The sequence below is a fragment of the Mycolicibacterium flavescens genome (assembly GCF_001722335.1).
Taxonomy (GTDB): domain Bacteria; phylum Actinomycetota; class Actinomycetes; order Mycobacteriales; family Mycobacteriaceae; genus Mycobacterium; species Mycobacterium flavescens.
In genome coordinates, this window is record NZ_MIHA01000030.1 from 1 (window position 1) to 52,912 (window position 52,912).

At 67.4% G+C, this 52,912-nt stretch carries 57 protein-coding genes, 1 tRNA gene and 2 pseudogenes; 19 read left to right on the forward strand and 41 right to left on the reverse strand.

Features of this window, described 5'->3' with window-relative positions; translation table 11 throughout:
* The first annotated feature begins 162 nt into the window (after nt 1-162).
* Nucleotides 163-1,239: an ATP-dependent DNA ligase gene (locus BHQ18_RS26500; RefSeq protein ID WP_069416641.1), complete on the forward strand. Its 1,077-nt coding sequence runs from the start codon at nt 163-165 to the stop codon at nt 1,237-1,239.
* Nucleotides 1,240-1,315: 76 nt separating this feature from the next.
* A complete protein-coding gene (locus BHQ18_RS26505; RefSeq protein WP_069416642.1) occupies nt 1,316-1,741 on the forward strand; it encodes a hypothetical protein in 426 nt (141 codons plus the stop codon).
* A 2-nt stretch (nt 1,742-1,743) separates the two neighbouring features.
* On the opposite strand, the gene BHQ18_RS26510 is transcribed toward BHQ18_RS26505, so the two are convergent.
* Genes BHQ18_RS26510 through BHQ18_RS26520 form a run of 3 tightly spaced genes read right to left on the reverse strand, consistent with a single transcriptional unit; the run spans nt 1,744 to nt 4,675 of the window.
* Nucleotides 1,744-2,244, reverse strand: a complete 501-nt coding sequence (locus BHQ18_RS26510) for a DUF3830 family protein (protein ID WP_069416643.1) — start codon at nt 2,242-2,244, stop codon at nt 1,744-1,746.
* Nucleotides 2,241-3,644, reverse strand: coding sequence for an amidase (locus tag BHQ18_RS26515; protein ID WP_069416644.1), 1,404 nt, complete (start codon nt 3,642-3,644; stop codon nt 2,241-2,243). Before BHQ18_RS26515 ends, BHQ18_RS26510 begins: the two co-directional genes overlap by 4 nt.
* Nucleotides 3,641-4,675, reverse strand: coding sequence for a D-2-hydroxyacid dehydrogenase (locus tag BHQ18_RS26520; protein WP_069416645.1), 1,035 nt, complete (start codon nt 4,673-4,675; stop codon nt 3,641-3,643). The genes BHQ18_RS26515 and BHQ18_RS26520 overlap by 4 nt, the downstream gene beginning before the upstream one ends.
* A 77-nt stretch (nt 4,676-4,752) precedes the next feature.
* On the opposite strand from BHQ18_RS26520, the gene BHQ18_RS26525 reads away from it, so the two are divergent.
* From BHQ18_RS26525 to BHQ18_RS26535, 3 genes are read left to right on the forward strand one after another with little or no spacing between them, the layout of a single operon-like run.
* Nucleotides 4,753-5,490, forward strand: coding sequence for a maleate cis-trans isomerase family protein (locus tag BHQ18_RS26525; protein ID WP_205866197.1), 738 nt, complete (start codon nt 4,753-4,755; stop codon nt 5,488-5,490).
* A gap of 43 nt (nt 5,491-5,533) precedes the next feature.
* Nucleotides 5,534-6,253 carry a maleate cis-trans isomerase family protein gene (locus tag BHQ18_RS26530; RefSeq protein WP_205866198.1) on the forward strand — a complete coding sequence of 240 codons (720 nt, stop codon included), beginning with the start codon at nt 5,534-5,536 and terminating at the stop codon, nt 6,251-6,253.
* Nucleotides 6,250-6,909, forward strand: coding sequence for a GntR family transcriptional regulator (locus BHQ18_RS26535; RefSeq protein ID WP_069416646.1), 660 nt, complete (start codon nt 6,250-6,252; stop codon nt 6,907-6,909). Before BHQ18_RS26530 ends, BHQ18_RS26535 begins: the two co-directional genes overlap by 4 nt.
* 3 nt (nt 6,910-6,912) lie before the next feature.
* Here BHQ18_RS26535 and BHQ18_RS26540 read toward each other — a convergent pair whose 3' ends face one another.
* Nucleotides 6,913-8,367: an NAD-dependent succinate-semialdehyde dehydrogenase gene (locus tag BHQ18_RS26540; protein ID WP_069416647.1), complete on the reverse strand. Its 1,455-nt coding sequence runs from the start codon at nt 8,365-8,367 to the stop codon at nt 6,913-6,915.
* Between the two features lie 57 nt (nt 8,368-8,424).
* Here BHQ18_RS26540 and BHQ18_RS26545 point away from each other — a divergent pair, with 57 nt between their 5' ends.
* Complete coding sequence (locus tag BHQ18_RS26545) at nt 8,425-9,687, forward strand: aspartate aminotransferase family protein (protein ID WP_069416648.1); 1,263 nt, start codon at nt 8,425-8,427, stop codon at nt 9,685-9,687.
* A 1-nt stretch (nt 9,688) separates the two neighbouring features.
* Here BHQ18_RS26545 and BHQ18_RS26550 read toward each other — a convergent pair whose 3' ends face one another.
* Nucleotides 9,689-11,077, reverse strand: a complete 1,389-nt coding sequence (locus BHQ18_RS26550; protein ID WP_069416649.1) for an MFS transporter — start codon at nt 11,075-11,077, stop codon at nt 9,689-9,691.
* 182 nt (nt 11,078-11,259) lie between these two features.
* Here BHQ18_RS26550 and gluQRS point away from each other — a divergent pair, with 182 nt between their 5' ends.
* Genes gluQRS through BHQ18_RS26565 form a run of 3 tightly spaced genes read left to right on the forward strand, consistent with a single transcriptional unit; the run spans nt 11,260 to nt 14,387 of the window.
* Nucleotides 11,260-12,132: a tRNA glutamyl-Q(34) synthetase GluQRS gene (gene gluQRS, locus BHQ18_RS26555; RefSeq protein ID WP_069416684.1), complete on the forward strand. Its 873-nt coding sequence runs from the start codon at nt 11,260-11,262 to the stop codon at nt 12,130-12,132.
* Nucleotides 12,133-12,177: 45 nt separating this feature from the next.
* Nucleotides 12,178-13,635, forward strand: coding sequence for an ABC transporter permease subunit (locus tag BHQ18_RS29335; RefSeq protein WP_109789423.1), 1,458 nt, complete (start codon nt 12,178-12,180; stop codon nt 13,633-13,635).
* Nucleotides 13,632-14,387: an amino acid ABC transporter ATP-binding protein gene (locus BHQ18_RS26565; protein WP_069416650.1), complete on the forward strand. Its 756-nt coding sequence runs from the start codon at nt 13,632-13,634 to the stop codon at nt 14,385-14,387. The genes BHQ18_RS29335 and BHQ18_RS26565 overlap by 4 nt, the downstream gene beginning before the upstream one ends.
* Here the strand turns inward: BHQ18_RS26565 and BHQ18_RS26570 are convergent.
* The 4 genes from BHQ18_RS26570 to tgt form a co-directional block, all read right to left on the reverse strand.
* Nucleotides 14,374-15,660 (reverse strand): acetyl-CoA hydrolase/transferase family protein, encoded by a 1,287-nt coding sequence (locus BHQ18_RS26570; protein WP_069416651.1) that lies wholly within the window; start codon nt 15,658-15,660, stop codon nt 14,374-14,376. The two genes, BHQ18_RS26565 and BHQ18_RS26570, sit on opposite strands and share 14 nt — an antisense overlap.
* Before the next feature lie 78 nt (nt 15,661-15,738).
* Nucleotides 15,739-16,950: a saccharopine dehydrogenase family protein gene (locus BHQ18_RS26575; RefSeq protein ID WP_069416652.1), complete on the reverse strand. Its 1,212-nt coding sequence runs from the start codon at nt 16,948-16,950 to the stop codon at nt 15,739-15,741.
* A 73-nt stretch (nt 16,951-17,023) separates the two neighbouring features.
* Nucleotides 17,024-18,253 (reverse strand): cytochrome P450, encoded by a 1,230-nt coding sequence (locus BHQ18_RS26580; protein WP_069416653.1) that lies wholly within the window; start codon nt 18,251-18,253, stop codon nt 17,024-17,026.
* Between the two features lie 4 nt (nt 18,254-18,257).
* Nucleotides 18,258-19,472 carry a tRNA guanosine(34) transglycosylase Tgt gene (gene tgt / locus BHQ18_RS26585; protein WP_069416654.1) on the reverse strand — a complete coding sequence of 405 codons (1,215 nt, stop codon included), beginning with the start codon at nt 19,470-19,472 and terminating at the stop codon, nt 18,258-18,260.
* Between the two features lie 17 nt (nt 19,473-19,489).
* On the opposite strand from tgt, the gene BHQ18_RS26590 reads away from it, so the two are divergent.
* Entirely contained in the window at nt 19,490-19,942 is a 453-nt protein-coding gene (locus BHQ18_RS26590; RefSeq protein ID WP_069416655.1) for a lipoprotein LpqH, read from the forward strand.
* A 99-nt stretch (nt 19,943-20,041) separates the two neighbouring features.
* Nucleotides 20,042-20,503 carry a lipoprotein LpqH gene (locus tag BHQ18_RS26595; RefSeq protein WP_069416656.1) on the forward strand — a complete coding sequence of 154 codons (462 nt, stop codon included), beginning with the start codon at nt 20,042-20,044 and terminating at the stop codon, nt 20,501-20,503.
* Between the two features lie 58 nt (nt 20,504-20,561).
* Here the strand turns inward: BHQ18_RS26595 and BHQ18_RS26600 are convergent, their stop codons facing one another.
* Complete coding sequence (locus tag BHQ18_RS26600; RefSeq protein WP_069416657.1) at nt 20,562-20,900, reverse strand: DUF732 domain-containing protein; 339 nt, start codon at nt 20,898-20,900, stop codon at nt 20,562-20,564.
* A 54-nt stretch (nt 20,901-20,954) separates the two neighbouring features.
* Here BHQ18_RS26600 and BHQ18_RS26605 point away from each other — a divergent pair, with 54 nt between their 5' ends.
* Together BHQ18_RS26605 and BHQ18_RS26610 are read left to right on the forward strand one after the other, a co-directional pair.
* Nucleotides 20,955-21,326 (forward strand): hypothetical protein, encoded by a 372-nt coding sequence (locus tag BHQ18_RS26605; protein ID WP_069416658.1) that lies wholly within the window; start codon nt 20,955-20,957, stop codon nt 21,324-21,326.
* A gap of 73 nt (nt 21,327-21,399) precedes the next feature.
* Entirely contained in the window at nt 21,400-21,882 is a 483-nt protein-coding gene (locus tag BHQ18_RS26610; RefSeq protein WP_109789425.1) for an ATP-binding protein, read from the forward strand.
* On the opposite strand, the gene BHQ18_RS26615 is transcribed toward BHQ18_RS26610, so the two are convergent.
* The 6 genes from BHQ18_RS26615 to BHQ18_RS26640 all read right to left on the reverse strand — a co-directional run bounded on the left by BHQ18_RS26615 (nt 21,855) and on the right by BHQ18_RS26640 (nt 26,380).
* Nucleotides 21,855-22,295 carry a response regulator gene (locus BHQ18_RS26615; RefSeq protein WP_069416659.1) on the reverse strand — a complete coding sequence of 147 codons (441 nt, stop codon included), beginning with the start codon at nt 22,293-22,295 and terminating at the stop codon, nt 21,855-21,857. The two genes, BHQ18_RS26610 and BHQ18_RS26615, sit on opposite strands and share 28 nt — an antisense overlap.
* On the reverse strand, nt 22,292-23,878 hold the full coding sequence (locus BHQ18_RS26620; protein ID WP_069416660.1) for a sensor histidine kinase: 1,587 nt from the start codon (nt 23,876-23,878) through the stop codon (nt 22,292-22,294). The genes BHQ18_RS26615 and BHQ18_RS26620 overlap by 4 nt, the downstream gene beginning before the upstream one ends.
* Nucleotides 23,875-25,086 (reverse strand): PP2C family protein-serine/threonine phosphatase, encoded by a 1,212-nt coding sequence (locus BHQ18_RS26625; RefSeq protein ID WP_084294409.1) that lies wholly within the window; start codon nt 25,084-25,086, stop codon nt 23,875-23,877. Before BHQ18_RS26625 ends, BHQ18_RS26620 begins: the two co-directional genes overlap by 4 nt.
* A 185-nt stretch (nt 25,087-25,271) precedes the next feature.
* Nucleotides 25,272-25,362: transfer RNA gene (locus BHQ18_RS26630), tRNA-Ser, on the reverse strand.
* Nucleotides 25,363-25,390: 28 nt separating this feature from the next.
* On the reverse strand, nt 25,391-25,846 hold the full coding sequence (locus BHQ18_RS26635) for a nucleoside deaminase (protein WP_069416661.1): 456 nt from the start codon (nt 25,844-25,846) through the stop codon (nt 25,391-25,393).
* Between the two features lie 12 nt (nt 25,847-25,858).
* The gene (locus tag BHQ18_RS26640) at nt 25,859-26,380 is read right to left on the reverse strand and encodes a tRNA adenosine deaminase-associated protein (RefSeq protein ID WP_069416662.1); all 522 of its coding nucleotides are present in this window, start codon (nt 26,378-26,380) and stop codon (nt 25,859-25,861) included.
* Between the two features lie 78 nt (nt 26,381-26,458).
* On the opposite strand from BHQ18_RS26640, the gene BHQ18_RS26645 reads away from it, so the two are divergent.
* Nucleotides 26,459-27,436: a prephenate dehydrogenase gene (locus BHQ18_RS26645; RefSeq protein WP_069416663.1), complete on the forward strand. Its 978-nt coding sequence runs from the start codon at nt 26,459-26,461 to the stop codon at nt 27,434-27,436.
* On the opposite strand, the gene BHQ18_RS26650 is transcribed toward BHQ18_RS26645, so the two are convergent.
* From BHQ18_RS26650 to BHQ18_RS26670, 5 genes are all read right to left on the reverse strand, one after another.
* The gene (locus BHQ18_RS26650; RefSeq protein ID WP_069416664.1) at nt 27,399-27,989 is read right to left on the reverse strand and encodes a putative glycolipid-binding domain-containing protein; all 591 of its coding nucleotides are present in this window, start codon (nt 27,987-27,989) and stop codon (nt 27,399-27,401) included. The genes BHQ18_RS26645 and BHQ18_RS26650 overlap by 38 nt on opposite strands.
* 65 nt (nt 27,990-28,054) lie before the next feature.
* Nucleotides 28,055-28,816, reverse strand: coding sequence for an ABC transporter permease (locus BHQ18_RS26655; RefSeq protein WP_069416688.1), 762 nt, complete (start codon nt 28,814-28,816; stop codon nt 28,055-28,057).
* Between the two features lie 5 nt (nt 28,817-28,821).
* A complete protein-coding gene (locus tag BHQ18_RS26660) occupies nt 28,822-29,490 on the reverse strand; it encodes an ABC transporter permease (RefSeq protein WP_069416665.1) in 669 nt (222 codons plus the stop codon).
* A 3-nt stretch (nt 29,491-29,493) separates the two neighbouring features.
* Nucleotides 29,494-30,600, reverse strand: a complete 1,107-nt coding sequence (locus tag BHQ18_RS26665; RefSeq protein WP_069416666.1) for an ABC transporter ATP-binding protein — start codon at nt 30,598-30,600, stop codon at nt 29,494-29,496.
* Nucleotides 30,597-31,565, reverse strand: coding sequence for an ABC transporter substrate-binding protein (locus tag BHQ18_RS26670; RefSeq protein ID WP_069416667.1), 969 nt, complete (start codon nt 31,563-31,565; stop codon nt 30,597-30,599). The genes BHQ18_RS26665 and BHQ18_RS26670 overlap by 4 nt, the downstream gene beginning before the upstream one ends.
* A gap of 114 nt (nt 31,566-31,679) precedes the next feature.
* On the opposite strand from BHQ18_RS26670, the gene BHQ18_RS26675 reads away from it, so the two are divergent.
* Nucleotides 31,680-32,069, forward strand: coding sequence for a LapA family protein (locus tag BHQ18_RS26675; RefSeq protein WP_069416668.1), 390 nt, complete (start codon nt 31,680-31,682; stop codon nt 32,067-32,069).
* Here the strand turns inward: BHQ18_RS26675 and BHQ18_RS26680 are convergent.
* Both BHQ18_RS26680 and BHQ18_RS26685 read right to left on the reverse strand, forming a co-directional pair.
* On the reverse strand, nt 32,066-33,091 hold the full coding sequence (locus BHQ18_RS26680) for a phosphotransferase family protein (protein WP_069416669.1): 1,026 nt from the start codon (nt 33,089-33,091) through the stop codon (nt 32,066-32,068). The genes BHQ18_RS26675 and BHQ18_RS26680 overlap by 4 nt on opposite strands.
* 9 nt (nt 33,092-33,100) lie before the next feature.
* Nucleotides 33,101-33,703: a histidine phosphatase family protein gene (locus BHQ18_RS26685; protein ID WP_069416670.1), complete on the reverse strand. Its 603-nt coding sequence runs from the start codon at nt 33,701-33,703 to the stop codon at nt 33,101-33,103.
* 18 nt (nt 33,704-33,721) lie between these two features.
* Here BHQ18_RS26685 and BHQ18_RS26690 point away from each other — a divergent pair, with 18 nt between their 5' ends.
* On the forward strand, nt 33,722-34,486 hold the full coding sequence (locus BHQ18_RS26690; protein ID WP_069416671.1) for an SDR family NAD(P)-dependent oxidoreductase: 765 nt from the start codon (nt 33,722-33,724) through the stop codon (nt 34,484-34,486).
* A gap of 90 nt (nt 34,487-34,576) precedes the next feature.
* Here BHQ18_RS26690 and BHQ18_RS26695 read toward each other — a convergent pair whose 3' ends face one another.
* From BHQ18_RS26695 to pcaH, 12 genes and pseudogenes are all read right to left on the reverse strand, one after another.
* On the reverse strand, nt 34,577-36,454 hold the full coding sequence (locus BHQ18_RS26695; RefSeq protein ID WP_069416672.1) for an alkyl/aryl-sulfatase: 1,878 nt from the start codon (nt 36,452-36,454) through the stop codon (nt 34,577-34,579).
* Nucleotides 36,455-36,515: 61 nt separating this feature from the next.
* Nucleotides 36,516-37,628, reverse strand: a complete 1,113-nt coding sequence (locus BHQ18_RS26700; RefSeq protein ID WP_084294411.1) for a DJ-1/PfpI family protein — start codon at nt 37,626-37,628, stop codon at nt 36,516-36,518.
* Between the two features lie 55 nt (nt 37,629-37,683).
* Nucleotides 37,684-37,890 (reverse strand): annotated as a pseudogene (locus BHQ18_RS29340) (imine reductase family protein); the annotation flags it as partial.
* A 78-nt stretch (nt 37,891-37,968) separates the two neighbouring features.
* A complete protein-coding gene (locus BHQ18_RS26705; RefSeq protein ID WP_069416674.1) occupies nt 37,969-38,325 on the reverse strand; it encodes a DUF732 domain-containing protein in 357 nt (118 codons plus the stop codon).
* 11 nt (nt 38,326-38,336) lie between these two features.
* Nucleotides 38,337-38,825 (reverse strand): cupin domain-containing protein, encoded by a 489-nt coding sequence (locus BHQ18_RS26710; protein WP_069416675.1) that lies wholly within the window; start codon nt 38,823-38,825, stop codon nt 38,337-38,339.
* 115 nt (nt 38,826-38,940) lie between these two features.
* The gene (locus BHQ18_RS29345; protein ID WP_234794330.1) at nt 38,941-39,384 is read right to left on the reverse strand and encodes an aldehyde dehydrogenase family protein; all 444 of its coding nucleotides are present in this window, start codon (nt 39,382-39,384) and stop codon (nt 38,941-38,943) included.
* A gap of 64 nt (nt 39,385-39,448) precedes the next feature.
* On the reverse strand, nt 39,449-40,171 hold the full coding sequence (locus BHQ18_RS26715) for a 3-oxoacid CoA-transferase subunit B (RefSeq protein ID WP_011559105.1): 723 nt from the start codon (nt 40,169-40,171) through the stop codon (nt 39,449-39,451).
* A complete protein-coding gene (locus BHQ18_RS26720) occupies nt 40,168-40,866 on the reverse strand; it encodes a 3-oxoacid CoA-transferase subunit A (protein ID WP_011559104.1) in 699 nt (232 codons plus the stop codon). The genes BHQ18_RS26715 and BHQ18_RS26720 overlap by 4 nt, the downstream gene beginning before the upstream one ends.
* Nucleotides 40,863-42,044: a bifunctional 3-oxoadipate enol-lactonase/4-carboxymuconolactone decarboxylase PcaDC gene (gene pcaDC, locus BHQ18_RS26725; RefSeq protein WP_013470389.1), complete on the reverse strand. Its 1,182-nt coding sequence runs from the start codon at nt 42,042-42,044 to the stop codon at nt 40,863-40,865. Before pcaDC ends, BHQ18_RS26720 begins: the two co-directional genes overlap by 4 nt.
* Nucleotides 42,041-43,246: a lyase family protein gene (locus BHQ18_RS26730; protein WP_069416676.1), complete on the reverse strand. Its 1,206-nt coding sequence runs from the start codon at nt 43,244-43,246 to the stop codon at nt 42,041-42,043. Before BHQ18_RS26730 ends, pcaDC begins: the two co-directional genes overlap by 4 nt.
* Entirely contained in the window at nt 43,243-43,812 is a 570-nt protein-coding gene (gene pcaG, locus BHQ18_RS26735; protein WP_011559101.1) for a protocatechuate 3,4-dioxygenase subunit alpha, read from the reverse strand. Before pcaG ends, BHQ18_RS26730 begins: the two co-directional genes overlap by 4 nt.
* Complete coding sequence (gene pcaH / locus BHQ18_RS26740) at nt 43,812-44,609, reverse strand: protocatechuate 3,4-dioxygenase subunit beta (protein WP_011855201.1); 798 nt, start codon at nt 44,607-44,609, stop codon at nt 43,812-43,814. Before pcaH ends, pcaG begins: the two co-directional genes overlap by 1 nt.
* A 72-nt stretch (nt 44,610-44,681) precedes the next feature.
* Between pcaH and BHQ18_RS26745 the strand changes: the two genes are divergently transcribed.
* The 3 genes from BHQ18_RS26745 (at nt 44,682) to BHQ18_RS26755 (ending at nt 47,687) form a co-directional block, all read left to right on the forward strand.
* Nucleotides 44,682-45,431, forward strand: coding sequence for an IclR family transcriptional regulator (locus BHQ18_RS26745; protein ID WP_069416677.1), 750 nt, complete (start codon nt 44,682-44,684; stop codon nt 45,429-45,431).
* Between the two features lie 274 nt (nt 45,432-45,705).
* The gene (locus BHQ18_RS26750; protein WP_069416678.1) at nt 45,706-46,683 is read left to right on the forward strand and encodes a dihydrodipicolinate synthase family protein; all 978 of its coding nucleotides are present in this window, start codon (nt 45,706-45,708) and stop codon (nt 46,681-46,683) included.
* A complete protein-coding gene (locus BHQ18_RS26755; RefSeq protein WP_011891529.1) occupies nt 46,683-47,687 on the forward strand; it encodes a ketopantoate reductase family protein in 1,005 nt (334 codons plus the stop codon). Before BHQ18_RS26750 ends, BHQ18_RS26755 begins: the two co-directional genes overlap by 1 nt.
* A 25-nt stretch (nt 47,688-47,712) precedes the next feature.
* Here the strand turns inward: BHQ18_RS26755 and BHQ18_RS26760 are convergent, their stop codons facing one another.
* The 6 genes and pseudogenes from BHQ18_RS26760 to BHQ18_RS30870 form a co-directional block, all read right to left on the reverse strand.
* On the reverse strand, nt 47,713-48,822 hold the full coding sequence (locus tag BHQ18_RS26760) for an AraC family transcriptional regulator (protein ID WP_069416679.1): 1,110 nt from the start codon (nt 48,820-48,822) through the stop codon (nt 47,713-47,715).
* Nucleotides 48,823-50,091: 1,269 nt separating this feature from the next.
* Nucleotides 50,092-50,391 carry a ferredoxin gene (locus BHQ18_RS29350; RefSeq protein WP_225933553.1) on the reverse strand — a complete coding sequence of 100 codons (300 nt, stop codon included), beginning with the start codon at nt 50,389-50,391 and terminating at the stop codon, nt 50,092-50,094.
* A gap of 74 nt (nt 50,392-50,465) precedes the next feature.
* A complete protein-coding gene (locus BHQ18_RS26765; RefSeq protein WP_011559095.1) occupies nt 50,466-50,684 on the reverse strand; it encodes a hypothetical protein in 219 nt (72 codons plus the stop codon).
* Between the two features lie 48 nt (nt 50,685-50,732).
* On the reverse strand, nt 50,733-51,251 hold the full coding sequence (locus tag BHQ18_RS26770) for an aromatic-ring-hydroxylating dioxygenase subunit beta (RefSeq protein ID WP_069416680.1): 519 nt from the start codon (nt 51,249-51,251) through the stop codon (nt 50,733-50,735).
* 64 nt (nt 51,252-51,315) lie between these two features.
* A complete protein-coding gene (locus tag BHQ18_RS26775; RefSeq protein WP_069416681.1) occupies nt 51,316-52,716 on the reverse strand; it encodes a Rieske 2Fe-2S domain-containing protein in 1,401 nt (466 codons plus the stop codon).
* A gap of 72 nt (nt 52,717-52,788) precedes the next feature.
* Nucleotides 52,789-52,912: pseudogene (locus BHQ18_RS30870) on the reverse strand (VOC family protein); the annotation flags it as partial.

The window sequence follows — 52,912 nt, forward strand, 5'->3', positions numbered from 1 at the left end:
CGTCGAGCTCGCGGCGAACCACCGCAAGCGCTTCGTACATACGTTCGATACCCACAACCCGACACTAACCACCCCCACCGACACCACACCCCCAAATGTGGCCCCAGAAACCAAAGTGACAGAAGTTTTTTCGCGGCGCCCGCGAGCTGCGACAATGGCCGCATGCGCCTGCCCGTGACGCCGCCGGTATCGCCGATGCTGGCCAAAGCGGTGACCGCGGTGCCCGGTGACCCGACCGGCTACTCCTACGAACCCAAATGGGACGGCTTCCGCTCGATCCTGTTCCGTGACGGCGACGACGTCATCCTCGGCAGCCGCAACGAACGCCCGCTGACCCGCTACTTTCCCGAACTCGTCGACGCGGCGAAAGCCGAACTCCCCGACCGCTGCGTCATCGACGGTGAGATCGTCATCGCGACGGAACAAGGTCTCGATTTCGATGCGCTGCAGCTGCGCCTGCACCCGGCAGCCTCGCGGGTGCAGATGCTCGCCGAGAAGACACCCGCGTCATTCATCGCGTTCGACATCCTCGCACTCGACGAAACCGACTACCGGCAAACACTATTCACCGAACGACGCCATGCCCTCACCGCCGCGCTGACCGGTGACGGCCCCAGTTTCTTCGTCACCCCTGCCACCACCGACCCCGAGACCGCCGCGCGCTGGTTCGACGAGTTCGAGGGCGCCGGCCTCGACGGCGTCATCGCCAATCCGCTCGACCTGACCTACCAACCGGACAAGCGCGTGATGTTCAAGCTCAAACACCAGCGCACCGCGGACTGCGTGGTCGCCGGATACCGGCTGCACAAGTCCGGCGCCGACGCCGTCGGGTCGCTGCTGCTGGGTCTCTACAAGGACGACGGCACCCTCGCGTCCGTCGGCGTCATCGGCGCCTTCCCGATGGCCAAGCGCCGCGAACTCTTCATCGAATTACAGCCGCTGGTAACGACATTCGATAACCATCCGTGGAACTGGGCGGCCGACGTCGACCCCGAGGTGGTGCGTCGCTACGGAGGCGGATCCCGCTGGAACGCCGGCAAGGACCTGTCCTTCGTGCCGCTGCGGCCCGAACGCGTCGTCGAGGTCCGTTACGACCACATGGAAGGCGAGCGGTTCCGCCACACCGCGCAGTTCAACCGGTGGCGTCCCGACCGTGACCCGCGTTCGTGCACCTTCGACCAACTCGAACGGCCCGTCGCGTTCAAACTCGGCGACATCGTCAAAGGCCTGGGCGGCTAGCTGCTCACATGGTGGGACGGGCAGGAATTTCGTCAGACCGATGACCCGGCCCGCACCGACGTGTGATGCTCGCGAGATGAGCTTTCTGCGCGCGTTGCCGACGGCCGTGGTCCTCGCCGGTGTCGCCGTGACGACGGCCGGCCCGGCATCGGCCGACGAACGCCTCGACGGTGACTTCGTCTTCGTCAACGGGCCCACGACCAACCGGTGGTCGATCACCACCCAGTGCAATCCCGAAGGAGAATGCGGCGGCACGGTCTCGAGTTCGACCGGCATGATCGCGCACATCAGCCGAGTCGCCGGCGGCCCGTGGACCGTCGAGCGGCACGACGTGCCCAACGGGTGGACCTGCGCCGACGGCACCACCGGCCCCGGCGACCTGTCATACGCGTTCGATCCGGCCACGCTCGCCGGAACCGCCACCTACACGTCGAAACCCGGCGCCTGCAACGACCCCAACGTGCTGCAGCACCAGAACCCGATCAGCCTGCTGCCCGCCTGACGTCAGGTGGCGCGCTGGAACGAAAGCGTCTCCCCGCGAACGCCGCCCATCCACAGGTCCTGGCAGGCCTCGGCCATCTCGTCGAGTCCCTCGGTGATCGCGCCGAACACGTTGCCCGGCACCCAGCCCTGGTCGCCGTTGATCAGCAGGTTGTTGCGGCCGTAGAACAGCGCCAGGTCGACGATCGCACCGGTTGTGCCGGTCCCCGTGCTGTTCTCGTAACCGTAGGCCGGGTTGCCCAGCTGATCGGAGTCGAACGAGAACCAGCACAGGTCGCCGGGGATCGGGGTCACCGTGGTGTTCTCCTTGCCGGGGTCGGTCGGCGCGAAAGCCGGTAGCAGCGTGTAAATCTCGTTGCGGGCGTACTTTCCGTGGAACACCGGGGAGGAAAGCGGAAGCGCATCCCACACCGCCGCGCAGGTGCGCGGTGCCGCATCGTCGAGCAGGCGGGCGGTGCAGCTGACGCCGCGTTTGTCCAGGGACACGGTGATCAGCCTGCTCATCGAACTCCTTGTGCGGTCAGGGCCGGCGTTCGCCGGTGCCAGTCGGTGGCCATCTCGTGGGCACGGCCCACCCGCAGCACTGTGGCGTCCGCGTGCCGGGGGCCGACGATCTGCAGTCCGATCGGCAGCCCGGCCGCGGTGAATCCGCATGGCACGCTCAACGCGGGCTGCTGAGTCATGTTGAACGGGTAGGTGTACGGCGTCCAACTCGCCCAGTCCGGTGACGGCCAGCCGTCGGGCACGTCGCGGCCGCCGTCGAACGCGGGCAGCGGCAGCGTCGGCGTGACCAGCACGTCGTAGTCCTCGTGGAACCGGCCCATCAGCTGACCCAACTGCATCCGCACCGCCGTCGCGTCGAGGTAGTCCGACGCCGAGAACGTCGCTCCCACCGCCGCGATCCGGCGTAGCCCCGCGTCCACCCGGTCGTCGACCCCGTCGCCGTAGCCCTGCAACACCTTCGCCGCACCCGAGAACCACAAGATCTGGAACGCCTCGATCGGATCGGCGAATCCGGGGTCGACCTCCTCGACCCGGGCACCCGCATCAGCCAGCACCGTCACCGCGGCCCGCACCGCGGCGTCGATCTCCGGGTCGTTGCGCACGAACCCCAGGTTCGGCGAAAACGCGACGCGCAGACCGGCAATGCCGTCGTCGAGGCCGGACAGGAAAGACGTGCGCGGCGTCGGCATCGCCGACCAGTCGCGGGCGTCGAAACCCGTGATCACGTCCATCAGCGCGGCGGTGTCGGCCACGGTCCGCGTCATCGGGCCCGGATGCGCCAGCGTGCCGAACGGGCTTGCCGGATAGTGCGGTATCAGGCCGTAAGTCGGCTTGAGCGCGACTGTTCCGGTGAATCCCGCCGGGATGCGCACCGATCCGCCCGCGTCGGTGCCGACCGACCACACCCCCATGCCGAGGCTGACCGCGGCCGCGCTGCCGCCGCTCGATCCGCCCGCCGTTTTCGTTGGATCCCAGGGGTTTCCGGTGACGCCGAACCGCGGTGAGTCGGTCACGCCCTTCCACGAGTACTCCGGCGTGGTGGTCTTGCCGAGCAGCACCGCTCCGGTCTCCCGCAGCCGCGCGGTCGCCGGCGCGTCCTCCAGCCACGGTCCGGCCTCGTCGATCAGCCAGCTGCCGCGCAGCGTCGGCCAATCCCGGCTCCACAGCGCGTCTTTGATCGATGTCGGTAGTCCGTCGCCCGGGCCCAGCGGTTCTCCGGCGTGCCAGCGGGCCTCCGACGCCCGCGCTGCGGCCAGCGCGCCGTCGGGGTCGACGAGCACGAACGCGTTGACCGCGCCGTCGTACGCCTCGATCGCGGCCAGTGCCTCCTGCGTGGCCTCCACCGGGGAGAGTGTCCGCGTGCGGTAGCCGTCGACGAGTTCGGCGGCGGTCGGGATCATTTCGCGCTCCGGTTTGATGTCGCCGGCTTCGCGGCTCCGGCGGCGACGTACCCGAGTTTCTTGTCGACCACGTTCCTCAACGGCTCACCGGCCAGCCAGCGGCGCGCGTTGTCGGCGAACTGCTCGGCCAGCGTCTCGCGCCAACCCACCACGTCGCCTGCCATGTGCGGGGTGATCGTCACGTTGGGAGCGTCCCACAGCGGATGGCCCGGCGGCAGTGGTTCGGTGTCGAACACGTCCAGCGTCGCACCACCAATCCTGTTGTCACGCAATGCCGAAATCAGTGCCGCCTCGTCCACCAGCGGACCGCGGCCGATGTTGACCAGATGTGCGTCGGGCCTCATCGCGGACAGTACCTCCGCGTCGACCACACCGCGCGTCGACGACGTCAGCGGCGCGGCGAGCACCAGGTGGTCGCACCAGTCGACGTGAGCCGCCAACTCCGCGCTGGCCACCACGTCGCCGAAATCCGGATCGTCCGTCCTGGCGGTGCGACCCGCCCCGCGAACCTGCATTCCCGCAGCCCGCAGCAGCCGCGCGATCTCGCGCCCGATGCTGCCGGTGCCGACGACGATCGCGCGGGCGCCCGCGATGCCGCGGGTTTCGCGGTGCTGCCAGCGGTGCTCGCGCTGCAGCGCGAAGCTGGTGCGGCTGTCCTTGGCGTGGGCGAGCACCGCGCCGAGCACGTACTCGGCGATCGGCCGGTCGAACACCCCGCGGGCGTTGGTCACCACCACGTCGGAGTCGCGCAGTTCGTCGAACAGCAGGGTGTCGACGCCCGCCGCGGTGACGTGGATCCATTCGAGCGCGTCGGCCTCGTGCCACACGTCGCGCACGGCGGTGGAGAAGTAGTCCCACAGCAGCAGCGCGCGCGCACCGCGCACCGCATCGGCCAGGGTCGACGCCGTGCAGTACCGGAGGTCGAGGCCCTCGAGGCCCTCAACGCCGGGTGGGCGGTCGGTGTCGTTCTTGCAGAGCACCGTGACCTGCGGCAACGTCTCGATCTGCACGCTATCGCGGGGGCCTGGCACGCCCCGAGGCTAGGGACGCTCCGTAGGATTGTCAACAATCTGTTGCCGAGTTGGCCCACTGGCCTCACACTGTGCAAATGAGGATCGGGGATCTGGTGCCGCCCCCACTGTTGGAGCAGGTAGGCATAGGTGTTGTCACACCGTACGACTTCGCGCTCGACCGCGAACTCTGGCGCTGGGTGCCCGACGACGTCAGTCTCTACGTCACCCGCCTGCGGTACGCGCCGCTGCAGGTGACGGTCGACATGGCGGTACAGGTCTCCGAGCCCGAACAGGTGCTCGCCGGCGCCGCGAACGTGCTGGCGGTCTCCCCTCTGGTCACCGCGTACGCGTGCACTGCGGGCAGCTTCGTCAAGGGCATGGCAGGCGAGGCCGCGCTGGTCGCGGCGATGCGCGCGGCCGGGGCGCCGGCGGCGGTCACGACCAGCGGGTCGGTGCTCGAGGCGCTGCGGCATCTCGGCGTCGGCCGGGTCGCGACCGTGACGCCGTACACCACGGACCTGACGATCGGGCTGACCAGCTACCTGATGGAGGCCGGCGTCGAGGTCGTCGCCACCTCGGGACTGGGTCTGACCTCGCAGATCTGGTCGGTGCCGTATGCCAGGACCGCCGATCTGGTCCGCGCCACCGACGTTCCCGAGGCCGAAGCCATCGTCATCAGCTGCACGAACCTGCCGACCTACGACCTGATCGCGCAGCTCGAGGACGAGCTGGAGAAGCCGGTGATCACCGCGAACCAAGTGACGATGTGGGCCGCGCTGCGCGTCGCCGGGCGCAAGGCAGTGGGGCCCGGGCAACGCCTACTCGAGGCGTAGCCCGGTTAGCATTGTCGACAATCTGTCGATCGAGAGGGCCGTCATGGCGACCGTAGGACTGCTCTACCCGGGACACAGCGCCGAGGACGACTTCCCCGCGCTCGAGACCCGGGTAGCCGGCCGACTGCGCCTGCCGGTGGTGATCACCTCGGTCGGCGAGGATGCGCACCGGGTCGACGCGCTGCTGGATCTCGGCGGCGACGAGCGTCTGGCCGACGGGGTCCGTCAACTCGCCACCGCACGCCCGCAGTCGGTGATGTGGGCGTGCACGTCGGGCAGCTTCGTTTTCGGGCCCGACGGTGCGCGCAGGCAAGCCGCGAAAGTCGCTGCGGCGGCAGGTGTTCCGGCGTCGTCGACGTCGATCGCGTTCGTCGACGCGCTGCACCACCTCGGAATCCGGCGGGTCGCGGTGGCGGCGTCCTATCCGCAGGACGTCGCCGAGCACTTCGTGCGGTTCCTGGCGGCCGACGGCGTCGAGGTGGTGGCGATGGGCAGCCACGGCATCATCACCGCCGCCGAGGTCGGCACGCTGGAGCCGGACCGGGTGCAGGCCATGGTGGCCGCGGCCGACCATCCCGACGCCGAGGCGGTGCTGGTGCCCGACACCGCGATGCACACGCTGGCGATCATCGACCGGCTCGAAGCCGCGGTCGGCAAGCCGGTACTCACCGCGAACCAGGTGACCGTGTGGAAGGGCCTGCAGCTCGCCGGCGGGGTGCCCGCGCTCCCCGGGCTGGGGCGCCTGTTCGAGGCGGTCCGGTGACCGAGTTCCTCGCGCCCGTCGAGCAGGAGTCGACGCCGAGCATCGTCGCCGACAAACTGCGCCAGGCGATTGCGCACGGCGAGCTGGCCCCCGGAACGCAGCTGATCGAGGCCGACCTGGCCCGCAGGCTCGGCGTCAGCCGCGGTCCGCTGCGCGAGGGCATGCAGCGGCTGACCCAGGAGGGCCTGCTGATCGCGATCCGCAACCGCGGGGTGTTCGTGATCGACATGACGCCCGAGGTGGCCGCCGACATGTACCTCGCGCGCGAGGCGATCGAACGCGCCGCGACCCGCAAGATCCTGCAGGGCGACTACGCCGCCGCCGGCGACGGACTGCTGGCGATCGTCGAGGAGATGGCCGAGGCCGCCGACGTCGAGGAAGGCAGCGAGGCCGACATCCGCTTCCACGAGCTGCTGGTCGAACTGGCCGGCAGCCCGCGGCTGTCGCGGATGCACCAGACCTATCTCGTCGAGACCCGGATGTGCGTGCACGCGCTGGCCGACACCTACGACAACCCCAGCGACCGGGTGGTCGAGCACCAGGCGCTGGCCAGCGCGATCAGGGCCGGTGATGTGCAGCTGTCCGACAAGCTGCTGATCGCGCACATGGAGGACGCTGTCGACCGGCTGACCGAGCGGCTGTCCCGCGCGGGCTGAACCTCACGCCAGGGCGATGCCGATGTACTTGGTCTCCAGGAACTCGTCGATACCTGTCGGACCGCCCTCGCGGCCGAGCCCGGACTGCTTGACGCCGCCGAACGGCGCGGCGGGGTTGGACACCACGCCCTGGTTCAGGCCGACCATGCCGGTCTCCAGCGCCTCGGCGACGCGCAACGCCCGCCGCAGGTTGTTGGTGAAAACGTAAGCCACCAAGCCGTATTCGGTGTCGTTCGCGGCGGCGACGACGTCGTCCTCGGTTTCGAAAGCCGTCAGCGGCGCGACCGGGCCGAAGATCTCCTCGTCCGACATCCGGGCGTCGCGCGGAACGCCGGTCAGCACGGTGGGTGGATAGAAGTATCCGGTCCCGGAAACCGGTGTGCCGCCGGTCAATACCCGTGCCCCGCGACTCACCGCGTCGTCGACCAGGTCCTGCACCTTGTGCAACGCGGCCTCGTCGACCAGCGGGCCGACCGTGACGCCGTCCTCGGTGCCCGGGCCGACGCGCAGCGCCGCCATCCGCTCGGCCAACCGGCGGCCGAACTCGTCGATCACCGAGGCGTGCACGAAGATCCGGTTCGCCGCCGTGCACGCCTCGCCCATGTTGCGCATCTTGGCCGCGATCGCCCCGTCCACCGCCTCGTCGAGATCGGCGTCGTCGAACACGATCAACGGCGCGTTGCCGCCGAGTTCCATCGAGGTTCGCAGCACCTTCTGCGCGCACTGCTCCAACAGGATCCGGCCCACCCGCGTCGACCCGGTGAACGACAGCTTGCGCGCCAGGCCCGACCGGATCAGCGGCTCCATCACCGCGTTGGCGTCCGTCGCGGTGATGCAGTTGACGGCGCCCGCCGGCACCCCGGCCTCATCGAGGATCCCCATCAGCGCCAGCATCGACAGCGGGGTCTGGTGGGCGGGTTTGATGACGCTGGTGCAGCCGGCGGCGATCGCGGGCCCCAGCTTGCGGGTGCCCATCGCCATCGGGAAGTTCCACGGGGTGATCAGCAGGCACGGCCCGACGGGCTGGCGTGCGACCAGGAAGCGCGCACCGCCCGCGGGGGCGGTCTGGTAGCCGCCGTCGATGCGGGTGGCCTCCTCGGCGAAGTGACGGAAAAACTCGGCGGCGTAGGCGATTTCGCCGCGCGCTTCGGCCAGCGGCTTGCCCATCTCCAGGGTCATCAGCAGCGCCAGGTCGTCGACGCGTTCGTGCAGCAACTCGAACGCGGCCATCAGCATGTCAGCGCGGGCCCGCGGTGGCGTCGCCGCGAACTCGCGCTGGGCGGCGACGGCGGCCTCGAGTGCGGCGCGCCCGTGGCCGGGGGTGGCGTCGGCGACCGCGCACAGCGTTCGCCCGGTTGCGGGGTCGACGACGTCGAACGTGCGACCCGTTTCGACCCATTTGCCGTCGATGAACAGTCGCTTGTCCACCGCGTCGATCACGTACTGCTCGCGGTCCACTCCACCTCCCTGTGTCGGATTGTTGACAATCTACAGCCCGCCGCTCAGGATCGTGCCATGACGGCCGCACAGCTTTCGCCAGTTCTGAAACAGGCCACCGGCGTGGTCGCCGCCCGCGGCGAAGGGGTGCTGCTGTACGACGAGCAGGACCGCCGCTACCTCGACTTCACCGCCGGCATCGGGGTGACCAGCACCGGGCACTGTCATCCGCGGGTGGTCGAGGCCGCGCAGCGCCAGGTCGCCACGCTGATCCACGGTCAGTACACGACCGTCATGCACCGGCCGCTGCTCACGCTGGTGGAACGCCTCGGCGAGGTGCTGCCGGCCGGACTGGACCGGATGTTCTTCGCCAACTCCGGAAGCGAGGCGGTGGAGGCCGCGCTGCGACTGTCGCGCCAGGCCACCGGACGGCCGAATGTCATCGTGTTCCACGGCGGATTCCACGGCCGCACCGTCGCGGCGGCCTCGATGACCACCTCCGGCACCAAGTTCCGCTCCGGGTTCGCGCCGCTGATGGCCGGAGTGCACGTCGCGCCTTTCCCGGACCCCACGCACTTCGGCTGGCCGGTCGAACAGGCCACCGACTTCGCGCTGAACCAGCTCGACTACCTGCTGCAGACGATCAGCGCACCCGCCGACACCGCCGCGTTCTTCGTCGAACCCGTGCTCGGCGAGGGCGGTTACGTGCCGGCCAACGAGCGGTTCTTCGCCGGGCTGCGTGAACGCGCCGACGCGCACGGCATCCTGCTCGTGGTCGACGAGGTGCAGACCGGTTTCGGACGAACCGGCCGGTTCTGGGGCAGCCAGCACTTCTTCACCGATGCGCGTGCGGACATCCTGATCACCGCCAAGGGCCTGGCGTCGGGTTTCCCGCTGTCGGGGATCGCGGCGCCGGCGGCGTTGATGGAGCGGGCGTGGCCGGGTTCTCAGGGCGGCACCTACGGCGCCAACGCGGTGGCGTGCGCGGCGGCGCTGGCCACGCTCGACGTGATCGCCGACGAGCGGCTCGTCGACAACGCCGCCGAACGCGGGGCGCAGCTGCGTGAGACGTTGCAGACGGTCGGCGACAAGTTCGACGCGATCACCGACGTCCGTGGCCTCGGGTTGATGCTCGGCGTCGAATTCCGTGACACCGCAGGCAAACCCGACGGCGCGACGGCTGCGGCCGTACAGCGGGAGGCCGCCCGGCGCGGCCTGCTGCTGCTGACCTGCGGCGCCTGGGGTCAGGTCGTCCGCTTCATCCCGGCGCTCGTGGTGACCGCCGGTCAGATCGACGAGGCAGCGGGCATCTGGTCGGACGCGGTGACCGCGGTCCTGTGACTCAGCGACTGGGTTCGAGCTCGTAATCCAGCTGGGCCGGCGCCTCGGCGGTGCCCGGAATCTCGGTGCTGTTGATCGGGCACCGCGCGGTTTCGGGCACCTTGATCAACGCGATCGCGCCGACGACGCACGCGGCCATCATGTAGTACGCGGGCACGAGGTTGTCGCCGGTCACGTTGATCAACCAGTCGTTGATCGCGGGCGCGGTGCCGCCGAACAGCGCGGTCGACACGTTGTAGGCGATCGCGAAGCCCGCGAACCGCACCTGCGTCGGGAACATCGCCGGGAACGTCGCCGAAATCGTCGCCAGCTGCGGCACATACAGCAGGCCCAGCACCGCGAACCCGATGATCGCGCCGACGACGCCCGTCGACATCAGCATGAACATCGGGATGCCGGCGATGAACAACCCGGCCAGCGAGATCCACCACACCGGTTTACGGCCGAACCGGTCCGACGCCAGACCCGCGAACGGCAGGAACACCATCATCGACAGCATCCCGATTATCGGCACCACCAGCGACATGTCGGTGGACAGCCCGATCGAGGTCTCGAGGTACGTCGGCATGTAGGTGAGCAGCGTGTAGTTGACGACGTTGAGCGCGACCACCAGTCCACCCAGACGCAGGATCGGCCCGCGGTATTCGCGGATCAGATCCTTCAACTCGGTGCCGACGGCGCCTTCCTGCTCACCGGACTCCTCGAGTTCCTTGAACGCCGGTGTCTCGTCCAGTCGCGACCGCAGGTACAGCCCGATCAGGCCGAGCGGGGCGGCGAGCAGGAACGGCAGCCGCCAGCCCCACGAGTGCATCTGGTCCTCACCGAGCACCAGCGAGAACCCGAGCATCATCAGCGCACCAGCCGAGAAGCCGGCCAGCGTGCCGAACTCCAGGAAGCTGCCCATGATGCCGCGGCGGCGGCTGGGGGCGTACTCGGCCATGAACGTCGCCGCGCCGCCGTACTCGCCGCCGGTGGAGAAGCCCTGGACCATCCGCAGCAGCACCATCAACGCGGGCGCCCACAGCCCGATCATCGCGTAGCTGGGCACCAGCCCGACGCACAGCGTGGCACCGGCCATCACCAGGATCGTGATCGCCAGCACCCGGCGGCGGCCGAGACGGTCACCGAGCGGGCCCCAGACGAACCCACCCAGCGGGCGCACCAGGAACGACACCGCGAACGTCATCAGCGCGAGAAGCGTTGCCGTCGTACCCTCGCCCGGGAAGATCGCCGCGGAGATGTAGGTGACGCCGTAGGCGTACAGACCGTAGTCGAACCATTCGGTGAAGTTGCCGATGGCCGAGGCTGAGATGGCTTTCTTGACGGTGGCGGGTTCGACCGTCGCCTCACCGCCGTTGTTGTGCTGGCTGGTGGAACCGTCGGGGTCCACGTCGGGCCTCCTCGCGTCCGTCTGGCACGGCTCGACCGCCTCGCACGACGATCGCAGGCGGGGGCCGTGGGTGCACAGGCAACGTACCAATGCGCAGCAGGGGTACCCAAGATCATCCCGTCGTACCCCCCGGCCACCGATCCGTTACCGTGCCGGCCTTCACCGGTGGCAAAGTTGTGGCCATGAGCGCTGGCCGGTTCGCACCGAGCCCGTCGGCCGATCTGCACATCGGCAATCTGCGCACCGCGGTGTTGGCGTGGCTGTTCGCCCGATCCTCGGGCCGCCGGTTCCTGCTGCGCGTCGACGACCTCGACGACCGCACGTTCACCGAGATCGGGCATCGGCAAGTCGCTGATCTAACGGCGCTCGGCCTGACCTGGGACGCCGAGCCCGAGTGGCAGTCGCAGCACCCGGACCGCTACGCGGCGGCCGTCGACCGGCTCTCGGCCGCCGGGCTGCTGTACGAATGCTATTGCAGCCGAAAGGACATCGCGCAGGCACCGCGCGCACCGCATGCGCCCCAGGGCGCCTATCCGGGCACCTGCCGGGACCTGACCGAGCCCGAACGCGCAGCGCGGCGGGCCGAGACGGGCCGGCCGCCCGCGCTGCGGTTGCGCACCGACACGGCCACTTTCACCGTGCACGACGTGCTGCACGGCGACTACACCGGGATCGTCGACGACTTCGTGGTGCGCCGCGGCGACGGGGTGCCGGCCTACAACCTCGCCGTCGTCGTCGACGACGCCGCCCAGGGTGTCGACCAGGTGGTGCGCGGCGACGACCTGCTGCCGTCCTCACCGCGGCAGGCCTACCTGGCGCGGATGCTGGGTTTTCCCCAGTCGGTGTACGCCCACGTCGCGCTGGTGCTCAACGAGGACGGCGCGCGGCTGGCCAAACGCGACGGCGCGGTGACCCTGGCCGAGATCGGCCCGCGGCGCGCGCTCGAACAGATCAGCGCCTCGCTGGGCTGGCGGGCCACCGACGTCGAGGGGATGCTCGCCGAGTTCGACCCCGCGAAGCTGCCCCGCGAGCCATGGATTTACCGGCCCGGCTGAGCAGAACCGTTCCCCGACCCACGGCGCTTCGAGTAGGTTCCGCCGGTGCAGCGAAACCTCCGGCGGGTGCTCCCCGCCCTCCTGGTCCTGGCGGCGGTGATCCTGGCCGGCTGCGGGTCCCCCGAGACCGGCGGCAACGAGCCGATCAAGGCGGCGGGCGTGCTGCGGGTGGGCACCGAAGGCGTCTATCCGCCGTACTCCTTCCACGACGCGTCACAGGGTGGTCAGCTCGCCGGCTACGACGTCGACGTGGCCCGCGCCGTCGCCGAGAAACTGGGTGTGCGAATCGAGTTCGTCGAGACGTCGTGGGACTCGATCTTCGCCGCGCTGGAGGCCGACCGGTTCGACATCGTCGCCAACGAGGTGACCATCACCGACGAGCGCAAGGCGAAATACGATCTGTCCGCGCCCTATTCGATCGCCGAGGGCGTGATCGTCACCCGCGCCGACGACAACTCGGTCACCTCGCTGGCCGACCTCGAGGGCAAACGCGCCGCACAGAGCCCGACCAGCAACTGGGCCACCGTCGCACGGGACGCGGGGGCGCAGATCGTGTCGGTCGACGGGTTTGCGCAGGCAATCAGTGTGCTCAACGACGGCCGGGTGGACGTCGTCGTCAACGACAGCCTCTCGGTGCTGGCCTACCAGGCCGAACACCCGGACGCGTCGATCAAGGTGGCGGGCAACACCGGTGAGCAGAGTGAGCAGGCGTTCGCCGCCCGCAAGGACAGCGGATACCTTCCGGAGTTGAACAGGGCGCTCGAGGAACTGCGCGCCGACGGCACGCTCAGCGAGATCAGCCGCAGGTACCTCGACATCGACCTGTCGCGGTCCGCGCCGCAGAGCACCTGGGACCTGATCCTCGACAACCTGTGGCCGCTGGCGCGCGCGGCGATCGAGAAAACCATCCCGCTGACCATCATCAGCTTCGTGATCGGCCTGGTGATCGCATTGGTGGTGGCGCTGGCGCGGTTGTCGTCGAACCTGGTGGTCTCGGGGCTGGCACGGGTCTACATCTCGCTGATCCGCGGCACCCCGCTGTTGGTCCAACTGTTCATCGTGTTCTTCGCGCTGCCGCAGATCGGCGTGCGGATCGACCCTTTCCCGGCCGCGGTCATCGCGTTCAGCCTCAACGTCGGCGGCTACGCGGCCGAGATCATCCGCTCGGCGATCCTGTCGATCCCGAAGGGACAGTGGGAGGCGGCTGCGACGATCGGGCTGAATTACGTTGACACGCTTCGCCGGATCATCCTGCCGCAGGCCACGCGAGTGGCGGTGCCGCCGCTGTCGAACACGCTGATCTCGTTGGTCAAGGACACGTCGCTGGCGTCGACGATCCTGGTGACCGAGCTGTTCCGGACCGCGCAGAACGTCGCGGCGCCGACGTTCGAGTTCTTCGCGCTCTACGGCACCGCGGCGCTGTACTACTGGATCATCTGCTTGGCGCTGTCATTCGGCCAGAACCGATTCGAACGTCGACTGGAAAGGTATGTGGCCCGATGACCGAATATTGCGTCAAGGCCCAGAACGTGCAGAAAGCGTTCGGCGCCAACAAGGTTCTCACCGACGTCTCGTTCGACGTCGCGTCCGGCTCGGTGACCACCATCATCGGGCCCTCGGGTTCGGGCAAGACGACGCTGCTGCGCGCACTCAACGCGCTGGACGTCCCTGACGCCGGGGTGATCCAAGTGGGCGAGATCGAGATCGACTTCTCCGAACCCGTCGCCAAGGACACGCTGAGGCGATACCGCGCGCAGAGCGGCTTCGTGTTCCAGGGGCACAACCTGTTTCCGCACAAGACCGTGCTCGAGAACGTCACCGAGGGACCCGTCGTCGCGCAGAAGAAGCCGCGGGCACAGGCCGAAACCGAGGCGGTCCAACTGCTCGAGAAGGTGGGCCTGGCCGACAAGAAGGACCAGTACCCGTTCCAGCTGTCCGGCGGACAACAGCAGCGGGTCGGCATCGCGCGGGCCCTGGCGCTGCGGCCCAAGGTGGTGCTGTTCGACGAGCCCACCTCCGCGCTGGACCCCGAACTCGTTGGCGAGGTGCTCTCCGTCATCCGCGATCTGGCGGTCGAGGGGTGGACGTTGGTGATCGTCACCCACGAAATCCAGTTCGCGCGACAGGTTTCCGATCAGGTGCTGTTCACCGACCGTGGCGTCATCCTGGAGAAGGGTCCGCCGGCGGAGGTGCTCGAGCACCCGACGCAGGACCGCACCCGGCAGTTCCTCGACCGGATCCTCAACCCGCTGTGAGCAGCTCGTCGCGGAAGTCCGGATGCGCGATCGCGGCCAACGCCTGCGCCCGTTCGGCCAGTGTCCGGCCTTCGAGCTCGGCGGCGCCGTACTCGGTGACGATCACGTCGACGTGGTGGCGCGGGGTGGTGATCACCGCTCCGGCCGCGAACTCGGCCACGATCCGTGACCGCAGCTGCCCGTCCTTCTCGTAGGTCGACGGCAGGCAGATCAGCGAGCGGTCGGACAGCTCGAGTCCGGCGCCTGCGACGAAATCCTCGGCGCCGCCGATCCCGCTGAACTGCCGGCCGTCGATGCTGTCGGCGACCACCTGGCCGTGGATGTCGATCGCCAGCGCACCGTTGATCGAGATCATGTGGTGGTTGGCCGCGATCACCTCCGGCGCGTTGACGATCCCGACGGGCAGGAACGCGACGTCGATGTTTCCGTCGAGCCAGGTGTAGAGCTCGGCGGAGCCGAACGCGAACGTGGTGACGCTGACCCCGTCGTAGACGCCCTTGTTGGAGTTGGTGACCTTGCCGGCGCGGTGTAGCCGCATGCACCCGTCGGTGAACATCTCGCTGTGCAGGCCGTACCCGTCGCCGTCGCCCTCGGCGAGCAGGGTCGCGATCTGGTTGGGGATCGCGCCGATTCCGGTCTGCAGCGTCGATCCGGCGGGTATGAACGCGACGGCGTGCTGCGCGATCGCCTTGTCCACGTCGCCCGGTGGGGTGTCGCCGCCGGGCAGCGCCAGCGGTGCTTCGGTGGAGGCCACCAGAATGTCGATCTCGTCGATGTGCAACGCGTGGCGGTGCTCGCCGAGGCCGTATGTCCGCGGGTACTTCTGCGAGGTCTCCACGATCAGCAGCCGATCGGGATCGGCTCCGGCGCGGCGCAATTCGTCGATGGTGCCGCCGGCGTGCAGGGACAGCGAGCACCAGCCGTCGGCGTCGGGTGGCGTCGCGACGGTGGTCATCACCCGCGGGCACTGTCGCTGCAACAGCGGGCCGAAGCGGCGGAAGTCCGCCGGCGTGAACTCGATGCCGGCGCCCGCGTCGCGCAGCGCCCGTTCGAGCGGGCCGAAGAAACCGGACAGGTAACGCACACCCGGGCGGGTGAACAGCTCGGTGCCGACCGCGAGCAGCGCGCCGTAGACCCGCAGGTCGGTCCAGTCGGTGCGCTCGCCGAGTGCCCGCATCAGCGCGGGCGGCTGGCCGGGGCCGAGCGGGATTCCCAACGTGTCGGCGGCGGCGAAGCGCGCGGCGGCCTGCTCTGCGGTGAGCTCGATCGGCATGGCGAGAACCTACCCCGCCGAGTGTGGGCTCGACGCACGTCTGAGCGCCTCGAGGCGTGCGGGTAACCCACGTTCGCGCTACTGGGGGTCGTCGCGCTGGCCCCAGGGTGAGCCGTACTCGGTGAGCAGGTCCAGGAACGGCACCGCGTCGAACGCCTCGGGGCCCAGCACGCCGCTGCCGCTCCACGTCCCGTTCGCCAGAAGCTCCAGTGCCACAACGGGATTGATCGCGGTCTGCCACACCACACACTGGTGGCCGTACTGCGCCATCGACCATTCGTTGTCGACGACGTGGTACAGGTACGTCGACCGCGGGTTGCCGTCCTTGCCGGTACCGGTCACCCACAGCCCCGCGCACGTCTTGCCGCGCATCTTCGGCCCCAGCGTCGCGGGGTTGGGCAGGCACGCCGCCACCACATCCCGCGGGCTGACCTCGACTCCCCCGACCTTCACCTTCTCGGTGCGGTCCAGGCCGAGCTTGTTCAGCGTCTTGAGCACGCCGATGAACTCCTCGCCGAGGCCGTACTTGAACGTCGCCCGCCGGCACTTCACCCAGCGCGGCATCAACAGCACCTCTTCGTGCTCGACGTTGACGCACTCGACCTCACCGATGCCGTCGGGAAAGTCGAACACCTCCGGCTCGCTGAACGGTTCGGTGGTGTACCAGCCGCGGTCGGCCTCCCAGATCACCGGCGGGTTGAGGCACTCCTCGATCGTCGTCCAGATCGAGAACGACGGTGCGAAGTCGTATCCCTCGACGGTCAGGTTCGACCCGTCGCGGGTGCCCAGCTCGTCGATCTCGGAGAACAGATGGTCCGCGGCGTAGCGGGCGAACACGTCGGACAGTCCCGGCTCGACGCCGATGCCGACCAGCGCCAGCCGGCCCGCGTCGCGCCAGCTGTCCTCCGCGGCGAACTGCTCGTCGCCGAGTTTCACACCGGGCAGCGCGAACGGCTGCTCGGGATGGCGTTGCGACAGGCTCATCGCCATGTCGAGGTAGTCCGCGCCGCCGGCCAACGCGCCCTCGAAGATCGGCATCACGAACCGCGGGTCGACCGCGTTCATCACGTGGGTGATCCGGTGGCTGCGGACCAGTTCGGCGACTGCCTCCGCCGACGTTGCGTCGACTTGCGCGGCGACGAACCTGGCGTCGCCGACGGCTTCGGCGGCCGCCCGGGCGCGGCCCTCGTCGTAGTCGGCGACGACGAGCTTGTCGAAGAAGTCGCGGCGCACCGCGATGGAGCAGAACGCGGCCCCGACTCCGCCCGCGCCGACCAGCAGGATTCGCATGGGCCATAACCTACGCGATCAACGACGGATTCGGTGCTCAACCAGTCGCTGACCGATTGATTACGCACCGAAATCACTCAGTGGCGACGGAAAGCGAAGCCAGGCCGCGCAGCGTCAGGTTCGGCTTGTAGGTCGGCTCGGCCGCCAGCCGCGCGTGCGGGAACCGGGCCGTCAGCTTGGCCAGCGCGACGGTGCCCTCCAGCCTGGCCAGCGGGGCGCCCAGACAGAAGTGCGGGCCCCGGCCGAAGCCCAGGTGCCGGATGGCCTCGCGGTCCGGGTCGAACCGGTCGGGCTGCGCGACGGCCGCCGGGTCGTGGTTGGCGGCGGCGATCAGCAGCGCCATCACATCACCTCTGGGCACCGCGACCCCGCCGACCGTCATGTCCTCGGCGGCGATCCGGCTGACCAGTTGGACCGGCGGGTCGTAGCGCAGCGTCTCCTCCACGACGGCCGACGCCCGCGACGGGTCGGCCGCCAGTGCCCCCCACTGCTGCGGGTGGCGCAGCATCGCCAGCGCCGCGTTCGCGATCAGGTTGACCGTCGTCTCGTGCCCGGCGATCAGCAGCAGGTTGCAGGTCGACACGATCTCGGCCTCGGTGAGCTGGTCGCCGGACTCCTCGACCGAGATCAGCGCCGACATCAGATCATCGCCGGGGTCCGCGCGCCGCTTGCGGATCAGATCGCGCAGGTACTCGCGCAGCCACAGGCCCGCGGCCATCATCTCGTCGAAACTCTCGGGCGCCTGACCGGTGAACGTGAACACCGGGTCGAGCGCCTTGGCCAGGATCGCCGACGCCCGGCCGAACTCCGGTTCGTCTTCGACGGGTACACCGAGCAGCCGGCAGATCACCGCGACCGGCAGCGGATAGGCCAGATCGGCCACCACGTCGAGCGGCTCGCCCGCCGCATCGAGCAGCGCGTCGACCAGCGAGTCGATCTCCGGCTCCAGCGCCCTGACCACCTTCGGCGCGAACGCCTTGCTGACCAGGCGCCGCAGCCGGGTGTGGTCGGGCGGGTCCAGGAACAGGAAGCTCGGCGGCTCGGCCTCCTCCTGCGGGAACTGTTCGGCGAGCTCAGCGTAGCGGCGTTGCGCCGCAGTCGATTTCGCCCGGTCCGACGCCGAGGCCGGATGCCGCAGCACCTCGTCGCAGTGCTCGGCGGACGAGAACACGACGAGGTTCATCTCCGGCAGCTGCAGCGGCCCGTGCGCGCGGATCTCGTGGTAGATCGGATACGGGTGGGCGCGGGTCGCCGGATCGAGCAGCCGCAGCAGCAGCGCCTGCGAATCCGTTGCAGTGGTCACCCTCTTATTGTGCAGACGTCGAGTAGTACCGGCCGAGCGTGTGGTCGCGCAGCTCGTCGAACTCGCCGGCCTCGATCGCGTCGCGGATCCGGTCGACCAGGCGCACGACGAACCGCTCGTTGTGGATCGTGCACAGCGTCGCCGACAGCATCTCCTTGGCCTTGAACAGGTGGTGCAGATACGCGCGGGTGTAGTGCCCGCAGGTGTAGCAGTCGCACTCGTCGTCGATCGGGGTGAAGTCGCGGCGGAACCGCGAGTTGGTGATGTTGAAGCGACCGGTCGCCGAGTACACCGCGGCGTTGCGGGCGACCCGCGACGGGGACACGCAGTCGAACGTGTCGGCGCCCGCGGCGACCGCGGCGAACAGGTCGTCGGGTTCGCTGATGCCGAGCAGGTGCCGCGGCTTGTCGGCGGGCAGTTCGCTGGTCACCCAGCCGACGATGGTCGCCAGGTTCTGCTTCTCCAGCGCGCCGCCGACGCCGAACCCGTCGAAGTCCAGTGCGGCCAGCCCGCGGGCCGCCTGGCGACGCAGATCCTCGTACTGCGCGCCCTGCACCACCCCGAACAGCGCCTGGCGCGGCCGGTCGGTCCGCTGCGCCTGCAGCCGCTGATGTTCGGCCAGGCACCGCAGCGCCCACTCGTGGGTGCGCTGCACCGAGCGCTCCTGATATCCGCGGGTGTTGACCAGCGTGGTCAGCTCGTCGAAAGCGAAGATGATGTCGGCGCCCAGCTTGTTCTGGATCCCGATCGACACCTCGGGGGTGAACCGGTGCGTCGTCCCGTCCAGGTGCGAGCGAAACGTCACCCCGTCGTCGTCGACGTCGGCCAACCGCTCCTTGCCCTCGGCGATGATGTCGTCGGCCTGGATCCGCTCGGTGTCCATGGCGAGCACCTTGCGGAACCCGGCGCCCAGCGAGAGCACCTGGAACCCGCCGCTGTCGGTGAACGTCGGCCCGGGCCAGTTCATGAACGCGCCCAGCCCGCCGGCGTCCTCGACGATGTCGGGACCCGGCTGCAGATAGAGGTGGTAGGCGTTGGCCAGCAGCGCCTGCGCGCCGAGCGCGGCCACGGTCTCGGGCAGCACCGCCTTGACCGTGGCCTGGGTGCCGACCGGGATGAACGCGGGGGTGCGGATCTGGCCGTGCGGGGTGCGGATCACGCCGGTGCGACCGGGTCGGCCGGGCAGTTCGGCGGCAACGCTGAAGAAAGGCTCGGCCACGCCGTAGATTCTGCACTGTGAGAAATCGGTGGGTGATCGGGAACTGCGCCGCCGCGTGCGCGATGTTGCTGGCCGGCTGTTCGTCGGCGCCGGCGGACTTCGACCCGCCCCCGGGTGAACTGGTGCCGGGCACCGCGCAGGTGACGATCAACGGCCGCGACGTCGGTCTCACCGAGGCGGTGCAGTGCAACACCACCGAGTGGCTGACCACGATCACCACCGGAAGCCCGACATCCGGTGTGACCGCGCTGCTGTCGAACAAGGAAGCGCTCGTCACCGAGGCGGTGAACATCACCGACGTCGGCGGTTTCACCGGCAGCTACACCGCCGACGTCGGCGGAACCGGCGGCGACGCCGAGATCGGCATGACCGGCCAGACCTTCGACATCTCCGGCACCGCGGACGGCTTCAACACCGACGCGCCGAGTTTCCGGGTGCCCGCCACATTCGCCATCCGCGTGGCCTGCTGACCCCGGTTTCACCGAAACCGCTGTTGGCGGCGGGTCCGCGCACGATACTGCTGAAGATGATCCGATCTTGACGGGTCACGAACACGAAGGAGAACAGTGGTGAAGCGTGGTTTCCTGGTCGCCGTCGGCGGCGCTGCGATCGTGGTCGCCGGCCTGGCCGGTTGTTCGTCCGAAAACAAGTCCGAGACCTCCGGTGAGACCTCCACCGCGGCCGCCGCGGAGGGCAAGACCACCGTCACGATCGACGGGCAGGATCGAAGCGTGCAGGGCACGGTCGCGTGCAGCGACATGGGCGGCAACACCACCATCGCGATCGGTGACGCCACCACCGGCATCGGCGCGGTGGTCAGCTCCGGCGACGAGCCGACTGTGCAGTCCGTCGGCCTGGGCAACGTCGACGGAGTGACGCTCGGCTTCCAGGCCGGCGCCGGTCAGGGCGAGGCGACGGCCGAGAAGGACGACAAAACCTACAAGATCAGCGGCACCGCGACCGGTGTCGACATGGCCAACCCGATGCAGCCGGTGAACAAGCCGTTCGAAATCGAGGTCACCTGCCCCTAGGCACAGACCGCAGACGGCGGCGTCCCGAGCAGGGGCGCCGCCGTTTTTCGTGTGCGGGTCAGCCGGTGTAGCCGGCCGCGGACTGGCGCAGCTGCCAGATCTGCGCCGGGCACAGTTCGTTGACGGCCTGGTTGATCAGGTACGCGCCCTGGTACTTGTCGGTGGTGTGGAAGTCGGCGGTCACCTGGTCGACCAACTGGGCGTAACCCATCTGCCCGGCCACCCGGCCGCAGATCGTGTTGCCGTAGCCGATCGCCGCCTCGGCGTTCGGGAAGTTGTAACCCGGGCGCACGTGCACATTGACCAGATAGGCGACCGTGTCGGCCTGGGCAGCGGGTGCGGACACGAGGGCGGCCGCACCGGCGGTCGCGGCGAGGGCAACTAGGGCACGCTTCATGGCCAAGAGCTTATTCTGTGCCCGCCGCCGGTGTGGGGCACATACGCTAACCCCATGAGGCTCATGGCTGTTGCTGCGCTCGCGTGCGGGTTCGTCGCCGCCCCGCTGACCGTCACCGCCACCGCGCAGGCGTCACCCGGCTACTGCGACGGCGCGGACTGCGTGCCCTACGTCGACCGTTCGGCGGTCGAGGGCACCCACTGCACGCAGAACACCCGCTACAACTTCGGCATCGACGCGTCGGGCAACACGCTGGCGTGCAGTTCGCGCAGCACGTGGATCGCCTCGGCACCGCTGGTCGGGATCCGCACCAACCGGCTGCCATGCGGTGACGCCACCGGGGTGGCGCAGTCACCCGACGGCATTCCGCTCAGTTGCATCGGCGGGGCGTGGACACCCGACTACCGGGCGCCGTTCTACAGCTGAGCCGACTCGGCCGGGCGTTGGCGAATGTGACCTGCGCCTCGCTATCGATTCGAAATCGACCGACACGCGCGGCATGCGTGAGGAATGGGTCGCGGCGGGGTACAACACCGGCGTGGTGATCGACGTGCGTCTGCGGTCTGCAGACCCGCTGCGGATCGAGGTGCCGGCGACCGCCGATCGTCTGGCACAAATCCGTCGTGGCCTCACCGCCTGGCTCAAGCCCATCGGGGTGCCCGACGACGTGATCGCCGACGTGGTGCTGGCGGTCAACGAAGCGGCCACCAACTGCGTCGAGCACGCCTACCGGGGCAGCGACCGGGGCGTGATCGTCGTCGAGGCGTCCGTCGAGGACAACCGGCTGATGGTGTGCGTCGTCGACCACGGCGCATGGCGGACGCCGAGCTCCGAACCGTCCACCCGCGGGCGGGGGATCCTGATCATGCGGGCGGTCGGCGACGGAGTCGACGTCGACAACTCCGGGCACGGCACCACGGTGCGGATGACGTTCGACGTCACCGAAGGCGGCCGTCAGGAGTTGGGCAGCCGGACCACCTGAACGAAGAACTCGTCGATCTGGCGGACCGCGTTCATGAACTGGTCGAGATCGACCGGCTTGGTGACGTAGGCGTTGGCGTGCAGCTTGTAGCTGCGCAGGATGTCTTCCTCGGCCGACGAGGTGGTCAGCACCACGACCGGGATGTGGCTCAGATCGGCGTCGGACTTGATCTTCTCGAGCAGCTGCCTGCCGTCGTACTTCGGCAGGTTGAGGTCCAGCAGGATCAGGTCCGGGCGCGGCGCGTCGGCGTACTTGCCGCGGCGGTACAGGAAGTCGAGCCCCTCCTCACCGTCGTGGGCAACGTGCAGGGTGTTCTTGATCTTGTTGTGCTCGAACGCTTCTCGGGTGATCAGCTCGTCACCCGGATCGTCCTCGACGAGCAGCACGTCGATCGCGCGGACCTCCGCTGTCATACCGTTGATCCTTCCAGTTCGGCCGCGACCGGTTCGTCGACAGCGGTGGGAATCGTGAAACGGAACCTGGTGCCGTCGGTGTAGGCGGTGTCGATCCAGATGCTGCCGCCGTGATACTCCACGATCTTGCGGCACAGGGCCAACCCGATCCCGGTTCCGGTGTAGGCGTCGCGACCGTGCAACCGCTGGAAGATAACGAACACCTTCTCGGCGAACTCGTCGGGGATGCCGATCCCGTTGTCGGTCACGGTGAACGTCCACGGACCGGCCGGGGCGTCGTCCTCCTCGGCGGCCGGCGACGAGGCACAGTCGATCACGACGCGCGGCGCGGCGTCGGGTTTGCGGAACTTCACCGCGTTGCCGATCAGGTTCTGCCACAGCATCGTCAGCAGGGTGGGGTCGCCCTGCACCGTCGGCAGCGGTTCGCCGGTGCGCACCACCTCGGCGCCGGACTCCTCGATCGAGGTCGACAGGTTGTCGATGGCGCTGTCGAGCACCGACCCGAGGTCGACGTCGGCCTGCACCGAGTGCAGCCGACCCACCCGCGAGAACGTCAGCAGATCGTTGATCAGCACCTGCATCCGCTTGGCGCCGTCGACGGCGAACCGGATGTACTCGGTGCCGCGCTCGTCGAGTTTGTCGCCGTACCGCTTCTCCAGCAGCTGGCAGAACGACGCCACCTTGCGCAGCGGCTCCTGCAGGTCGTGGGATGCGACGTAGGCGAACTGTTCGAGTTCGGCGTTGGACCGTTGCAGCTCCAGCGCCTGATCGGCCAGCTGCGCGCGGGCCGCGCGCGCCGATTCGAGTTCGTCGACGATGCGCTGCCGCATGTCCTCGACGTCGGCGGCGATGGACTGGATGTCGCGCGGTCCGCGCACCGCGATCTTCTCGTCGAAGCTGCCCTCGGTGATCCGGCGGCAGGCGGCGGCCAGCGCGGCCAGCGGCCGGGTCACCGCGCCGCGCACCAGCACCGCGAGGATGATCGCGGCCACGAAGAACGCCGCGACGATACCGATCAGCACACGGTCGCGCCACGCCTGCGTGGTGGCCAGTTCATCGACGGCCTCCTGCCGCGCCGCAGACAGGCCGGCGTTCTGCCGGTCGAACAGCGCGCGCAGCGCGTCGAACTCGGCCTTGCCGCGGTCGGTGGTGGCGGGGTCGGGGACCTGCGGGGACCCCGGGGTCACCGACGCGATCAACGGATCGGCGTAATTCTTGCGCCAGGAGGCAGCGGCCCGTTCGATCGCATCGAGGTCGGCGATCAGGTTCTGCCGGTCGCCGATGCCGTCGCGCACCTGCGCGGCGGCCACGCGTTCGGCTTCCTGCCCCTGAAAGTACGGCTCGAGGAACTGCTCGTCGGCGGCGATCGCGTAACCGCGCAGCGCGGTCTCCTGGTCGCGCAGCGCCGCCTGCAGCTGGTAAGCCGCGATGCGCGCCGGCTGGATGCCGCCGGTCAGCTCCTGAGCCACATGATCGGTGCGGTTGAGCAGCGCCGTGCCGGCGACGGCCCCGGCGAGAACCACCACGCCCATCATCGACAGGACCAGGTTCTGCCACGCCTGGACCGTCAAGCGTGATCTCATCCGGTCGCCGTCCGCTCCACCCGCACGACCGCGATGTCGTCGCTGATCCCGCCGACCGACTGCGCGCGGCGTTCGACGTCGTCGATCAGCGAGCTGACGAACTCGGCACCGGGCAGGTGGGCGTAGGAGCGGGCGACCTCGAGCAGACCTGTCTCGCCCAGCCGTTCGGTGCCGCGGCCCGAGCGTCCCTCGAACAGCCCGTCGGTCAGCAGCACGAGCCCGTGGCCCTCGGGCAGGTCGAAGACGTTGAGCGGCCACTCGTGGCCGTACAGGCCGAGCGCCGGACCCGACGCGGGTTCGATCCACTCCACCGTGTCCGGGCCGTGCAGCAGCATCCCGGGATGGCCGGCGGAGACGACGTTGAAGCTGAGGCTGTCCGGGGACATCGCGACGCTGATCACGGTCGCGAAGATGCTGGACCCGGGCCGCTCGGTGCTCAGGATCCGTTCCATCTGGCGCATACGTTCGTTGCCGCGCAGGCCGGCGAACGTCAGGGCACGCCAGCCGATGCGCAGCGCCACCCCGAGCGCCGCCTCGTCGGGGCCGTGGCCGGCGACGTCGCCGACCATGACGTGCACGGTGCGGTCGGGGGTCTGCACGAAGTCGTAGAAGTCGCCGCCGAGCAGTGCGTGCTGGCGGCTGGGCCGGTACTCGGCGACGATGTCGACACCCGGCGGGTCCAGCAGCAGCGGCGACGGCAGCAGGCCGCGTTCGAGGCGGGCGTTCTCCCTGGCCCGCAGCTCGCTGGCGTGCAGTTCGACCGACGTCAGCTCGGCGCGTTTGCGTTCCACCGCGTAGAGCAGCGCGCGGCGCAGCGTCTCGGGTTCGACGCGTCCCTTGACCAGGTAGTCCTGGGCGCCGGCGGCGACCGCGGAGATGCCGAAGTGTTCGTCGTTGAGGCCGGTCAGCACGACGATCGGCATCGTGATGTCGCGGCGGGCGATCCGGTCGAGCGCCTTGATTCCGTCGGCGTCGGGCAGGTTCAGGTCGAGCAGCACGCAGTCCGGTCGGGTGCTCTCCAGGTGCTGCTCGGCGTCTTCCATCGTCGGCGCCCACACCACATGGATGTCGGCGGCGGCGTCGGCGATCAGCTCCTCGACGAGGATCGCGTCACCGCGGTCGTCTTCGACCAGCAGAACGTTGAATGGGCGCAGCAGACCGCCGCCCCCACCCGCAGCGGTGGGACCCTGGTCATAGAGCGCGCGCATTCGCAACCAATTCTCTCGCTTTGGCCACCGCGGTCGCTTCGACCTCTGCTTTAGTGACGAACTGACAATATCGTCCCGGGACGTTGCGGCACCGGACACCGTGTTTCTGATCGGCAACATTACCGATCGTTCCCGTGCCCAACGGGTATCGGGCAGGGTTGGCCGCACCCCGATTCGAAGTAATGTGGCGGTGGCGGAGGGATTTGAACCCTCGGACGGGGGTTACCCGTCACACGCTTTCGAGGCGTGCTCCTTAGGCCGCTCGGACACGCCACCGTGTGGCAGCTTACCGGGCGGGGCCCGACTACAGAAATCGCTGCCGGGCGAAGAACTCCTCCAGCGGTGCGGCGCACTCGGCGGCCAGCACCCCGCCGCGGACCTCGGCCCGGTGGTTCAAGCGCCGGTCGCGCACCACGTCCCACAGCGAGCCGACCGCGCCGGTCTTGGGCTCCCACGCGCCGAACACCACGCGGGCCACCCGCGCCATCACCAACGCGCCCGCGCACATCGTGCAGGGTTCGACGGTCACGGCCAATGTGGCCCCGGCCAACCGCCAGCCGTCGCCGAGCACCGCGGCGGCGGCCCGGATCGCCAGGATCTCCGCGTGCGCGGTCGGGTCGCCGAGCTCCTCGCGCGCGTTGGCGGCGCGGGCCAGTTCGGTGCCGTCGGCGGCGACGACGACCGCACCGATCGGCACGTCGCGGGGCCCGGCCGCGCGCGCCGCCTCCAGCGCGGCGCGGATCAGCGCCTCATCGGTCATTCGTGGGAACGGTCACCGACCCAGCCGGTCCAGCACCGCGGCCAGCTCGTCGGCGAAACCCATCTCGCGGGCGATGCGGCCGAGCTGCTCGTCGGCGTAGAGGTCGGATTCGTCGAGGATCACGCCGAGGACGGCCTCGGGCAGGCCGATGTCGCTCAGCAGTCCCAGATCACCCTCCTCGAACGGATCGGCGTCTTCGAGTTCGTCGGCCTCGATGTCGGCGTCGAGCTTGTCGAGCGCCTCGGCGGCGATGTCGTAGTCCAGCGCCGCGGTCGCATCCGACAGCAGCAGCCGGGTGCCGGCCGGCGCCGGGCGCACGATCACGAAGAACTCGTCGTCGATGTCGAGCAGCCCGAAGACCGCACCCGCGCTGCGGATCTCCCGGAGCTCGGTTTCGGCGGCCGACAGGCTCTCCAGCGCGGCGCGGCGCAAGGGTGCACAGCGCCACTTGCCGTCCTCGCGGATCACGGCGACGCCGAAGCCGTCGAGGGCATCGGCGGCCTGCTCTTTGGTCGAGGCTCGCTGTGCTCCCATGTCGGCTCACGGTAGTCGCCGACCAGGTACTTGACCAGCCGCCCGGACCCGGGCCGGCACCGGGACTGACGTCGACCGATGTGCCAACCTGGAAGGGTGACGAACACACCGGTCTGCGTGCTCGGGCTCGGCCTCATCGGAGGGTCGTTGATGCGCGCGGCCGCGGCCGCCGGACGCGAGGTGTTCGGCTACAACCGGTCGCTGGAGGCGGTCACCGCCGCGCGGGCCGACGGGTTCGACGCCGACGAGGACCTCGACGCGGTGCTGCGCAGGGCCGCCGACCGCGACGCGCTGATCGTGCTGGCCGTCCCGGTGCCCGCGCTCGCCCAGCTGCTCGGCCACATCCGCGACACCGCACCGGACTGCCCCCTGACCGACGTGACAAGCGTGAAAAGCGCGGTCTCCGAGCAGGTTCGGTCATTCGGGCTGCTCGAGCGGTTCGTCGGCGGCCACCCGATGGCGGGCACCGCGCACTCCGGGTGGTCGGCGGGCGCCGCCGACCTGTTCGTCGGGGCACCGTGGGTGGTCAGCGTCGACGACCACGTCGACCCCGCGGTGTGGGCGCTGGTGATGCGGCTCGCGCTGGACTGCGGCGCCGTCGTCGTGCCGGCCCGTTCCGACGAGCACGACGCGGCCGCGGCGACCATCTCGCACCTGCCGCATCTGCTGGCCGAGGCGCTGGCCACCACCGCGGGCGAGGTGCCGCTGGCGTTCGCGCTGGCCGCCGGCTCGTTCCGCGACGGCACCCGGGTGGCCGGCACCGCGCCCGACCTGGTGCGGGCGATGTGCGAAGCCAACGCCGACCGGCTGGTGCCCGCGCTGGACCGCACCCTGGAACTGCTCGACCAGGCCCGCACGGCGCTGGTGCAGGGCGACCAGTTGACCGAGTTCGTCGAACAGGGCCACGCCGCGCGGACCCGCTACGACAGCTTCGGGCGGCCCGACATCGTCGCCACCGTGATCGGGGCGCAGGGGTGGCGCGAGGAACTGGCCGCCGAAGGCCGGGCCGGCGGGGTGATCAGATCCGCTCTGCCAGTCCCGGATAGTCCAGGATGAACCCGTCGGAGTCGACGGTGATCGTGGTCTCGGCGACAGGCGAGTGCAGCTTGATGCCGTCCTCGGCGCTGCTGTAGCTGATCACCGCGGTCTCCACGGACAGCTCCGGCAGCCGCACGTACACCACCGGGCAGCTGAACGAGTCGGACCGCTCGTAGAGCCCGGTGCGCCGGATCGGCAGCGCGTTGAAGAACGGGCTGAAGATCACGTCGACGTCGAGGGCGCCGTCGAACGCCGCCCGGCTGGTCTCACCGGTGTGCTGCTGCACCAGCCACATGTTCTCTTCGTCGCGGGCGATCGACAGCTGCCGTTCCCGCTCGGCGAGCGTGACGGTCATCGACAGCCGTTTGGTACCGCCGGCCTCGTCGGTGACCAGATCGTAGGAGGCCGAGAACGCCGGGTGCGACGGCGTCGCGGCCGCCACGATCCGGCCGTAGGCCTTGATGCGGTTGCCCGCCACGTGCACGCGCACCGATTCCATCCGCGGGACGTCGTGCGCCCGCCAGGTCAGAATCGCCGGCCATGTTCTCGCGGAGCCACCTGCTTCACTCACCCCTATACCGTATGCGAAGGACCGCTCCGTTCGTAACGCGCTAGCCGGGTGGGATTTCAGGCACCTCAGGGCGGGCCGTGTGACGTTGCGCGCGGCCGGGATTCGCGCGGCCGGGATTCGACGGCGACCTCGTCACCGAGGAACGGCTGCGGCAGGCGGGTGCGGCTGAGCCGGCCGGTGCCCGGCACCGACGCCCACACCGCGAACGCCAGCACGGCGTCGAGCAGCAGCGCCAGCGCCGTCACCATCAGCGCGCCGACCAACGCCACGTGGAACTCGCGGATCTTGATGCCGTCGATGAGGTAGCGGCCCAGCCCGCCCAGGCTCGCGTAGGCGGCCACCGTCGCGGTCGCCACGATCTGCAGCACCGCGGTGCGCAGCCCGCCCAGGATCAGCGGCAGCGCGATCGGCGTCTCCACCCGCAGCAGGATGCGCCGCTCGGTCATACCCATCGAGCGGGCCGCGTCGACGACAGCGGGGTCGACGTTGGCGATACCGGCGTAGGTGCCGGCCAGCAGCGGCGGGATGCCCAGCAGCATCAGCGCCACGGTCGGACCCACCAGACCCAGCCCCCACAGCAGCACGCCGAGCAGCAGCACGCCGAGGGTGGGCAGGGCGCGCAGGGCGTTGACCCCGGTGACGACGAGGAAGGTGCCGCGGCCGGTGTGCCCGATCAGCATGCCGATCGGGACCGCGACCAGCGCGGAGAACACCACGGCGAGCAGGGTGTAGTGCAGGTGCTCGAGGATGCGGGCGGTCAGGCCTGCGGGTCCACCCCAGTTGTCGGCGGTGAAGATGAACGTCAGCGCCTGCTGGAGAAAGTTCATCGGGCTCATCCGGTGACCACCTTGCGGGCTGCGGACGGTCGGCCCGTCCTGGTCCACGGGGTCAGCGCCCGGCCGGCCAGCATGATCAGCGTGTCGATGACGATCGCCAGCACGAAGATCGCGATGATGCCGGCGACGATCTGGTCACTCTTGTTGGCCTGGTAGCCCTCGGTGAACCAGGTGCCCAGACCGCCGATGCCGATCACCGAACCGACCGACACCATCGAGATGTTGGTCACCGCGACCACGCGCAGGCTGGCGATGAGGACCGGGACCGCCAGCGGCAGTTCGACTTTCAGCATCCGGGTCAGCGGCCGGTAGCCGACCGCGGTGGCGGCGTCGAGCACCGTCGGCGACACCGCGTCCAGCGCCTCGGGCACCGCGCGCACCAGCAGCGCGACGGTGTAGATGGTCAGCGCGACGATCACGTTGGCCTCGTCGAGAATGCGGGTCGGGATGATCAGCGGCAGCACCACGAACAGCGCCAGCGACGGGATGGTGAACAGGATGCTGGCGGTGACCGTCGTGAGCCGTCGGGCGGTGGTGGTGCGCTGCACCAGCGCGCCCAGCGGGACGGCGATCAGCAGACCCAGCACGATCGGGATCAGCGACAGCCGCAGGTGGATCAGCGTCAGCGCCCACAGGTCGTCGAGGTGGGTGAACAGGTAGCGCACGGCTCAGCCCAACTCCGGAACCCGGCGCTGGCGCTCGAGCGCGGCGAGCACGTCCTCGGCGCGCACCCCGCCGGACAACCGCCCGTCTTCGTCGACCGCGACGCCCAGGCCGCTCGGCGAGGACAGTGCGGCGTCCAGCGCGTTGCGCAGCGTGCCGTCCGGGCGGAATAGCGATCCGCCGCCGATCGTGCTGTCGTAGAGGGTGCCGCCCTTGCGGTGCACGTCGACCCCGTCGGCGTTGATCCACGCGAACGGTCTGGCGTCCCTGGTCACCAACCGCCAGTCGCCGGAATCCAATTGCAGTGCGTCGACTTCTTTTTCGTCGACGCTTCTGACTTCGTGCAGCGGCAGCCCGGTGGCGTGGAAGAACTGCAGGCCGCGGTATCCGCGGTCGGCGCCGACGAATCCGGCCACCATCTCGTTGGCCGGATTCGACAGCACGAACGACGGTTCGGCGTACTGCTGCAGCACACCGCCGGGGCCGAACACCGCGACCCTGTCGCCCAGCTTGACCGCCTCGTCGATGTCGTGGGTGACGAACACGATGGTCTTGCGCAGTTCGCCCTGCAGGCGCACGATCTCGGCCTGCAGTTCCTCACGCACGACGGGGTCGACCGCGCTGAACGGTTCGTCCATCAGCAGGATCGGCGGGTCGGCGGCCAGGGCGCGGGCCACCCCGACGCGCTGCTGCTGCCCACCGGACAGCTGCGCCGGGTAGCGGTTGGCCAGCTTGGGGTCCAGGCCCACCCGCTCCATCACGTCGAGCGCGGATTTGCGTGCGCGTCGGCGGGATTCACCGCGCAGCACCGGTACGGTGGCGACGTTGTCGACGACCCGCAGGTGCGGCATCAGGCCCGCGCTCTGGATGACGTAGCCGATACCGAGGCGCAGCTTGACCGGGTCGACGGTGGAGATGTCGTTGCCGTCGACGGTCAACGTGCCCGAGGTCGGTTCGATCATCCGGTTGATCATCCGCATCGAGGTGGTCTTACCGCAGCCCGACGGGCCGACGAACACGGTCAGCGTGCCCTGCGGCACCTCGAGGGTGAGGTCGTCGACCGCCACCGTGCCGTCGGGGTACCGCTTGGTGACGTTCTCGAACGTGATCACTTCTGTCCCATCGGTTTGTCGAAACCGTTGTCGGTGATCCACTTTCGGGCGGCTTCGTCGGGGTCGACACCCTGGTTTCCCTCGACCGAGGTGTTGAGTTCGATCAGCGCCTCGGTGGTCATCTTCGCGCTGACCGCGTCGAGCACGGTCTTGAGCGGGGTGGACATCTTCTGCGACGCCACCAGCGGGACGACGTTGGCGGCCAGGAACACGTTCTTCGGGTCCTCGAGCACCACCAGGCGGCTCTGCTCGATCGCCGGCGAGGTGCTGAAGACGTTGGCGGCGGTGATCGCACCGCTGTTGAGCGCCTGCACGGTCGCGGGCCCGCCGCCGTCGCTGATCGCGACGAAGTTCGCCGGTGCGATGTCGAGACCGTACTTGTCCTTGAGGCCGACCAGACCGGTGACACGGGTCTGAAACTCCGACGGCCCACCGACTTTCACCTCCGCCGAGTGCTCGGCGAGGTCGGCGATGGTCTTGAGGTTCCACTTCTGCGCGGTCGCCTCGCTGACGGCCAGGGTGTCCTTGTCCTCGGCGGGCGACGGGAACAGGATCGACAGGTCGCCGGGCAGCGCCTTGAGCAACGCGATCAGCACGTCGTCCGGTGTCGTCGCCGTGGCCTCGGGGTCGAAGTACTGCAGCAGGTTGCCGGTGTACTCGGGGATCAGGTCGATGGAGTGGTCCTGCACCGCCGGGATGTAGGTTTCGCGGCTGCCGATGCCGAACTGGCGGCGCACGGTGAAGTCGTTGGCCTCCAGCGCCTGGGCGTAGATCTCCGCGACGATCTTGGACTCGGTGAAGTCCGCGGACCCGACCGCGATGGTCTTCAGGTCGCCGGAGATCTCCCCGCCGCCGAGCGGGTTGGAGCTGCCGCAGCCTGCGGCGACGAGGACGATGAGGGAGACCAGCGCCGCGACGGAAAAGGCGGGCCGACCTCGCGGCGGCCTCGCCAAGGGGGGCGTCATGAACTCGACAGTATCGAGATCGCCGCTGCTCCGCGCGCCTTTGTCGCGCGACGAGTGTGGGCCGGGAATGCCAAACTGGTTTCTTCGCAGCCGGGAACGGCAAAGATGGGGGCTATGAGTACCGATCCGTACGGGCCGTCGGCGCGCAACGAGCCGGAGCCGTTTGATCCGCCGAATCCGGGGCCCCCGGTCCCGCCGAGCGACGCCGAGCTCGCCGACCGCGACCCGTCGGCCGCCAAGGATGTGCACTTCACCCGGGCCGCCGCGCTGTGGTCGGCGGTGATCGCCGGCTTCCTGGTCCTGGTGATCCTTTTGATATTCATCGCGCAGAACACCGAGTCCGCCCAGTTCGCGTTCCTGGGGTGGCGGTGGGATCTGCCGCTGGGGGTGGCGATCCTGTTCGCCGCGGTGGGCGGCGGGCTGATCACCGCGCTGGCCGGGGCCGCGCGGATCTTCCAGCTGCGCCGCGCCGCGAAGAAGAACTACAAAGCCGCGATGCGTTAGTTGAGCTCGGCCAGCCCGGCGGCGATCAGCGGGGCGACCGCGTCGTCGACCTTGTCGATGTCGTCGGACACGCCGCCGCCGACCCGGCCGCGGTAGGCGATGCCGGCGGCGATGATCGCCAGCTTGAAGTACGCCAGCGCCATGTAGAAGTCCCAGTGGTCCAGCGGATGCCCGGCCGCGACCGAATAGCGTTGTGCGAGTTCGTCAGCCGTCGGGATCATCGGTGACGCCCACGCCGCATCCGAGTGCACGAGGTTGAACATGGGGTGGCGGTAGACGCACATCAGCGCGGCGTCGCTGACCGGGTCGCCGAGCGTCGACATCTCCCAGTCCAGCACCGCGAGCACCTTGGTGGGGTCGGTGGCGTCGAGCATGGTGTTGTCGATCCGGTAGTCGCCGTGCACGATCGCGCTGCGGCTCTGCGCCGGAATCTTTTCGGCCAGCGCCGAATGCAGACGTTTGACGTCGTCGTCGCGTTCGTCCCCGTCGCGGCGGACCAGCTCCCACTGCCCGCCCCACCGTCGTACCTGCCGTTCGAGGTAGCCGGTCGGCTTGCCGAAGTCGCCGAGCCCGACCTCCTCGGGGTCGACCGAGTGCAGGTCGGCGAGCACCTTGATCAGCGCGTCGACGCAGGCGCTCACCGCCGCCTGATCGCCGATCGCCTCGAGTTCGGGGGTGTGCCGGATGACCCGGCCGGGCACGTACTCGACCATCTGGAACGGGGCGCCGAGCACGGAGTCGTCGTTGCGCATGGTGACCGCGCGGGCGACCGGTACCGCGGTGTCCTTGAGGGCGGCCACCACCCGGTACTCGCGGGCCATGTCGTGCGCCGACGGGGTCAGCCCGTGCAGCGGCGGTCTGCGCAGCACCCACTTGGACGCGTCGTCGAACACCAGGAACGTCAGGTTGGAGCGGCCGCCGGAGATCAGCTCGGCGCGCAGGTCACCGTCGCGGGGGATGCCCTCGGAACGCAGGTGACGGTCAAGGGCGTCGAGGTCGAGCCCGTCGAGCGAGATTGTCACCGCACTTGTCTACCACTGCTGATTTCTGGGCAGCAGGTCCCATACGTGCTCGGTGGAGTTGATGCCGGCGACGAAGAAGGTGTTGCGCGACGACGACCACAGCACGCGGGTGACGCCCGCGTAGTCGACCTGCGCGCACAGCAGCCGCTCGGTGCCCATCACCTTGTGCACGACCGCGTTGATCACCCCGCCGTGACTGAACAGCGCGACGGTGTCCTCGCGGCCTGCGCTACGGACGATGTCGTCGACGCCGGCCTGCACCCGTTCGACGAACGCGTCCGCGTCGACGTTGCCGGGCAGGTCGCCGTTGGCCAGCCGCTGCATGTCCTCGTTGGAGATCTGCTCGACCGGGGTGTAGTGCGACAGGTCGCGGTCGTACTCGGCGAGGCGGTCGTCGATGTCGATGGGCAGGCCGAGCGCGTCGGCGACCGGTTGGGCGGTCTGGATCGCGCGCTTCTGCGGGCTGCTGACCAGCCGCGTGATCGGGTAGCGGGCCAGCGCGTCGGGCAGCCGTTTGGCCTGTTCGATGCCGTCCTCGGACAGGTCGGGATCCGAGCCCTGGCCGGGTTCGCTGCGGAGCGGCAACGCGTGACGAATGATGAGCAACTGCACCGTGCCACCATATGGCCCATGAGTTCATTCGCGGGCACGCTGTTCGACCTCACGGACCGGGTGGTGCTGGTCACCGGCGGCAGTCGCGGGCTGGGCCGCGAGATGGCTTTCGCGGCGGCGCGTTGCGGCGCCGACGTCGTGATCGCCAGCCGCAAGTACGAAACCTGTGTGGCCACCGCCGAGGAGATCACCGCCGAGACCGGCCGCGCGGCGATGCCGTACGGGGTGCACGTGGGCCGCTGGGATGAGCTCGACGGGCTGGTCGACGCCGCGTACGACCGCTTCGGCAAGGTCGACGTGCTGATCAACAACGCGGGCATGTCGCCACTGTACGAGTCGCTGACCTCGGTGTCGGAGAAGCTGTTCGACTCGGTGATGAACCTGAACTTCAAGGGGCCGTTCCGGTTGTCGGCGCTCGTCGGGGAGCGGATGGTGGCCGACGGCGGCGGGTCGATCATCAACGTCAGCACGAGCGGGTCGCGGCGACCGGACGCGCACATGCTGCCGTATGCGGCGTCCAAGGCCGGGCTCAACGCGTTGACCGAGGGGTTCGCGTTGGCGTTCGGGCCGACGGTGCGGGTGAACACGCTGATGCCGGGGCCGTTTCTGACCGATGTGAGCAAGGCGTGGGACATGGAGGCGACGGTCGCGGGGGTGCAGCACTTCGCGCTCAAGCGGTTGGGCAACCCGCCGGAGATCGTCGGGGCGGCGCTGTATCTGATGTCGGACGCGTCGAGCTACACGTCGGGTTCGATAATCCGGGTCGACGGCGGCATGCCATAGCTCTCTTTATCTTTCTGCGCCGAACGTGGGTTACCCGCACATATTTCGGCCTCGAAGCGTGCATCGACCCCACACTCGGCGGAGGTGTGGTTACGGCGTGATGATGTTGAAGCCGGAATCGGGGCGGTCGATCACCGCCAGAATCGCCTGCGGCGCCTCGGCGTCGCCGCTGATGTCTAGGCCCGGTGAGGTCTGGTCGCCCGCGGCGAGCGCCATCAGGCGCATCCGGTTCGCCAGCCGAACGGTGGCGTGCGCCGACGCCGGATCCGCGGCGGCCTTGCGGTGGATCAGCACGCCGTTGCGCAGCGTCAGCCGGTAGTTGGCTGCCGTGTCGGAGAACGTGATGTCGACCGCGATGTCGAGATCCCATGCGCGCGGGCCGTTCACGTTGATGGCCAACGCGTCGAACATCTGCTCCGGCGTCAGCTGCGCGAGGATCGTCGGCGACGCGCTCTGAGTCGGGGTGCCGAAGCTGCCGTCGCGCAGTTCGGTCGCACCGGAGAGGAAGAAGTTGCGCCACACGCCGTTCTCGGCTCCGTAGGCGAGCTGTTCTAGCGTGTCGGCGTACAGGTCGCGAGCCGGGCCGTGCTGCTCGTCGGTGAAGATGACGTGATCTAGAAGTGTTGCTGCCCAACGATAATCACCGCCGTCGAAGGCGGCGCGAGCCAGTTCGACGACGCGGTCCGGCCCGCCCATCGCCTCGACGTATCGCGGGCCGATCGCCTCCGGCGGATGCGCCCACAGCCGGCCGGGGTTGCCGTCGAACCAGCCCATGTAGCGCTGGTAGACGGCCTTGACGTTGTGGCTGACCGAACCGTAGTAGCCGTGGGTGTGCCACGCCTTCTGAAGCGCCGGCGGCATCGCGAAATCCTCGGCGATCTCGATTCCGGTGTACCCCTGGTTGAGTTGACGCAACGTCTGGTCATGCAGGTAGGCATACAGATCCCGTTGCAGCGAAAGGTATTCGATGATTCGCTCCCGGCCCCACGTCGGCCAGTGGTGGGAGGCGAAGACGACGTCGGCGCGGTCGGCGAAGCGCTCGATCGCCTCGGTCAGATACCCCGCCCAGCCGTGCGGGTCGCGCACCAGCGCACCGCGCAGCGTCAGCAGGTTGTGCAGGTTGTGGGTGGCGTTCTCGGCCATGCACAGCGCGCGGAACTTCGGGAAGTAGAAGTGCATCTCGGCGGGCGCCTCGGTGCCGGGCGCCATCTGGAACTCGATCTCGACGCCGTCGACGGTGTGCGTCTCGCCGGTTCGCCGGATGTCGACCGTCGGCACGATCAGCGCCACCTCGCCCGTCGACCCGACCTGGCCGAGACCGCAACCGACCTGCCCCTGCGGGCCGCGGGCCAGCGCCGCGCCGTACATGTAACCGGCCCGCCGGGCCATCGCGGTGCCTGCGTACACGTTCTCCTGCACCGCGTGTTCGGCGAAGTGTTCGGGCGCGATCACCGCGACCCGCCCGGCGTCGACTTCGGACTGGCTCGTGACACCCAGAACACCGCCGAAATGGTCGACGTGGCTGTGGGTGTAGATCACCGCGACGACGGGGCGGTCACCGCGGTGCGCCCGGTACAACCCCAACGCGGCCGCCGCGGTCTCGGTGGAGATCAACGGGTCGATGACGATCACGCCGGTGTCGCCCTCGACGAACGTGATGTTCGACAGGTCCAGACCGCGCACCTGATAGATGCCTTGGACGACCTCGTAGAGGCCCTGTTTCGCGCACAGCTGCGACTGCCGCCACAGGCTGGGATGCACGGACGTCGGCGCATCGGCGGCCAGGAACGAGTAGGCATCGTTGTCCCAGACCACCCGGCCGTCGCCGGCGGTGACCACACAGGGCTCGAGGGCGGCGATGAACCCGCGGTCGGCGTCGTCGAAGTCCGCGGTGTCGTCGAACGGCAGTGCAGCGAGGTGACTGCGGTGGGCGGACTCGATGACGGCGGCGGGCGGCTTCTGCGGCATACCGCCACGATATTCATCTGGGCGTCAACGCACTCCGGTATTGCTTCAACGACTTTGGCGGTCAACGAGAATATTCGGGATACTCCATGACGCGCGCTGCGGTGGTCGACGCCTCGACGCCGTATGACTTCTCAATCGATGCCAGCGCATCGTCGAGCGTCCGCATGGGCGTCGTTCCTTCCGGGAGGGTGACCACGTCGACCAATGCCGGATCGTCCGAGGCTCGGTCGGGCAAGATCGTCATACCGCGACGCGTCTGCACCGGCATTCGCCGTCGCGACACGGCATGGGCACGCGTACGTCCGTTGTGGCTGTAGGCGTCGGCGACGAGCGCGAAAGCGATCTCGTCGGTTCCCGAGCCCACCACGATGCCAACAGCGTCCAAGGTCGCGGGCCGCGGAATCGAATCGAGTGTAGGCCCGCGGCGGAATGAGTCACTGTCATGGACCGGTCCCCAATCGCGGACGCCCATGCTCTCGGCAACCAAATCGGCCCGAGAGGCGCCTGCGATTGCGGCGATCAATGCGATCGAGACAGGCATCGCTGCGCTGATACCCGAACTCGAGACGATAGGTCCATCAGCGATGTACCGGACGTTGTTACGCCAATGGACATTCGGGAACTCTGCGCGGCGCCTCGTCTCACTGGCCCAATGCGCCGTGGCGTGCCTGCCGTCCATCAACCCGGTTGCGGCAACCGTCAAAGCGCCGTTGCAGATGCTCAGTATCGAGCTGCCCTTCTCCGCTTGCGCCCTGATCCAAGCAATGGCGGCCGGGTCGTCGGTCGGCTGCAACGCAGGCACGATGAGGTAATCGGCTCCATCGGGGTGCTGCTTGTCGAATTGATTGACGGTCAGATGGGTTCGCGTCTGCACCCCCGGCCCCATCGAGACAGGTCCTGGCTGCGTCGACACGGTGATGATCTCCGCGACGTCGGCAGCGCTGAGCACGCCGAACGGCACAGCGAAGTCGGCCAACTCCGTTCCACTGTTCGCCGCGAGAACACCGATCACGGGCCGCGTCTGATGGTCGAATCTGGGCGTCCATTTCGCAATGCTCGACGGCGTCACGTCACCAGAGCTGGAATCCGAAAGCTGGCCTCGGTCACCGCAAGCCGCGACGAGGATTCCCAACGATCCAAGAGAAAAGCCTTTGATTGCCGTCCGACGGTCCATCGCCGTGAAACTACTACCACATGTAGTAGTCCGTCAATGGTCAACGCGTGCCCGGTTACCCTGCGCGCATCTCCGCGGCGATGCAGCTTATCTCGTCGGCGCCATGCCCGGCGGCGACCGCGGCGTCGACGTAGCCCGAAAATGCCTCCAGCACACCGGTGTCGACGTCGGCGTCACGTGACGCGGCGATCAGGTGCCGCACCGAGGCAGCCACCGAGGACACCGGCGCACTGGCGTCGTCATGCCGGTTCTCCTCGATACGCCGGCCAGCGAACCTTCGTCCGCAAACGGCGTCGGCGCCGGTAAAATGCTGAGCCGCCCGCTCGGGGGTGGGTTCTGGTCAGCGTCGCAACACCGACGGAGCACTGGTGTATCCGGCGGCCGACTGCCGCAGCTGCCAGATCTGCGCCGGGCACAGCTCGTTGACCGCCTGGTTGATCAAGTAGGCGCCCTGGTAGTAGTCGGCGGTCCGGAAGTCGGCCTTCACCTGGTCGACGAGTCGCGCATAGCTCATCTTCGCGGCGACCCGGTCGCAGATCGTCCTGCCGTAGCCGATCGCGGCCTCGGCGTTCGGAAAGTTGTAGCCCGGCCGGACATGAACGTTGACCAGATACGCCACGGTGTCGGCGCCGGCCTGCGGGGCGACCGCCACGAGGGCGGCGGCAGCCGTTGCGAGTGCCACGAACACGCGCTTCATGAACGAAGAGCCTATTCCGTGTTCACGCCGAAGGCGTCGGCGAAGCTGGTGTTGCCCATGCTCTCCCTCTGGCTGGCGTCCACCGCCGCTAGGAGGCGAGAGTTTTCGATGACGATCATCTCCACGTCGCGCCCGTCGTCGGCATAGTGGCGATGCCAGATCCACGGCGGCGTATACACGAAGCTGCCCGCGCTCCACCGCACGCGTTGATCGCCAATTTCCGACCAGCCCGAGCCATGTTGCACGAAGTGAATCGACTCATGTACGTGTCGATGAAGGTCGCTAGCCTCCCCCGCGGGGATCTTCTGCAGAAAAATTTCAATAGAGCTGGCGGGTATTCGCAGGAGCAACCCAATCTGCGATGGGCTTGCAGTTTCGATCCAGTGCGCCTCGGCGGAGCTGACGACGAGGTGCTCCTCCCCCACGTGCTGGCTGTCGCGACCTCCTGCTCGCGCCATGCTCTTGGCGAATTCATCTAACTCGTCACGGGATAGAGTCATTCAACGGCCTCCTTCGGGTATTCCTTCGCTCAGTCAGCAGAGTTCTCGGCCTGCCATGAAAGGTGACCCTTGGTGGACAAGGGTCCAACGGGACTCTGAGTTTGGCCATCATTGATTATCTCGCCGGGCCGATAGATTCGTTGCGATGACCACAGAGGCGTGTAGGGGTCAATGCAGGGAACGCACCCGTCACTATTCCTCCGCTTTGATTCATTGGGGCTTGCCGTACACCGCCTTCCTTCAACGTGAGCACCGAACCGACGATGTCGTCCTGCATGTCCTGAACAACGGCGGATGCCCGTTCGAGGGTGGCAACAATCGTCGAAGCGGCGAAGTAGCCGGGTAATTCATCGGGTTGACTCGGTTCCCCTCCGCTGAATTTCGTTCCCTCGGTGCTGGCGATGTTCCGGCACACTCTTTCAGGCTGAGCGTGGGAAACCAGCGGTCCGGCCTGGGCACCGATTTTGCGGGGATTTGCGACGACGATCATGCTGACCTTGGTCCTAGAGCTAGCCGTTGCGTCATGAAACTTGTAGACGTGCAGGAGGATTCGCTGCATGCTCTAAAGATCTGCCCGTCGGTGATCACCGAGGCCGCCAGCGCTGCCGATAGCGCCGCCAAGGTCAGCATTGACGAAGATCAGCGACGCGTCCATCACACGAGAGTGCCATGCGCATCCGCTCCTCGAGCGCGGCAATGCTGAGCCCGAACGTGTGCAAGACCCGCAGCTGGCCGCCACCGGTGTGGTCGATGTCAAACACGGCATAGTCGGTGTACACCCGATTGACGCATCGAAGTCCGGTCAGTGGATAGCTGCACGAAGGAACCAGTTTGGCGGTTCCGTCCTTTGCGAACAGGGTCATCATGACCAATACGCTCTTCGCGCCGATAGCAAGATCCATCGCGCCGCCGACGGCGGGTATGGCGTCAGGCGCCCCGGTGTGCCAGTTGGCGAGATCCCCGCGCTCGCTGACCTGAAACGCGCCGAGGACACAGACATCGAGATGACCGCCGCGCATCATGGCGAAGGAGTCGGCGTGGTGGAAGTAGGATGCCCCAGGGGTTTCGGTAACCGGGATCTTGCCGGCGTTCGTCAGATCCGGATCGATTGCGTCGCCGATCGCCTCCCCACCCATCCCGAGCATCCCGTTCTCGGTGTGCAACACGACCCCCGCGGCGGGGTCCAGGAAGTCAGCGACCATGGTGGGCTGCCCGATGCCGAGGTTGACGTACGAACCCGCGGGGATGTCGCGGGCGATCATCGCGGCGATCTCCCGACGGTCGAGCGGGCCCCGGTCGAGGTGCTCGACACAGGCGCGGGTCGATGCGTCGACTGTTCTCGTCACGAGGCTGCCTCCGTGGACGTCTCGGGAATTGCGGACAGGTCGAGGACGCGGTCGACGTAGATGCCGGGCGTGACGACCGTCTCGGGGTCGATCTGCCCGGTGTCGACGACGCGGGAGACCTCGACGACAGTAAGCAATGCCGCGGTCGCCATCACCGGGCCGAAGTTTCGCGCGGTCTTGCGGTACAACAGGTTTCCGACCTGGTCCGCTACGTGCGCCCCGATGAGCGCCACATCTCCGAAGATCGGGTACTCCAGCACGTAGTCGCGGCCGTCGATGGTGCGGATCTCCTTGCCCTCGACCAGTGGCGTGCCAACCCCCGTCGGGCAGAAGAATGCGCCGATGCCGGCCCCCGCCGCCCTGATCCGTTCGGCCAGGTTGCCCTGAGGGACCACCTCGAGGTCGACCTTGCCCGCCCGGTAGAGCGCGTCGAACACGTACGAATCGGCCTGTCGGGGGAAGGAGCAGATGACCTTGGTGACCCGGCCCGCCGCCAGCAGCGCGGCCAGGCCGGTGTCGCCGTTGCCTGCGTTGTTGCTGACGATGGTGAGGTCGGCGGCACCCTGTCGAATCAGCGCATCGATGAGCGTGGTGGGCATGCCCGCCATGCCGAACCCCCCGACGAGAACCGTTGCACCGTGGTCGATTCCAGCGACGGCATCCTCGGCACGGTCGCAGACAACGGTGCGACTCATGACGGCGCACCTGGGTGCTCGTCAAACTCCGGCAAGACCTCGGCGGCGATGCGGAAGGCGGAGTTGGCGTCGGGAACTCCGCAGTAGATCGCGGTCTGCAAGAGCAGCTCTTTGATCTCGTCGTTGCTCAGACCGTTCCGGCGGGCCGCCCGCAGGTGCATCGCCAGTTCCTCGTGGTGACCGCGCGCGACCAGCGCCGTCAGCGTGATCATCGAGCGGCTGCGGAAGTCGAGACCCGGGCGGGTCCAGATGCTGCCCCAGGCATACTGCGTAATCATGTGCTGGAAGTCGGCGGTCAGGTCGGTGGTACCGGCCACTGCCCGGTCGACGTGCGCATGGCCCAGCACCTCCCGCCGTACCGCCATTCCTGCACGGTGCACGTCTTCGAGGGACTTGCTCGGGGGCTGCGGAACACCGACGATCTCTGCGATGAGGCCGGCCACGCGCTCCGGCGCTTCGGCGGGGGCCAGGTGTCCGACGCCTTCGAGCACCACCAGGTCCCCGTCCTTTACGTCGGAGGCGATGCGCCGCAACGATTCCGGCGGCGTGGGGCTGTCAGCGCTACCCGCAACGGCCAGGACCGGAGTGACGATCTCGGACAACCTATCGGTTACATCAAACACTGCTAACGCTTCGCATACCTGCGCATAGGACTCCGCATCGGTGTGACTCAGGGCATCCAGCAGCGCCGAGGCGGTCCCCGGCTCGCGGTCGACAAAGCCCGGCGCGAACCAGCGCTCGGCCGCGCCGGTCAGCATCGTGTCGACACCGCCGGCGCGGACGGTAGCGGCACGTGCGAGCCAGCCGTCCGGGGTGCCGATGGCGGCGCCGGTGCACAGCAGGGTCGCCGAACTGACCCGTTGCGGAGCATCGAGCAGCAGCTGCAGACCGACGCAACCACCCACCGAATCACCGGCGTAGTGGAATGTCTCCACGTTAAGGTCGCCCGCGATCACCAACACCGCTGCTGCGAGGTCGGCGATGGTGAACGGGTGGGCCCGACGGCCGCGGCCGTGACCGGGAAGGTCCCATCCGACTACGCGCACATGATCGACCAGTCGTTGCGCCACGCCTGTCCACAGGGTGGCCGTCGTTGTCCCCAGCGACGGGCCCAGCAAAAGTAGCGGCCCGTCGTCGGGTCCGCCGAGGTGGATGGCGGTGAGAGGCGGATTGCTCATGGCGCGCCCTTGACGAAGCGGCAAGCCCGGCCGAGTGTCGAGTCGATCAGCCGATCCGCGGCGCCGGTGTAGCCGGGTAACGCTGCACGACCTGTCAGCTCGGTCATCGAGCGCTGTTCGGAAAGCAGGCTTTCGGCGGCGGCCAGATTGGCCGCGGCGCGCGGCGGGTCGACACGGAGGCCGGACAGGAGGTCGGATGTGTGCGCGGCGGCGACGACGGTGTGGCGGGCCAGTGTCCGCAGGGTTGCCCATTCTGTGTGCCAGGCGCCGTCGGAGCGTTCGTCGACGGTCGCGCCTGCGGCGGTGTGCAGGATGCTACCAAGGGGTCCGGCGGTGAGCGCGGCGCGGCGGATCAGCACCGAGCGGACCGGGTTGTTCTTGTGCGGCAGCGTCGACGAGCCGCCACCATGCCCCTCGGCCAGCTCGCCGATCTCGGGCCTACAGCCCGTCGTGACGTCGGTGGCGATGTGGCCCCAGGCGTCGCAGCAGCTCACCAGCGCGTCGCCGATCCGGGTGACCTGCCACCGGGTGGTATGCCAGGGTGGGGTGGGCGCCAATCGCAGCGTGGCGGCCAAGCCGTCACTGAGAGCGATGGCACCCTCGACGGATCCGGCCAATTCGGTTGCGGCTGCGAGCGATCCCACCGCGCCACCGACCTGCACCGGCAACGACGCTATCAGCCCCGCTATGGGCTCGGCGGCGTCGAGTACACCGGTCAGCCAGCGGGCGAACTTGGCGCCGAGGGTGCTCGGCAGTGCGGCCTGGGTCAGCGTGCGGGCGAGTGCCGAAGTGTCACGGTGAGTTTCGGCCAGTTCGGTCAGCGCCCGTACCTGGATGGCGAACTCGTCGCCGATGCGGATCAAGACGTCACGCGTGCAGAGCATCAGTGCGGTGTCGACGACGTCCTGACTGGTCAGCCCGCGGTGCAGCCAGCGGGCCGTTGGTTCCGCCGAGCGTTCACGCAACATCAGCACCAGGGCGGAGACGGGATTGCCGTCCGCGCCAGCACGCCGGGCGATCGTCGCGGCGTCACCGTCGGCGAGCAGGATGGTCAGGTCCGCGCGCGCCTGCCGGGGCGCGATGCCCGCGTCGACGAGTCCATCCAGCCAGGCTTGTTCCACCGCGACCATCGCGGACAGGAATGCGCCGTCGCTCATCAGGTCGCCCGCGAGATCGTCGCCCGGCCAGAACAGATCGATCATCGTTGGTGGCCCGGGTAACGCAAGAAGACCGTCTCGGGCTTGTCCGGGGTGCCCTGCAGTTGGATGTCGAAGCGTAGACCGGTTCGGTCGCGGGTGGCGATGAGCGTGTCACGACGCTCGGGCGTAAGCGTGTTCAGCAGCGAATCGTTCTCCAATTGCTTGCCGGGAATGTAGGCGCGGGTGAACAACCGGTTCAGCAGTCCCCTGGCGAACACGGTGATCGAGATGAACGGCGCGGCAACGGGTTCGCTGACGCCGGGGATGACGGTGGTAAAGGTGTACCGCCCCGCTTCATCGGTAGTGGCACGACCCCACCCGGTGAAGGTCCAGCCGTCTCGGTGCAGGGAGCCGCTGGCGTTCGGGATGCTGCCGTCGGCGTCGGCCTGCCAGATCTCCAGCAGCGCGTCGGGTAACCCTCGGCCGTCGGCGTCTGCGACGACGCCGTGCAACTGAACAGCGTTCGGCGAACCGGGCGGCACCAACTCGTTACACCTGTCGAAGGGCAGTGCATAGCCGAAGAACGGTCCGACGGTTTGGCCAGGGGTGGCCGGCAGCAGCGTGGACATCAGCGGTGGGCTCCGCGGCCGAGGTTCTCGATTGGGGTGCGCGCCGACCCGGTCAGGACGACGTCCCATCGGTAGCCGGTAGCCCATTCGTGGGTGCTGAGTTCGTGATCGTAGCTGGCCACCAGCCGGCTGCGCGCCTTCTGATCCGGGATCGCCTGGAAGATCGGATCAAGGCAGAGGAGCGGGTCACCCGGGAAGTACATCTGGGTGACCATTCGCTGCGTGAATTCCGTGCCGAAGAGCGAGAAGTGGATGTGTGCGGGCCGCCACGCGTTGCGGTGGTTCTTCCACGGATACGGCCCCGGCTTGATCGTGGTGAACCGGTAGATGCCGTCCTCGTCGGTCAGACAGCGGCCGGCGCCGGTGAAGTTGGGGTCGATTGGGGACGGGTGCTGATCCCCCTTGTGGATGTAACGTCCGCCGGCGTTGGCCTGCCAAATCTCGACGAGCTGGCGCCGCACCGGCCGCCCTGCGCCGTCGACGACCCTGCCGGTCACCACCAGTCGTTCGCCGATGGGTTCACCCGAGTGCTGGACGGTGAGGTCGGCCTCCAGCGGGTGAACGTCGCGTTCGGAGAAGCACGGCGTCCATAGCTCGACCCCTTCCGGGTCGGCGTGGTGAAGGTCCTTTGTCGGATGCCGTAGCAGGCTGCTCCGGTAAGGCGGATAACTCAGGCGCGGCTGCGTCTCCTCGACCCCTGCACGCTGGTAGGCGGACTCGATCGCACCGATCTCCGCGCTGATCTCCGACTGGCTCGCTACGGCGCCGTCGGGATTGCTGTCGATCGACGTTGTCACGGCGCCTACGGTACCGACGACGTTGAGATTAGCGAACGGTAGAATTTCACTGAGCGGAAAGGCCATCCACAATTGGCAGGGAACACTTCGACGCCGGGAACCACTGTCACCTCGCGTTTGCTGAACATTCTCGGCGCCTTCGACGAGGGGCATAACAACCTGACGCTGTCCGAGTTGGCCCGCCGGGCCGGACTGCCGATTGCCACCACACACCGCCTTGCGGCCGAGTTGGTCGCCGGCTCGGCATTGCAGCGCCGCGCCGACGGTCAGTACGTGGTGGGCAGGCTGATCTGGAACGCGGGATTGCTGGCGCCGGTGGAAGGCCAATTGCGCCAGGTGGCTGAACCGTTCTTGCATGACGTATACGCGGCGACCCTTGCCACCGTGCACCTGGCCGTGCGCGATGGCGACGAGGTGCTGTACCTGGAACGGATGATGGGCCGGACATCCGTCCCGATTGTCAGCGCCGTCGGCAGCAGGCTGCCGATGCACTGCACCGGCGTTGGCAAGGTGCTGCTGGCCCACGCGCCGGAGGACGTTAAAGACCGAGTGTTCGCCACCTTGACTCGCATCACGCCGTACACCATCGTGTCGCCGACCGTGCTGTCTTCGCAGATGCAGCGCATCCATCGTGAAGGAGTGGCCACCACGAGCGAGGAGATGTCGCTGGGTGCATGTTCGCTGGCGGTGCCGGTCATCCGCCAGACCGACGACGCCGTAGTCGCCGCGATCGCCGTGGTGGTACCGACGCTGAAGCGCGATCGTCAGCGGCTTCTCGGCGCCCTGCAGGTCGCCGCGCACGGCATTGGGCGACTGCTATGACCCGTCAGGCGCCGTCGTAGCCGTCGCTCTGTGGGACAGAATCTCTCGAACGGGCAAGCTTTGGCGGCGGCCGCAACCTAGGTCGGAGTGCCACACGTTAGGCGCGAACCGGAGTCCGCGCAGCGCTTACCGGATAGACACCAACGAGTCTCCCCGCCAATGATTTGCAGGAAGCTGGCGCACTCCGCAGCTTCGAATATCCAGCGAGGGAGGCGATTCCGCCCACCCTCAAACCCTCAACAGCCGAACTATCGCTGAAGGAATTGCAAAGAACATGACCGCCACGACACCGCTGGGATCCGACGCCAGGGCGTGGGCCGCCGAGAACCTTCGAGGCTTCTATATGTGTCCTGTCACGCCCCTTACTGACGAGTTCGAGCTGGACGAAGAGGGTCTGCGGCAGAATATCGACGCGTTTGTGGAGATGGGGTGCACCGGCCTTGTCGTCGGCGGGTTTTTCGCCGAGGGATGGAACATGACGCTGGCCGAATGGCAGCGTTACCACGAGGTGGTCGCCGGTGCCACCGCCGGCCGCCTGCCCTTGTTCACAATCATTCTCGACCATTCGGCCTACCAGGCGATCGAAAAAATGCGGTTCGTGGAGTCCCTGGGCTTCACCGGCGCCGAGATCATGAACCCATCGGTGCAGCTCAAGACCGACGACGACGTGGTCGACTACTTCGACTTCGTGGCGCCCGCCACCGGGCTGGCGCTTGTGCTCTACCGGACGCCGGTATCCGGTTTCGTGTATAGCCACGACGCCGTCGCTCGGATCGCCGAGCACGCCAACGTCGTCGGGATCAAGAATGGCACTTTGAGTTGGACCGACAGCATCGCCTTACGCCACCGCTTCGGGGACCATCTTGTGATCAGCGAGCCGAATGAGCGCTATTGGGCTCATGATGCTGCGCTCTTCGGGGGTCGGGTGCTTTACGGGGAGCTCTCCCTGATCCTCTACGGGAAACGGCGGCAGGAACTGCACCAATACACCGACCTTGCGTTTGCTGGTGAACTCGCGGGGGCGCTACCTGTGTCGGCGAAGGTGGACGCAATTCGCCAGGTGTACGAAGAGGTGCTCATCGGCCGCATCGCGGCAACGGGTTCCTACGTCGCGGCCATGCCCTATCTGAAGGCGTGGTTCGAACTGTTGGGGCTGCGTGCCGGCCCGGTGCGACCGCCCGTCAAAGCCCGGCTGTCTGCTCCGGAGCGGGAAGTCCTGCAGGAGAAACTGACGGCCGCCGAGGCCATCTGATGCGCGTCCTGATCCTGGGCGCTGGTGGGCTCGGATCTGTCTTGGGCGGATATTTGGCGAACATTGGCGTCGATGTCACCCTGGTCGGCAGGCCCGCGCACACCGAGGCCATCACGCGCTACGGTCTCCGAATCACGGGCCGTCGGGGCGACCTGGTGATTACTGATAACTTGACCGCGGTCGACCAGACAGCCAAAGCCACGGGGCATTTCGATTACCTGGTGTTGGCGGTGAAGGGCAAAGATACCGCGCAGGCCCTGGCGGAGGCCGACGGGTTGCGTGATTGCGTGAGCAGCGCGTTGTCGGTGCAGAACACCGTCGAAAAGGATGCGACGCTCGCCGGGTGGCTTGGGCCCGACAGGGTGATCGGAGCCTCCACCATCGAGGGCGGCACCTTGCTCGAACCGGGGCTCGTCAGAAATCACCTTACAGCTGAGGTGACCGCTTACTTCGGCGAACTTGACGGGACATCTAGTGCGCGCGTCGACGACTTGACGGCTGCCTTCACCAACGCCGGCCTTCCTGCAAAGGCGGTAGGCAACATCGAGCAGGTCGAGTGGGAAAAGCTCGCCCAGATCGCGCTGGCGGCCGCGTGGTCGGTCACGGCACTGGGCGCAATCCCTGACGCCTCGGTCTTCGAGGGCATGGAGGTGCGCGAGGGAGCGATGTACTTCGTCGCGCTGGCAAAGGACCTTCTTGGGGTCTACCGGGCGAAGGGCTACGAGCCGATGAACTTCTTTGCGCCTCTCTCCCGCCTGAAGGAACTCGATGCCCTTCCGACGGCCGACGCGATCGAGTTTGTCATCGGGCAAGGCAGAGCAATGCGCGAGAAGGGAAACTCGGGACACCCCTCGATGTACGAGGATGTTCTGCGACGACGTAAGACCGAGGTCGACTTCATGCTGGCGCCTTATCTCGCCGCCGCTCAAGAACTGGGCATGGATACACCGACGCTGCGGGTCGCCTACCAGATCATCAAGACCGTCGACCGATTCCTGGCCTAGCAATGACGCGGTTCGAAGGCGATGTTCAGGTAGCGCGCAAGGTGTGTTGGGGAGTGACGCCGAACTTGCGCCGATACTCCGCGCTGAAGCGGCCCAGATGACCAAAGCCCCACTTCATCGCTACGCGGGCAACAGTCACGGCACTCTCAGACGACGCCGCCAGTTCTGCATGCGCACGGATCAGCCGGACTTCGCGCAGATACGTGAGCGGAGGGAGCCCGACGTGCCGCTTGAAGCTCTCTTGAAGAGCGCGGACACTGATACCAACCTCGCGAGCAAGATCGGTTGTCGTCCAACTCCGTTCGGGATGCTCCTCGATTAGGTCGAGAGCTGTCCTGAGTACTCTGGGCGGCGGCGCTGCGTGTTGGTCGGCGGCGAGCGCCATGGCCTGATAGTGAGGTTGGGCGAGTAGAAACCCATGCATGAGCAACTGTTCGAAATGTCGCCCGGTCATCGGATGTTGCACGATGCTCTCAGGGCGAGAGACCTCCCGATACAAGACCGATAGCAGCGCAGGCCACGCACGACTGCTGTCCGCCGTCAGGTCCATGCTATGCGCGATATTCAGCGGCCTAACCGCAGGTCGTCCAAGCAAGCCCTCGAGTTCGTATTCCAGATCCGTGCGGCTGAACTTCACGCACAGCTGACCACAATCGGCGGCCCACTTGATGCCGGCAGGACGGCCTGGGAGGAAAACCGCCGCCTGCGTGGGCGTCGCTTGGGCCGTGGCGGAGCCGCACCACGAATCGGCGTAGCTGGTGAGGGGAACGTTGATGTGGTAATCATCGAGCGCAGTCGAATTGACGAGCTCGACATCTGCACCGTACCGAAGGTAGCCAACGGTCACAGCACCGATTCGTGCGGCGCTGAGCCGCGCATTCAAACGCTGGCCGCGACGGGAGTAGCGGAGACGGTGCGGTGTGAAAATTTCCGAAGCGAGGTGCTCGGCCGCGCTCAACTGTTCGGTGCATACGGTCTCGCGTCGGCTGAAGTACGATCCTGCCATCTTCGGCCCATCCGCCATTGGTAACATCTCACTTTCTCGCTGCGGTAACCGCAGTTCGCCGACAGAATCTGTCGCTCCGTCGAACACCAGCGCGGAAGGCCTGGCCTCCGACTCAGGGTCCTGCGTCACCCAACCGCATTCTAGTGGATGAAGAACTCTGTTATGCAGAGAGTGATTCTTTTAAACGCGTGTTGCCCTTTCTCCGTGCAGCAGGGTCACTGGCTGCCGCGTGCATCGTCCACCTCGATGGTGTGCTGGCCGGCGACCGCCCCGACCCCGATATTGCTGTTGAAGGACGCTCTGGAGCTGTGTGAGCTTGCCGGCGTCAGCTCGACAGTTGTCGCGTGGCGTTGACTGGTGCGATCGCACCCCGGTGCGAGTGCCGTCCGGAGGGGATTCGCGCCTCTGGCGGGAACACATCCGATACCAGCTTGCGTGTGCAATAGCCTGCGCTCACAGATCCATGCCAGCGGAGATGGAGGAGCCAATCGGGCCTGAGGGGTCTGCATACCTTGAGTGCGGAATGTATTACACAGTGGGGCACTGAATAATCACAACGATTTTGCTTCTCGTCGCGCCTTCCGGTCGTGCAGGCCAGTGGGTTGAGCACTTCTGGCATCCATCCCATTCCTTCAAAGCTTGGAACCTTCTCGCGCTCTGAAGACATAGAGGTCGAGATCAAAATCGCTGGGAGAGAAGGAAAAATGATGGCTTCTTCTCAGACACCTCGGCCACACTAGTCCAGCTGGCGATGTTGCGCTAAACGCTCTGCCAAAGCTCGCGATGACCAAGTTGTGGTAGTCGATAGAAAAGATATCGCCCGACACCGCACGGCGCACAATCGCCTTAGTATCACATCGAAGCGGATGATTTGGAGATAAGTCAATATTCGCGAAAAAAGGAACCGCACAGGCCGTTTCGGTGATCATCACCGACACAGATTGACAATTCGGTTTAAGTGCACGAGCCTGTCATAGCTCCTCGACCGTGCCGTCGGACCAGATAACCATTTTCCGTAATCAGGGTGCGCGTAGATGTGAACCTTATACAGATGGTCTAGGTCATCCCACCAGACCCAAGACCCAGCGCCTACCATCCAGCGCTGCGCGACACGGCCATCAGAGAAGACGCACATTTCAAATTGCGCCTCGTCAGGCGGTTGTAGTTGTCCTTCTCGAAGTCGTCCTTCACGTCTCTGGCGAGCCGGCGATAGACGACAGCCGTTCTCACAGGTCAACCTCTGACAATCCCATCACGTCTAGCGTGCTCGTGAGAAGCAGAGACATAGTAGGCGGAAGGTCGCACCACGGAAGAGATCAGACGGCGCCGGGTGAGCGCCTGCGACAACGGCGGACGGTCGTTTGGGGGTGAACCTACCCGAGGAAGACATTTAGGGTGTCATTGCGCGGATCCGGAAGCACGTACGGTGATCGCCGCCGACGGGCATTCGTGTGCTGCCGCGCGGGCGTTGACCTCTAGATCAGCGGGAATGTCGCGCACCAATATCTCCGCCTTCCCAGCCGCGTTGATAGCGAAGACACTGGCGCGACGTCCACGCACAACTGGTAGCCGCAGCACCGACGTGGATCGACTTCCGCATGGATCACTTGTCCACTCCTCACTTAAGTGCACCCCTCCACCGCGATGGATCGAGCGGAGGACCAAGGCACGCCGCCGCGCAGCACCTGCAGTTGTCATCACAGACGTCCTTTCACGATTGGGGAAAGGGCGTCAAGTAGGAAACGATCCCCTGCTCACTGACGTGCGCGAGGTCAATGGCCAGGACCGTACGGGTCCTCGAGAAACCGCGAAAGGCTTTCCTTGGTCTGCCATGACAAACTCTCAAGTTCCAACGGGTCGAGCTGAATTCGGAAGCCGAGGCGGGGGCTGGCAATCTCCAACCGCTCTCCATTGCGGGTAAAGATTTTGTCGACGGTGACGACGGCGAACTCGTTCGCGATGGTCGTCGCCGCACCGTGGTCGCCGGTCACGACTGTACCTTTCTAGGTTTTAAGTAATGCAAGCTCAACGTCGCCCCGTTAGAAGAAGTTAGCCAGATTGTGGGTGCCGACAACGGCATGATCAAGCACTACCCGTCGGCTCGCTAACCGCAGGCCCATCTCACTGCGGCGGATGACATCGTGGCGCTCCGCAGAGATGAGGTCGTGCTGCGGACTGTCCCCCCTGTTGCGGAACACGAGAAGGTTGGAGCGGACATCGTATTCGTCCGTCCCTGCGCCGGGGCGTACCCGCACATTCGACACGTGGTGTCGGATCCGTGAGGGCGGATCTTCTGCCCATGCGTATTCGGTGTCCAGACGTAGCACCCGCAGCTGCAAGCCTGCGTAGTCGTCATCCCAGTGGGTCATGGTCGTCGAATTTCCGTCGCCGTTGGCGCGTTCTCTGCTCACGCGCACCGGGATGACGTAGTGGATATCTTCGGCGCACAGTTCTAGCCAGTCGTGAAACCGGCCGTCGTTCAGCAGCTCCGCCTCTTCGAACAGAAAGTTCTCCATCTCGCAGCGGAGCAGAAGCTGTTGCTCGACCGTCGCTACCATGGCACACCATCCTTTATGACTTGGTTGATTGTGGTTGTGAGACAAGCAGGTGCCTGATGCCTCATCAGGCGACCTCGTCTGCATTGGTCCGAGATTGCGCGAGTAGTTGGGGTTTGGGCTCGGTTTCGCTGGCGTCATCGCCTGAGTCGGTGAGTAACTCCAACAGGCGACCCCAGAATTCGCGTTGGTTACGCTCCGCGTACCCGCTGGACAGGGGACGACCGGGCCCCTTCCACGTGTCGTCGCTGGTCAGCACACCCATGCCCATCTCGAAGTTGAGTGTCTGGCTGCCTGCGAGAATGCCTTGCGTTCCCGCAGTGATGGAGCGCCAAGTCTCGGCGTCGTCCTGTTCGAACACACCGGAGATGCCGAACGTTCGTACGTAGGTCTCATACGACTGCTGTTTGAACTCTTCGTCGGCATCCTTCTCGACGAGAAACCACGACCACACTTCCATCGTGTCGTGTGACAGTGGACGCCACAGCCGAAATGTCAACATCGGCACTGGCATTGACTTCTTGTCCCTACCGATGAGGACGTTGAGGAACGACAGGTTGGGAAAGACCGTGCCGTGAATGAAGGCCGAACGCTGAAGCATGTCTGCGCGGTCCTGATCGCCGTAAGCCGCTGCGAGTCCATCGACGATCTCGGGTGGATAGTTCATAAAGGGCGGCATCGGTTGCCCGGGCGGCACCCCGAGGACGCCGAGGCCGTGACCGTTGGAGAGACTGATATGCGCCGGCTCCGACGCGAATTTCGGATCGGGCGGAGCCAGACCGAGCTCGACCGCCGATCGGTGCGTCATCAACGTGTGGTAGGCGTCCCCGACAAAGTTGTCCGCGCCGAGCTTCCAGTTGGAGTCGATGATCCAACGCTGGGGCTCACCCCGCACCTCCAGTCCACCCTTGGACTTCTGGGTGATCAGGTCCAGATACCACGCCATATCGCCCAAATAATCAACGAGAGGTTCTGCCTTCTCGTCCAGGCAACCGAATATCATTCCGCGGTAGTTCTCGAGGCGCGGAACCTGGGTAAGACTCCACTCGTTCTTGTCCATCTCGACCCCATAGACCTCTTTTTGTGCGGGTACACCCGCCAGAGTTCCGGTATTGCGGTAGGTCCAGCCGTGATAGGGGCAGCGGAAGTGCGAAGTGTTGCCCATCTCCGTGCGGCACAGCATTGTTCCGCGGTGCCGACACGAGTTCGCCATGGCGCGCACTTCGCCGTCTTCGCCGCGGACAACGATGATCGAACCGCCACCCAGATATCGGACCACGTAGTCCCCTGCCTGGGGGATCTCCGTCTCGTGGGCCAGGAATTGCCAGCACCGGCCGAAGACTCGCTGAGCTTCGAGCTTGTGGAGTTCTGCGTTGGCGACCAGCCCGGCGGGCAGACGGCCCTTAGCAAGGCCTTCTTGGCCCGCCGCTACCAGTTGCTGAATGTCGTTCTTACCGACAATAGACATGTACTTCTCCTACGTTTCTTGGATTGGGCTGCGTAATGTTCTCTTGGACAGATGTTTTCGTGATTGCGGCGTTCATGTTGTTGCGGCTTCGAGTGCGCCTGGTGGTGTTTGGGCGACCATCTGGTGGCCCCACACACTGGGTCGGTCGTACTGAGCGACTGTCCAGGTTTCCTCGTCGACGGTCACCGCATCCCAG

Bases quoted from the DNA above. Each gene is read 5' to 3' on its own strand.
- BHQ18_RS26500 (WP_069416641.1), top strand. From the start codon at position 163: ATGCGCCTGCCCGTGACGCCGCCGGTATCGCCGATGCTGGCCAAAGCG.
- BHQ18_RS26505 (WP_069416642.1), top strand. From the start codon at position 1,316: ATGAGCTTTCTGCGCGCGTTGCCGACGGCCGTGGTCCTCGCCGGTGTC.
- BHQ18_RS26510 (WP_069416643.1), bottom strand. From the start codon at position 2,244: ATGAGCAGGCTGATCACCGTGTCCCTGGACAAACGCGGCGTCAGCTGC.
- BHQ18_RS26515 (WP_069416644.1), bottom strand. From the start codon at position 3,644: ATGATCCCGACCGCCGCCGAACTCGTCGACGGCTACCGCACGCGGACA.
- BHQ18_RS26525 (WP_205866197.1), top strand. From the start codon at position 4,753: ATGAGGATCGGGGATCTGGTGCCGCCCCCACTGTTGGAGCAGGTAGGC.
- BHQ18_RS26530 (WP_205866198.1), top strand. From the start codon at position 5,534: ATGGCGACCGTAGGACTGCTCTACCCGGGACACAGCGCCGAGGACGAC.
- BHQ18_RS26545 (WP_069416648.1), top strand. From the start codon at position 8,425: ATGACGGCCGCACAGCTTTCGCCAGTTCTGAAACAGGCCACCGGCGTG.
- gluQRS (WP_069416684.1), top strand. From the start codon at position 11,260: ATGAGCGCTGGCCGGTTCGCACCGAGCCCGTCGGCCGATCTGCACATC.
- BHQ18_RS26565 (WP_069416650.1), top strand. From the start codon at position 13,632: ATGACCGAATATTGCGTCAAGGCCCAGAACGTGCAGAAAGCGTTCGGC.
- BHQ18_RS26570 (WP_069416651.1), bottom strand. From the start codon at position 15,660: ATGCCGATCGAGCTCACCGCAGAGCAGGCCGCCGCGCGCTTCGCCGCC.
- BHQ18_RS26575 (WP_069416652.1), bottom strand. From the start codon at position 16,950: ATGCGAATCCTGCTGGTCGGCGCGGGCGGAGTCGGGGCCGCGTTCTGC.
- BHQ18_RS26600 (WP_069416657.1), bottom strand. From the start codon at position 20,900: ATGAAGCGTGCCCTAGTTGCCCTCGCCGCGACCGCCGGTGCGGCCGCC.
- BHQ18_RS26605 (WP_069416658.1), top strand. From the start codon at position 20,955: ATGAGGCTCATGGCTGTTGCTGCGCTCGCGTGCGGGTTCGTCGCCGCC.
- BHQ18_RS26610 (WP_109789425.1), top strand. From the start codon at position 21,400: ATGCGTGAGGAATGGGTCGCGGCGGGGTACAACACCGGCGTGGTGATC.
- BHQ18_RS26615 (WP_069416659.1), bottom strand. From the start codon at position 22,295: ATGACAGCGGAGGTCCGCGCGATCGACGTGCTGCTCGTCGAGGACGAT.
- BHQ18_RS26620 (WP_069416660.1), bottom strand. From the start codon at position 23,878: ATGAGATCACGCTTGACGGTCCAGGCGTGGCAGAACCTGGTCCTGTCG.
- BHQ18_RS26625 (WP_084294409.1), bottom strand. From the start codon at position 25,086: ATGCGCGCGCTCTATGACCAGGGTCCCACCGCTGCGGGTGGGGGCGGC.
- BHQ18_RS26635 (WP_069416661.1), bottom strand. From the start codon at position 25,846: ATGACCGATGAGGCGCTGATCCGCGCCGCGCTGGAGGCGGCGCGCGCG.
- BHQ18_RS26640 (WP_069416662.1), bottom strand. From the start codon at position 26,380: ATGGGAGCACAGCGAGCCTCGACCAAAGAGCAGGCCGCCGATGCCCTC.
- BHQ18_RS26645 (WP_069416663.1), top strand. From the start codon at position 26,459: ATGTGCCAACCTGGAAGGGTGACGAACACACCGGTCTGCGTGCTCGGG.
- BHQ18_RS26655 (WP_069416688.1), bottom strand. From the start codon at position 28,816: ATGAACTTTCTCCAGCAGGCGCTGACGTTCATCTTCACCGCCGACAAC.
- BHQ18_RS26670 (WP_069416667.1), bottom strand. From the start codon at position 31,565: ATGACGCCCCCCTTGGCGAGGCCGCCGCGAGGTCGGCCCGCCTTTTCC.
- BHQ18_RS26675 (WP_069416668.1), top strand. From the start codon at position 31,680: ATGAGTACCGATCCGTACGGGCCGTCGGCGCGCAACGAGCCGGAGCCG.
- BHQ18_RS26690 (WP_069416671.1), top strand. From the start codon at position 33,722: ATGAGTTCATTCGCGGGCACGCTGTTCGACCTCACGGACCGGGTGGTG.
- BHQ18_RS26695 (WP_069416672.1), bottom strand. From the start codon at position 36,454: ATGCCGCAGAAGCCGCCCGCCGCCGTCATCGAGTCCGCCCACCGCAGT.
- BHQ18_RS26700 (WP_084294411.1), bottom strand. From the start codon at position 37,628: ATGGACCGTCGGACGGCAATCAAAGGCTTTTCTCTTGGATCGTTGGGA.
- BHQ18_RS26705 (WP_069416674.1), bottom strand. From the start codon at position 38,325: ATGAAGCGCGTGTTCGTGGCACTCGCAACGGCTGCCGCCGCCCTCGTG.
- BHQ18_RS26710 (WP_069416675.1), bottom strand. From the start codon at position 38,825: ATGACTCTATCCCGTGACGAGTTAGATGAATTCGCCAAGAGCATGGCG.
- BHQ18_RS29345 (WP_234794330.1), bottom strand. From the start codon at position 39,384: ATGCAGCGAATCCTCCTGCACGTCTACAAGTTTCATGACGCAACGGCT.
- BHQ18_RS26720 (WP_011559104.1), bottom strand. From the start codon at position 40,866: ATGAGTCGCACCGTTGTCTGCGACCGTGCCGAGGATGCCGTCGCTGGA.
- pcaDC (WP_013470389.1), bottom strand. From the start codon at position 42,044: ATGAGCAATCCGCCTCTCACCGCCATCCACCTCGGCGGACCCGACGAC.
- BHQ18_RS26730 (WP_069416676.1), bottom strand. From the start codon at position 43,246: ATGATCGATCTGTTCTGGCCGGGCGACGATCTCGCGGGCGACCTGATG.
- pcaG (WP_011559101.1), bottom strand. From the start codon at position 43,812: ATGTCCACGCTGCTGCCGGCCACCCCTGGCCAAACCGTCGGACCGTTC.
- BHQ18_RS26750 (WP_069416678.1), top strand. From the start codon at position 45,706: ATGACCGCCACGACACCGCTGGGATCCGACGCCAGGGCGTGGGCCGCC.
- BHQ18_RS26755 (WP_011891529.1), top strand. From the start codon at position 46,683: ATGCGCGTCCTGATCCTGGGCGCTGGTGGGCTCGGATCTGTCTTGGGC.
- BHQ18_RS29350 (WP_225933553.1), bottom strand. From the start codon at position 50,391: ATGACAACTGCAGGTGCTGCGCGGCGGCGTGCCTTGGTCCTCCGCTCG.
- BHQ18_RS26770 (WP_069416680.1), bottom strand. From the start codon at position 51,251: ATGGTAGCGACGGTCGAGCAACAGCTTCTGCTCCGCTGCGAGATGGAG.
- BHQ18_RS26775 (WP_069416681.1), bottom strand. From the start codon at position 52,716: ATGTCTATTGTCGGTAAGAACGACATTCAGCAACTGGTAGCGGCGGGC.